At 66.4% G+C, this 55747-nt stretch carries 54 protein-coding genes and 4 tRNA genes (1 of these 58 cut by a window edge); 13 read left to right on the plus strand and 45 right to left on the minus strand.

Annotated elements, in window-relative coordinates; genetic code table 11:
- Window positions 1–121: 121 nt before the first annotated feature.
- A complete protein-coding gene (locus tag AC1Q7H_RS32295) occupies window positions 122–1216 on the minus strand; it encodes a YeiH family protein (protein WP_013957349.1) in 1095 nt (364 codons plus the stop codon).
- Between the two features lie 98 nt (window positions 1217–1314).
- On the opposite strand from AC1Q7H_RS32295, the gene AC1Q7H_RS32300 reads away from it, so the two are divergent.
- Complete coding sequence (locus AC1Q7H_RS32300; protein ID WP_211979957.1) at window positions 1315–2244, plus strand: LysR family transcriptional regulator; 930 nt, start codon at window positions 1315–1317, stop codon at window positions 2242–2244.
- Between the two features lie 18 nt (window positions 2245–2262).
- On the opposite strand, the gene AC1Q7H_RS32305 is transcribed toward AC1Q7H_RS32300, so the two are convergent.
- The 6 genes from AC1Q7H_RS32305 to uvrC form a co-directional block, all read right to left on the minus strand.
- Window positions 2263–3495: a cation:proton antiporter domain-containing protein gene (locus AC1Q7H_RS32305; RefSeq protein ID WP_013957351.1), complete on the minus strand. Its 1233-nt coding sequence runs from the start codon at window positions 3493–3495 to the stop codon at window positions 2263–2265.
- A 393-nt stretch (window positions 3496–3888) separates the two neighbouring features.
- A tRNA-Cys gene (locus AC1Q7H_RS32310) sits at window positions 3889–3962 on the minus strand.
- Window positions 3963–4082: 120 nt separating this feature from the next.
- Window positions 4083–4158: transfer RNA gene (locus AC1Q7H_RS32315), tRNA-Gly, on the minus strand.
- A gap of 61 nt (window positions 4159–4219) precedes the next feature.
- Window positions 4220–4295, minus strand: a tRNA-Gly gene (locus AC1Q7H_RS32320).
- Window positions 4296–4467: 172 nt separating this feature from the next.
- Window positions 4468–5067 (minus strand): CDP-diacylglycerol--glycerol-3-phosphate 3-phosphatidyltransferase, encoded by a 600-nt coding sequence (gene pgsA, locus AC1Q7H_RS32325; protein ID WP_013957352.1) that lies wholly within the window; start codon window positions 5065–5067, stop codon window positions 4468–4470.
- Window positions 5068–5180: 113 nt separating this feature from the next.
- On the minus strand, window positions 5181–7253 hold the full coding sequence (gene uvrC / locus AC1Q7H_RS32330; RefSeq protein ID WP_371827373.1) for an excinuclease ABC subunit UvrC: 2073 nt from the start codon (window positions 7251–7253) through the stop codon (window positions 5181–5183).
- Between the two features lie 110 nt (window positions 7254–7363).
- On the opposite strand from uvrC, the gene earP reads away from it, so the two are divergent.
- Both earP and efp read left to right on the plus strand, forming a co-directional pair.
- The gene (earP, locus tag AC1Q7H_RS32335) at window positions 7364–8521 is read left to right on the plus strand and encodes an elongation factor P maturation arginine rhamnosyltransferase EarP (RefSeq protein WP_492382143.1); all 1158 of its coding nucleotides are present in this window, start codon (window positions 7364–7366) and stop codon (window positions 8519–8521) included.
- Between the two features lie 211 nt (window positions 8522–8732).
- Entirely contained in the window at window positions 8733–9293 is a 561-nt protein-coding gene (gene efp, locus AC1Q7H_RS32340) for an elongation factor P (RefSeq protein ID WP_010814696.1), read from the plus strand.
- 88 nt (window positions 9294–9381) lie between these two features.
- On the opposite strand, the gene nagZ is transcribed toward efp, so the two are convergent.
- The 23 genes from nagZ to AC1Q7H_RS32455 all read right to left on the minus strand — a co-directional run bounded on the left by nagZ (window position 9382) and on the right by AC1Q7H_RS32455 (window position 29512).
- Window positions 9382–10431: a beta-N-acetylhexosaminidase gene (gene nagZ, locus AC1Q7H_RS32345; RefSeq protein ID WP_153954744.1), complete on the minus strand. Its 1050-nt coding sequence runs from the start codon at window positions 10429–10431 to the stop codon at window positions 9382–9384.
- 29 nt (window positions 10432–10460) lie between these two features.
- Window positions 10461–10868 carry a holo-ACP synthase gene (gene acpS, locus AC1Q7H_RS32350; protein WP_013957357.1) on the minus strand — a complete coding sequence of 136 codons (408 nt, stop codon included), beginning with the start codon at window positions 10866–10868 and terminating at the stop codon, window positions 10461–10463.
- Complete coding sequence (gene pdxJ, locus AC1Q7H_RS32355) at window positions 10865–11647, minus strand: pyridoxine 5'-phosphate synthase (RefSeq protein ID WP_153954743.1); 783 nt, start codon at window positions 11645–11647, stop codon at window positions 10865–10867. Before pdxJ ends, acpS begins: the two co-directional genes overlap by 4 nt.
- 41 nt (window positions 11648–11688) lie before the next feature.
- Window positions 11689–12582: a DNA repair protein RecO gene (recO, locus tag AC1Q7H_RS32360; RefSeq protein WP_013957359.1), complete on the minus strand. Its 894-nt coding sequence runs from the start codon at window positions 12580–12582 to the stop codon at window positions 11689–11691.
- A 19-nt stretch (window positions 12583–12601) separates the two neighbouring features.
- Complete coding sequence (gene era / locus AC1Q7H_RS32365) at window positions 12602–13540, minus strand: GTPase Era (RefSeq protein ID WP_211979959.1); 939 nt, start codon at window positions 13538–13540, stop codon at window positions 12602–12604.
- The gene (gene rnc, locus AC1Q7H_RS32370; protein ID WP_010814690.1) at window positions 13537–14307 is read right to left on the minus strand and encodes a ribonuclease III; all 771 of its coding nucleotides are present in this window, start codon (window positions 14305–14307) and stop codon (window positions 13537–13539) included. Before rnc ends, era begins: the two co-directional genes overlap by 4 nt.
- A gap of 1 nt (window position 14308) precedes the next feature.
- Window positions 14309–14701: a DUF4845 domain-containing protein gene (locus AC1Q7H_RS32375; protein ID WP_013957361.1), complete on the minus strand. Its 393-nt coding sequence runs from the start codon at window positions 14699–14701 to the stop codon at window positions 14309–14311.
- A gap of 50 nt (window positions 14702–14751) precedes the next feature.
- Window positions 14752–15651: a signal peptidase I gene (gene lepB, locus AC1Q7H_RS32380; protein ID WP_013957362.1), complete on the minus strand. Its 900-nt coding sequence runs from the start codon at window positions 15649–15651 to the stop codon at window positions 14752–14754.
- Between the two features lie 95 nt (window positions 15652–15746).
- Window positions 15747–17540 carry a translation elongation factor 4 gene (gene lepA / locus AC1Q7H_RS32385; protein ID WP_013957363.1) on the minus strand — a complete coding sequence of 598 codons (1794 nt, stop codon included), beginning with the start codon at window positions 17538–17540 and terminating at the stop codon, window positions 15747–15749.
- Between the two features lie 207 nt (window positions 17541–17747).
- Window positions 17748–18032, minus strand: a complete 285-nt coding sequence (locus tag AC1Q7H_RS32390; protein ID WP_041228427.1) for a glutaredoxin family protein — start codon at window positions 18030–18032, stop codon at window positions 17748–17750.
- A 15-nt stretch (window positions 18033–18047) separates the two neighbouring features.
- Window positions 18048–19532 carry a DegQ family serine endoprotease gene (locus AC1Q7H_RS32395; protein WP_211979960.1) on the minus strand — a complete coding sequence of 495 codons (1485 nt, stop codon included), beginning with the start codon at window positions 19530–19532 and terminating at the stop codon, window positions 18048–18050.
- A 133-nt stretch (window positions 19533–19665) separates the two neighbouring features.
- Window positions 19666–20745, minus strand: a complete 1080-nt coding sequence (locus tag AC1Q7H_RS32400) for a MucB/RseB C-terminal domain-containing protein (protein WP_013957366.1) — start codon at window positions 20743–20745, stop codon at window positions 19666–19668.
- An 8-nt stretch (window positions 20746–20753) separates the two neighbouring features.
- Complete coding sequence (locus tag AC1Q7H_RS32405) at window positions 20754–21383, minus strand: sigma-E factor negative regulatory protein (protein ID WP_013957367.1); 630 nt, start codon at window positions 21381–21383, stop codon at window positions 20754–20756.
- 115 nt (window positions 21384–21498) lie between these two features.
- Window positions 21499–22098, minus strand: a complete 600-nt coding sequence (gene rpoE, locus AC1Q7H_RS32410; protein WP_010814682.1) for an RNA polymerase sigma factor RpoE — start codon at window positions 22096–22098, stop codon at window positions 21499–21501.
- Window positions 22099–22209: 111 nt separating this feature from the next.
- The gene (locus AC1Q7H_RS32415) at window positions 22210–22752 is read right to left on the minus strand and encodes a hypothetical protein (protein ID WP_238552996.1); all 543 of its coding nucleotides are present in this window, start codon (window positions 22750–22752) and stop codon (window positions 22210–22212) included.
- The gene (gene fabF / locus AC1Q7H_RS32420) at window positions 22733–23965 is read right to left on the minus strand and encodes a beta-ketoacyl-ACP synthase II (protein WP_013957369.1); all 1233 of its coding nucleotides are present in this window, start codon (window positions 23963–23965) and stop codon (window positions 22733–22735) included. The genes AC1Q7H_RS32415 and fabF overlap by 20 nt, the downstream gene beginning before the upstream one ends.
- Before the next feature lie 190 nt (window positions 23966–24155).
- Window positions 24156–24395 (minus strand): acyl carrier protein, encoded by a 240-nt coding sequence (acpP, locus tag AC1Q7H_RS32425; protein ID WP_008644813.1) that lies wholly within the window; start codon window positions 24393–24395, stop codon window positions 24156–24158.
- A 170-nt stretch (window positions 24396–24565) separates the two neighbouring features.
- Entirely contained in the window at window positions 24566–25315 is a 750-nt protein-coding gene (fabG, locus tag AC1Q7H_RS32430; RefSeq protein ID WP_211979961.1) for a 3-oxoacyl-ACP reductase FabG, read from the minus strand.
- 16 nt (window positions 25316–25331) lie between these two features.
- Entirely contained in the window at window positions 25332–26261 is a 930-nt protein-coding gene (gene fabD, locus AC1Q7H_RS32435) for an ACP S-malonyltransferase (protein ID WP_013957371.1), read from the minus strand.
- An 83-nt stretch (window positions 26262–26344) separates the two neighbouring features.
- The gene (locus AC1Q7H_RS32440; RefSeq protein ID WP_013957372.1) at window positions 26345–27325 is read right to left on the minus strand and encodes a beta-ketoacyl-ACP synthase III; all 981 of its coding nucleotides are present in this window, start codon (window positions 27323–27325) and stop codon (window positions 26345–26347) included.
- A 52-nt stretch (window positions 27326–27377) separates the two neighbouring features.
- On the minus strand, window positions 27378–28457 hold the full coding sequence (gene plsX / locus AC1Q7H_RS32445) for a phosphate acyltransferase PlsX (protein ID WP_013957373.1): 1080 nt from the start codon (window positions 28455–28457) through the stop codon (window positions 27378–27380).
- 165 nt (window positions 28458–28622) lie between these two features.
- The gene (gene rpmF / locus AC1Q7H_RS32450; RefSeq protein ID WP_010814675.1) at window positions 28623–28802 is read right to left on the minus strand and encodes a 50S ribosomal protein L32; all 180 of its coding nucleotides are present in this window, start codon (window positions 28800–28802) and stop codon (window positions 28623–28625) included.
- Between the two features lie 119 nt (window positions 28803–28921).
- Window positions 28922–29512, minus strand: coding sequence for a DUF177 domain-containing protein (locus tag AC1Q7H_RS32455; RefSeq protein ID WP_013957374.1), 591 nt, complete (start codon window positions 29510–29512; stop codon window positions 28922–28924).
- 206 nt (window positions 29513–29718) lie between these two features.
- Here AC1Q7H_RS32455 and AC1Q7H_RS32460 point away from each other — a divergent pair, with 206 nt between their 5' ends.
- Window positions 29719–30318, plus strand: coding sequence for a Maf-like protein (locus AC1Q7H_RS32460; protein WP_013957375.1), 600 nt, complete (start codon window positions 29719–29721; stop codon window positions 30316–30318).
- A gap of 16 nt (window positions 30319–30334) precedes the next feature.
- Complete coding sequence (locus AC1Q7H_RS32465) at window positions 30335–31066, plus strand: SAM-dependent methyltransferase (protein WP_492378288.1); 732 nt, start codon at window positions 30335–30337, stop codon at window positions 31064–31066.
- 57 nt (window positions 31067–31123) lie between these two features.
- Here AC1Q7H_RS32465 and AC1Q7H_RS32470 read toward each other — a convergent pair whose 3' ends face one another.
- From AC1Q7H_RS32470 to AC1Q7H_RS32485, 4 genes are all read right to left on the minus strand, one after another.
- Window positions 31124–32308 (minus strand): S49 family peptidase, encoded by a 1185-nt coding sequence (locus tag AC1Q7H_RS32470; RefSeq protein WP_013957377.1) that lies wholly within the window; start codon window positions 32306–32308, stop codon window positions 31124–31126.
- Between the two features lie 79 nt (window positions 32309–32387).
- On the minus strand, window positions 32388–32786 hold the full coding sequence (locus AC1Q7H_RS32475; protein WP_013957378.1) for a Rieske (2Fe-2S) protein: 399 nt from the start codon (window positions 32784–32786) through the stop codon (window positions 32388–32390).
- Entirely contained in the window at window positions 32779–33438 is a 660-nt protein-coding gene (locus AC1Q7H_RS32480; protein WP_492378287.1) for an HAD-IA family hydrolase, read from the minus strand. Before AC1Q7H_RS32480 ends, AC1Q7H_RS32475 begins: the two co-directional genes overlap by 8 nt.
- Before the next feature lie 30 nt (window positions 33439–33468).
- Window positions 33469–34473, minus strand: coding sequence for an RluA family pseudouridine synthase (locus AC1Q7H_RS32485; RefSeq protein WP_013957380.1), 1005 nt, complete (start codon window positions 34471–34473; stop codon window positions 33469–33471).
- A gap of 793 nt (window positions 34474–35266) precedes the next feature.
- On the opposite strand from AC1Q7H_RS32485, the gene AC1Q7H_RS32490 reads away from it, so the two are divergent.
- The 5 genes from AC1Q7H_RS32490 (at window position 35267) to AC1Q7H_RS32510 (ending at window position 42117) form a co-directional block, all read left to right on the plus strand.
- Window positions 35267–38380 (plus strand): Rne/Rng family ribonuclease, encoded by a 3114-nt coding sequence (locus AC1Q7H_RS32490; protein WP_492378286.1) that lies wholly within the window; start codon window positions 35267–35269, stop codon window positions 38378–38380.
- A 220-nt stretch (window positions 38381–38600) separates the two neighbouring features.
- The gene (gene moaA / locus AC1Q7H_RS32495; protein WP_211979963.1) at window positions 38601–39725 is read left to right on the plus strand and encodes a GTP 3',8-cyclase MoaA; all 1125 of its coding nucleotides are present in this window, start codon (window positions 38601–38603) and stop codon (window positions 39723–39725) included.
- Between the two features lie 20 nt (window positions 39726–39745).
- On the plus strand, window positions 39746–40345 hold the full coding sequence (gene mobA, locus AC1Q7H_RS32500; protein WP_013957383.1) for a molybdenum cofactor guanylyltransferase MobA: 600 nt from the start codon (window positions 39746–39748) through the stop codon (window positions 40343–40345).
- A gap of 6 nt (window positions 40346–40351) precedes the next feature.
- Window positions 40352–41641 carry a molybdopterin molybdotransferase MoeA gene (gene moeA, locus AC1Q7H_RS32505; RefSeq protein ID WP_114132432.1) on the plus strand — a complete coding sequence of 430 codons (1290 nt, stop codon included), beginning with the start codon at window positions 40352–40354 and terminating at the stop codon, window positions 41639–41641.
- Between the two features lie 194 nt (window positions 41642–41835).
- Complete coding sequence (locus tag AC1Q7H_RS32510) at window positions 41836–42117, plus strand: hypothetical protein (RefSeq protein ID WP_010814663.1); 282 nt, start codon at window positions 41836–41838, stop codon at window positions 42115–42117.
- Between the two features lie 80 nt (window positions 42118–42197).
- Here AC1Q7H_RS32510 and AC1Q7H_RS32515 read toward each other — a convergent pair whose 3' ends face one another.
- From AC1Q7H_RS32515 to AC1Q7H_RS32540, 6 genes are all read right to left on the minus strand, one after another.
- Window positions 42198–43685: a DNA recombination protein RmuC gene (locus AC1Q7H_RS32515; protein WP_013957385.1), complete on the minus strand. Its 1488-nt coding sequence runs from the start codon at window positions 43683–43685 to the stop codon at window positions 42198–42200.
- Between the two features lie 24 nt (window positions 43686–43709).
- Entirely contained in the window at window positions 43710–44705 is a 996-nt protein-coding gene (locus AC1Q7H_RS32520; RefSeq protein ID WP_492382144.1) for a 2-hydroxyacid dehydrogenase, read from the minus strand.
- Between the two features lie 4 nt (window positions 44706–44709).
- On the minus strand, window positions 44710–46134 hold the full coding sequence (locus AC1Q7H_RS32525) for a sodium:proton antiporter (RefSeq protein ID WP_211979965.1): 1425 nt from the start codon (window positions 46132–46134) through the stop codon (window positions 44710–44712).
- Window positions 46135–46290: 156 nt separating this feature from the next.
- Window positions 46291–46977 carry a LutC/YkgG family protein gene (locus tag AC1Q7H_RS32530; RefSeq protein WP_013957388.1) on the minus strand — a complete coding sequence of 229 codons (687 nt, stop codon included), beginning with the start codon at window positions 46975–46977 and terminating at the stop codon, window positions 46291–46293.
- A gap of 108 nt (window positions 46978–47085) precedes the next feature.
- Window positions 47086–48264 carry a nicotinate phosphoribosyltransferase gene (pncB, locus tag AC1Q7H_RS32535; RefSeq protein ID WP_492378285.1) on the minus strand — a complete coding sequence of 393 codons (1179 nt, stop codon included), beginning with the start codon at window positions 48262–48264 and terminating at the stop codon, window positions 47086–47088.
- Window positions 48265–48339: 75 nt separating this feature from the next.
- Window positions 48340–48912, minus strand: a complete 573-nt coding sequence (locus AC1Q7H_RS32540) for a hypothetical protein (protein WP_013957390.1) — start codon at window positions 48910–48912, stop codon at window positions 48340–48342.
- Window positions 48913–49227: 315 nt separating this feature from the next.
- Between AC1Q7H_RS32540 and fdxA the strand changes: the two genes are divergently transcribed.
- From fdxA to AC1Q7H_RS32555, 3 genes are all read left to right on the plus strand, one after another.
- Complete coding sequence (fdxA, locus tag AC1Q7H_RS32545; protein WP_010814656.1) at window positions 49228–49551, plus strand: ferredoxin FdxA; 324 nt, start codon at window positions 49228–49230, stop codon at window positions 49549–49551.
- A 77-nt stretch (window positions 49552–49628) separates the two neighbouring features.
- Window positions 49629–50738, plus strand: a complete 1110-nt coding sequence (locus AC1Q7H_RS32550; protein WP_013957391.1) for an NAD(P)/FAD-dependent oxidoreductase — start codon at window positions 49629–49631, stop codon at window positions 50736–50738.
- A gap of 243 nt (window positions 50739–50981) precedes the next feature.
- A tRNA-Asn gene (locus AC1Q7H_RS32555) sits at window positions 50982–51057 on the plus strand.
- A gap of 105 nt (window positions 51058–51162) precedes the next feature.
- Here AC1Q7H_RS32555 and AC1Q7H_RS32560 read toward each other — a convergent pair.
- The 5 genes from AC1Q7H_RS32560 to AC1Q7H_RS32580 form a co-directional block, all read right to left on the minus strand.
- Window positions 51163–51930, minus strand: coding sequence for an IclR family transcriptional regulator (locus AC1Q7H_RS32560; protein ID WP_013957392.1), 768 nt, complete (start codon window positions 51928–51930; stop codon window positions 51163–51165).
- Between the two features lie 69 nt (window positions 51931–51999).
- Window positions 52000–53163 (minus strand): CaiB/BaiF CoA transferase family protein, encoded by a 1164-nt coding sequence (locus AC1Q7H_RS32565; protein WP_492378284.1) that lies wholly within the window; start codon window positions 53161–53163, stop codon window positions 52000–52002.
- 12 nt (window positions 53164–53175) lie between these two features.
- Complete coding sequence (locus AC1Q7H_RS32570; protein ID WP_211979967.1) at window positions 53176–54342, minus strand: acyl-CoA dehydrogenase family protein; 1167 nt, start codon at window positions 54340–54342, stop codon at window positions 53176–53178.
- Window positions 54343–54401: 59 nt separating this feature from the next.
- Window positions 54402–55379 (minus strand): Bug family tripartite tricarboxylate transporter substrate binding protein, encoded by a 978-nt coding sequence (locus AC1Q7H_RS32575; protein WP_013957395.1) that lies wholly within the window; start codon window positions 55377–55379, stop codon window positions 54402–54404.
- Between the two features lie 50 nt (window positions 55380–55429).
- On the minus strand, window positions 55430–55747 hold the 3' portion of the coding sequence (locus AC1Q7H_RS32580) for a cupin domain-containing protein (protein ID WP_013957396.1). It continues 72 nt past the right edge of the window; 318 of the gene's 390 nt are visible here — the last part of the coding sequence; its start codon lies beyond the right edge, outside the window; its stop codon occupies window positions 55430–55432.

The following is a 55747-nucleotide window of genomic DNA, read 5'->3' on the forward strand; positions in this document are numbered from 1 at the left end:
GGCAAGTTAACAGCTCGACACCTTGTTTACAACCCCTGCAAAGAAAAATGCCGTTCAGACTTAACTGAACGGCATTAGGGCCATCGCCCCCTCTTCTGATGCCTTCAGGTCCGCGCGCGCGTCAGGACATCGCGTAGCACATCAGCGCACCCACTCCCATCAGGAACACGAACAGCACACCGGCCAGCGCCAGCGGCTTGCGTCCGGCGCGCACCAGGTCGCCGATGCGGGTGTGCAGGCCGATCGCCAGCATCGCGCAGGCCAGCAGCCAGTTGTCCAGCGCGATCAGCGGCGCCTTCCAGGCGGTGGGCACGGTGCCGGCCGAGTTGACCGCCATCACTGCGACAAACCCCACCGCGAACCACGGCACCGACTTCAGGATGCCACGCAGGCGGCTGCCGCCGGCAGTGCCTTGCTCCGCTTGCGCACCGCCCTGCGGCCACAGCGCCATCACCAGCAGCAGCGGACCCAACGCCAGCACGCGCACCATCTTGGCCACCACGGCAGCGTCGGCGGTCGGCTCGCTGATCATCTTGCCGGCGGCGATCACCTGGGCCACCTCGTGCAGCGTCGCGCCGGTGAAAATACCGAACATGCGCTCGCTGACGGCCCAGTGCCAGTGGCCGGTCGCCAGTTCGTACAGATAGGGATAAAGCAGCATGCCGACGGTGCCGAACAGCACCACCGTCGCCACCGCCACGGCGGTCTGCTTGTCGTCGGTGCGCACCACCGACGATACGGCGATGGCCGCGGCGGCACCGCAGATGGCGCTGCCGGAGCTGACCAGGATCGCTTCGCGGCGGCTCAGGCCGAAGAACCTCGTACCCACCCAGGTGCCGAACAGTAGCGTGGCCACCAGCATGGTCAGCGGCACCACGATGCCCGGCAGGCCGAGCGCGACGATCGAGGCAAAGGTCAGGCGCAGTCCGTACAGCGCCACACCCAGGCGCAGCAGGTAGTGGCGTGCGACCTGCATTCCGGGCGCCAGCGGTGCCAGCCAGTGGCGCGGCAGCGTATTGGCCGCAACCATGCCGGCACACATGGCCAGCGTCAGCGCGCTGAGACCATAGCGCGCCACGGCCGGATGCTCGGCCAGCGCAATCGCCAGCCAGGCAATGCCGCCCAGCGGGACCAGCGTCAGCAGGCGCTGCGACCACGGCGGCGGCAAGGCCGGCGCGGCGGCCGGGGTGGTGCGGGGGGCGGAGACGGAGGACATGGCAGGCTCGGGTCGTGTTCTTTAGTGACTCAAGCGTACTGGCGCCCAGCTAACCCGTAAAACGGGTAATATCGTTATGTGTTATTGATTATATCGATATGAACCACCGCCCCGACCCCCGGCCTGAACACCGCCCCCTGCGCCTGACGCTGCGCCAGCTGTCCGTCTTCGTCGCCGTGGCCCAGCATGGCAGCACCATGGCGGCGGCGCAGGCACTTGCGATGTCGCAGTCGGCTGTCAGCGCCTCGCTGGCCGAGCTGGAGCGCGCGCTCGACAGCCCGCTGTTTGACCGCGTGGCCCGCCGGCTCAGCATCAACGAGACCGGCCGCCAGTTTTTCCCGCGCGCGCTGTCGCTGCTGGACCAGGCCCAGGAATTGGAGCGCTTTGCCACCCAGACCGGCGTGCAGTTGCGCATCGCGGCCAGCAATACCATTGGCAGCTACATCCTGCCGCCGCTGCTGGCGGGCTTTCGCCATTCGCGCAGCGGACCGTGCACGCTGGATCTGCGCATCGGCAATACCCGCGAAGTGCTGCAATCGTTGCTGCAGTTCGACGCCGATATCGGCCTGGTCGAAGGCGCCAGCCATGAGCGCGACCTGCGCAGCGTGCGCTGGTGCGATGACGAGATGGTGGTGGTGGTCGGCCCCTCGCATCCGCTTGCGGCCGTGCCGCATGACCTGGTGGCGCTGCGCGATGCCGAGTGGATCGTACGCGAGCCCGGCTCGGGCACGCGCGAGGTCATCGAGGAACGGCTGATGCCGCTGCTGGGCGAACTGCGCTTCGCGCTGGAACTGGGCAACGCCGAAGCCATCAAGCGCGCCGTGATGAGCGGCTTCGGCGTCAGCTGCCTGTCGCTGCATGTGGTGCGCGATGAGCTGGAACGCGGCACGCTGGTGGCGATCCGCGATGGCCTGCCACGCATCGTGCGGCCGCTGCAGCTGGTGGTGCACCAGGACAAGTTCCCGACCCAGGGGCTGCTGGCCTTTACCGAATACCTGCGCACCATGGCGCCGAGGATCGGCGGCTGAGCCGCACCCGGGCTCCGGTCAGGCCGGCTGCGGATCCGCGCTGCGATTGCGCCGCGCCGTGTACAGGTCGAGCAGGTGGAACAGCACCGGATTGAGCATGATCGACAGCAGCGCCCCGGCCAGGATCAGCGCCTGGCCGCGCTCGGGCAGGATCTTCAGGTAGACGCCGAGGCTGGCGAGAATGAACGAGAACTCGCCGATCTGCGCCAGGCTCACGGCAATGGTCATGCCGGTCTGCCCGGAATGCCCGAAGGCACGCACGATGGCCAGCGCCGCCAGCGACTTGCCCACCACGATGATAAACACCGTCGCCAGCACGCCCCACGGGTCGTTGACCAGCACCATCGGGTCGAACAGCATGCCCACGGATACGAAGAAAAGCACGGCGAAGGCATCGCGCAGCGGCAGCGACTCTTCGGCCGCACGATGGCTGAACTCGGACTCCGCCAGCACCATGCCGGCAAAGAACGCGCCCAGCGCGAACGAGACGCCAAAGAGCGCATAGGCGCCGTAGGCCACGCCCAGCGCCGTCGCCAGCACGCCCAGGCGGAACATCTCGCGGTTGCCGGTCCAGACGATGCGCTCCAGCATCCACGGGATAAAGCGCCGGCCGATCACCAGCATCACCGCGACGAAGGCAGCCACCTTGCCCAGCGTCGCGAAGATCGCGAACACCACCTCGCCGGTAGCAGGCGCGGCCTCGCCCGATGTTTCGCCGGCCCCCGCCAGCAGACCTGCCATGGCCGGCAGCAGCACCAGGGCCAGCACCATCGCCAGGTCTTCCACGATCAGCCAGCCGACCGCGATGCGGCCCTGCGGCGACTCCACCAGGTCGCGCTCCTGCAGGGCCTTGAGCAGCACCACGGTGCTGGCCACCGACAGCGCCAGCCCGTACACCAGCCCCTGCCCCCAAGACCAGCCGAAGCCCCAGGCCACCAGCATGCCCATCAGCGTGGCGATGCCAATCTGCACCACCGCCCCCGGAATGGCGATGCGCTTGACCGCCATCAGGTCCTTGATCGAAAAGTGCAGTCCCACGCCGAACATCAGCAGGATCACGCCAAGCTCGGCCAACTCCGGCGCCAGGGCCTGGTCGGCGGTATAGCCGGGCGTATGCGGTCCGACCACGATGCCCGCGCACAGGTAGCCGATCAGCGGCGGCAGGCGCAGCCGGCTGGCGATGGCGCCAAGGATAAAGGCCAGGACGATACCGCCGACGATGGTACTGATAAGCGGGGTGGCGTGATGCATGCGTGCGGGATTCCTCGTGTCAGGGGCTGAACGGCTAACCCGCTCCCTGCCCTGGCAACCGCGACAGCGCATCCGGCGCGCACCAGCGGTCAGCGCGGGAAAGTCGCCGCAACAATCGGCAGCAGCATCGGAACGGGGAAGAACGGGAAGTGCCGCAGCGGCCCCGGACACGCCAGCGGCGCGTCACGGATCGGGGATGGCGATTGACATGCGGCCCCGCTATCCATCACGCGGAGCCCCCCGAAAAGCGTACGACAGGAGTAATGTAACATGCCCGCCACGTGCCCGAGGCGCGGAGATGGCGGACGATCCGGTGCCTGCTTGCCTGAACGCGAGGTGAGAACTGGCCCGGAAAACAAAAACGGCGCCGCGAGGCGCCGTTCTGCATGCAACTGGAGGCGGAGGTCGGAATCGAACCGGCGTACACGGCTTTGCAGGCCGCTGCATAACCACTCTGCCACCCCGCCAGGTGACGTGCTGCTGGATTGTATCCGCATTCAGCCGATGCTGCCGGAGCCCAGCTTCCGGCAATGTCTTGCGGCGATTCAACCCAAACAAAAAGGGAAGCGGTGCTTCCCTTTGGGGATTGGAGCGGGAGACGAGTCTCGAACTCGCGACCTCAACCTTGGCAAGGTTGCGCTCTACCAACTGAGCTACTCCCGCATACAACTTTTTACTGCCAGCCCCGCATCGTGCGAGGCACGCTGCCGGACCTTCTTTAACCTGGAGCGGGAGACGAGTCTCGAACTCGCGACCTCAACCTTGGCAAGGTTGCGCTCTACCAACTGAGCTACTCCCGCAGGGGCACTACCAAAATCCAACTAAGGTGTTTTATGCTGCAACACGCTGTTATCTCACAACATCTTGCGTTAAACCAACCCTATCTCGCTGCTTTCGTTTGCGTCGTCAGCAACGAGAATGAGATTATGCAAAGAACTGCTCTCGTCGTCAACACCTTTTCAAAAATTCTTTTCACTTTTGCGCGCCGGCGCGCGCCACCATCCCGCTGCGCTCGCGGATCTGCGGCCAGGCAAGCTTCATGTAATAGAACATCGACCACAGCGTCAGCACTGCCGCCACGTAGATCATCCACGTGCCGAGCAGGTGAGCATCGAAGCCGAGCAGGCGGTCGCTGTACAGCAGCAGCGGGATCGCCACCATCTGCACCGTGGTCTTGAGCTTGCCGAGGAAGTTCACCGCGACGCTCTTGGAAGCGCCGATCTGCGCCATCCATTCACGCAGCGCCGAAATGGTGATCTCGCGCCCGATGATCACCAGCGCGATCAGGTCCGTGACCCGGCCCAGCGCCAGCAGCGAAAGCAGCGCCGCCGTCACCATCAGCTTGTCGGCGACCGGGTCCAGGAAGGCGCCGAACGACGAGGTCTGGTTCCAGCGCCGCGCAAGGAACCCGTCCAGCCAGTCCGTGACCGCGGCAATGATGAAAAACGACGCCGCCGTCAGGTTCTTGGCATGCATCGGCAGCCACGCGTCGGGCAGGTAGAACACGCCTACCACCAGTGGAATCATGGCGACACGAAGCCAGGTCAGCAGGATCGGGAAATTGAAGGGCATGGAACTCGGGCGGCGGGGGACGGTAACCAATCTTGCGATTGTCGCCGATTTCCGGACCAATCGACCATCATTGGCCAATTTCCCACCCCGCACCGCCCCGCGGCCCCGCGCGCTCAGTGCAACTGCCGGTAGATCTCTTCGGCCAGGCCGCGTGAAATGCCCTCGACGCTGGCCAGCTCATCGATGCTGGCGGCCATCACGCCGCGCAGCCCGCCAAAGCGGGTCAGCAGCTTCTGGCGCCGGCGCGCGCCGATGCCCTCGATCTCTTCCAGGCGCGAGGTGGTGCGCGTCTTGGCGCGGCGCGCGCGCATGCCGGTGATGGCAAAGCGGTGCGCCTCGTCGCGGATCTGCGCCACCAGCATCAGCGCGGCGCTGCCCTGCCCCAGCTCCAGCGAGGGACGGCCATCGGCGAACACCAGCGTCTCCAGGCCGACCTTGCGGCCCTCGCCCTTGGCCACGCCGACCAGCAGCCCGATATCCAGCCCAAGCTCTTCGAACACCTGCCGCGCCACCTCGACCTGGCCCTTGCCGCCGTCGATCAGCACGATCTGCGGCACCTGCGCCGCGGCTTCGCTGCCGGCCTCCATGCCGCCGTCTTCCTGGATCTGCTCGACCAGCTTCTGGTAGCGCCGCGTCAGCACCTGGCGCATGGCCGCGTAGTCATCGCCCGGGATGATGTCCTGAATGTTGTAGCGGCGGTATTCGCTGTTCTGCATGTCGTGGTGGTGGTACACCACGCACGACGCCTGGGTGGCCTCGCCGGCGGTATGGCTGATGTCGAAGCACTCCGCGCGCAGCAGCGCCAGGTCTTCCAGATCCAGCCCGATGGTTTCGGCCAGCGCGCGCGTGCGCGCCTCCTGGCTGCCCTGCTCGGCCAGCCGGCGCGACAGCGCCAGCGCCGCGCCCTGCTGCGCCATCTCCAGCCAGACCTTGCGCTGGCCCTGCGGCTGGCGCACCAGCGTGACCTTGCGCCCGGCGTGCAGCGTCAGCGCCTCGAGCACCGTGGCATCGTCCGGCGCATGGCTGACGACGATGATGGGCGGCGCCGGCTGCTCCAGGTAGTGCTGCACCATGAAGGCCGACAGCACCCGCGTGGCGATGCGGTCGACGGTCAGCGGCAGCGCGGCTGCGGCGCTGTCCGCCCCATCCTCGCGCTCCTCGGCGCGTTCATCGGCATCCTCGACGATCATCGCCGCTTCGTCGGCATGGGCCGGGAAGTAGGCCTTGTCGCCCAGATGGCGGCTGCCGCGCACCATGGCCAGGTTGACGCAGGCACGCCCGCCCTCCACCGCCACGGCCAGCACGTCGATATCGCGCGCCTGCCCGCCCACTTCTTCCACCGCCTGGCGCTTGAGCACGGTCGACAGCGCCGCGATCTGGTCGCGCACGGCCGCGGCCTGCTCGAATTCCAGCCGCTCGGCGTGCTGTTCCATCTTGCCCTGCAGGCCCTCCAGCACCTCGGTCTGGCGGCCTTGCAGGAAGCGCGCCGCGTTGGCGACGTCGCGCGCATAGTCTTCTTCGCTGATGGCGTTGACGCACGGCCCGGTGCAGCGGTGGATCTGGTGCAGCAGGCACGGCCGCGTGCGGTTGTTGAAGACGGTGTCCTCGCAGGTGCGCAACTGGAACACCTTCTGCAGGATCTGCATGCTCTCGCGCACCGCATAGGCGCTCGGGAACGGCCCGAAGTACTGGTGCTTGCGGTCGGTGGCGCCGCGGTAGTACGCCATGCGTGGGAAGCGGTGCCCGGTCAGCTTCAGGAACGGGTACGACTTGTCGTCGCGGAACAGGATGTTGTAGCGCGGCGCCAGCGCCTTGATCAGGTTGTTCTCGAGCAGCAGCGCCTCGGCCTCGGTGCGCACCACCGTGGTATCGATGCGGGCAATGCGCGCCACCATCATCGCAATGCGCGGCGACAACTGGGTCTTGTTGAAATAGCTCGATACCCGCTTCTTCAGGTCGCGCGCCTTGCCCACGTACAGAACATTGCCGGCAGCATCGAAATAGCGGTACACGCCCGGCAGGCCGGGCAGGCGGGAAATGACCGGGCGCGGATCGAACGGCTCCGGCGGCGCTTCAACAGACGCCTCGGCAGTCACCTCGGCTGGCTGGGCGGCCGGCGTTTCGGGCGGCATTTCGGCCGGAACTTCGTCGGCGGGTTTCGGGGAATCGGGTTGCTGGTCGGACATTGGGGACGGTGACCGCTACACGGCCTGCGCGCATCAAAACGGCATGGCCTCTAAAATCGCAAGTTTAGAGCAATTCAGCGCGCGCCCCGCCCGCGCGCCCCTCACCTGTCATGCCTATCCGCTCCTGGGACATCTTCTGCACCGTAATCGACAACTTCGGCGACATCGGCGTCTGCTGGCGGCTGGCCCGCCAGCTGGCAGAGCATGGGCACGCGGTGCGGCTGTGGGTCGATGACCTGGCCAGCTTCGCGCGGCTGGCGCCGGAACTCGATACCGGCGCCACCGTGCAGCGCCTGGCGGGCGTGGAGATTCGTCCGTGGCGGCCGGGTGGCGATAGCGACGTGGATGACACCGCCGGGGTCGAGCCACACGATGCCGTCATCGAAGCCTTCGCCTGCGATGTGCCGCAAGCCTTCCTGGCCCGCATGGCCGCGCGTGACCCCAAACCCGCCTGGATCAACCTGGAATACCTGAGCGCCGAGCCGTGGGTACGGGAGCACCATGCGATGCCCTCGCCCCATCCGCGGCTGCCGCTGGTGAAGCATTTCTTCTTCCCCGGCTTCGAGCCGGGCACCGGCGGCCTGCTGCGGGAATCGATGCTGGGCGCGCAGCGCGCAGCCTTCCTCAGCGGCACGGCCGCCCAGGCGGCCTTGTGGCACCGGCTGAGCGTGACACCCCGGCCCGATGCGCTGCGCGTGAGCCTGTTTGCCTACCGCAACCCGGCCCTGCCCGTGCTGCTGGAGCAATGGCGCGATGCCGCCGAGGCGGTCCATTGCCTCGTGCCCGCAGGCCTGGCCGCGGACCAGGTCGCCGAATGGCTGGGCACCCCGCTGCGGATTGGCGATCCGGTGCAACGCGGCAGCCTGTGCGTGCAGCTGATCCCTTTCGTACGCCAGGAGCACTTTGACGAACTGCTGTGGGCCTGCGACCTGAACTTCGTGCGCGGCGAGGATTCCTTCGTGCGCGCGCAGTGGGCGACACAGCCGCTGGTGTGGCATATCTACCCGCAGGACGATGCCGCGCACCGGACGAAGCTCGATGCCTGGCTCGACCTGTTTCGCCAGAGCGGCGTGGCGCCGGAAGCGGCCAGCGCGCTGACGGAGTTCTGGCACGCCTGGAACGGTTTTGGCGTTCCCCTCGACTGGCCGCGCCTGCGTGCGCACCTGCCGGCACTTGCTGCAATCGCACCGCGCTGGGAGCGGCGCATGCAGCATCCCGGCGATCTTGCCGCCAACCTGGTGGCCTTTTGCGAAAATCAGGTAAAATGATCGGTTGATTCAAATGGCGACCGGGCCGGAGAACCAGGGCCTTTCCCAGGCGTCAGACTGACACTGGGCGAAGACCTGAATGCAAGCTGAGCACGGGGTCGCGAGCGCGTGAACGCCTCTCGTTGGGGCTCACAGGCTCACCGCAGGTGATGCCGGCAGCGCGCCTTCGCCATTCCAAATTCCTACTTTCTATTTCAGGAAAACAGTTCAGATGAAAATCGCACAGGAACTCCGCGTCGGTAACGTGTTCATGATCGGCGGCGATCCGATGGTCGTGCAGAAGGCCGAATACAACAAGTCGGGCCGCAACGCCGCTGTGGTCAAGATGAAGTACAAGAACCTGCTGACGGACGCACCGGGCGAGTCGGTGTTCAAGGCCGACGACAAGTTCGAAGTCGTGGTGCTCGAGCGCCGCGAATGCACCTACTCGTACTTCGCTGACCCGATGTACGTGTTCATGGACGCCGACTACAACCAGTACGAAGTCGAGAAGGACAGCATGGGCGACTCGCTGAACTACCTCGAAGACGGCATGAATGTTGAAGTGGTGTTCTACAACGACAAGGCCATCTCGGTTGAAATGCCGACCACGCTGGTCCGCGAAATCGTCTACACCGAGCCGGCCGTCAAGGGCGACACCTCGTCGGGCAAGGTGCTCAAGGGCGCCAAGATCAACACCGGCTTCGAGCTGCAAGTGCCGCTGTTCTGCAACATCGGCGACAAGATCGAAATCGACACCCGCACCGGCGAATACCGTAGCCGCGCCAACTAAGGCGCTCGCTTCGCCCCGCTTCAGCGCGGGGCCGGTCAACAAAAATGGCAGCCTCGGCTGCCATTTTTGTTTCTGCACGCAGCCCCGTTCAGGCGATCAGGTCGTGCTCTTTCAGCGTGCGCAGCGCGGCGCGGTACTCGCCTTCCTGGTGCAGCTTGTTCCAGTCCAGTGGCTTCCTGCGCGCGAACAGCTTGCGGATGCGGCGCTGCGAGGTCTTGTCGATGCCCACGTCCAGCTCGCTAAGCAACTGGTCGGCGCGCTCCGGATGGTTGCAGATCAGCACCATGTCGCAGCCCGCGGTCAGCGCGGCGCGCGCGGCCTCGGTGACATTGCCGGCGACGCTGGCGCCTTCCATGCTGAGGTCGTCGCTGAAGATCACGCCCTCGAAGCCCAGCTGGGCGCGCAGCACATCCTGCAGCCAGTAGCGCGAGAAGCCGGCCGGGTTCGGGTCGACCTTGGGGTAGATCACGTGCGCGGGCATCACCGAAGACAGCGACAGGCCCAGCCATTCATACGGGCGCGCATCCTGCTCCAGGATCTCGTCCAGCGAGCGCTCGTCGACCGGGATCGCCACGTGCGAATCGGCCTCGACATAGCCGTGGCCGGGGAAGTGCTTGCCGCAGTTGCTCATGCCGGCCAGCAGCAGGCCGTGGTTCAGGTGGCCGGCCAGCATCGACACCACGCGCGGATCGGCGTGGAAGGCGCGGTCGCCGATCACGGCGCTGCGGCCGTAGTCCAGGTCCAGCACCGGGGTGAAGCTCAGGTCGATGTCACAGGCGCGCAGCTCGGCGGCCAGCACGTAGCCGCAGGCCACGGCGGCCTTGGTCGCGGCCAGCACGTCGCGCTCCCACAGCCCGCCCAGGCGGTGCATCGCCGGCAGGTGGGTGAAGCCGTCGGTCTTGCAGCGCTGCACGCGCCCGCCTTCATGGTCGATGCAGATCAGCACGTCGTCGCGCACTGCTCGGATCGCGCGCGTCAGCGCCAGCAGTTGCGCGCGCGACTCGAAATTGCGCGCGAACAGGATCACGCCGCCGGTCAGCGGATGCGCGATGCGGCGCGCATCCTCCGCGTCGAGCTGCTTGCCGACGACGTCGAGGACCACCGGGCCCGGCCGCTTGCCGGAGTTCTTCTTGGACATGGAAGTTGTTGGATTCACAAGGCTGTAGGTTAGGAAGCCGCCCCGCCCGCACGCTCGGCAATGGCGAAGGCGACGGCAAAGTCGTGCTCGTCACTGACACTGACCCGCACGGTGAGCCCGCGTTCCGCCAGCCATGCGGCCAGCTCGCCATGGCACACCGCCGTGGGCTCGCCGGACGGCAGGTTCATCAGCTCCATCGCGCGCCACGTCATCGGCCAGCGCATGCCCAGGCCGATGGCCTTGGAGAACGCCTCCTTGGCAGCGAAGCGCGTGGACAGGAAAGCCAGCCCGCGCTTTTCGGAACGCGCCTTGCGGGCGTGGTACTTGGCCAGCTCATCGGGGCCCAGCACCTTCTCCGCGAAACGGCCGTTGGTGCGTTCCATCACGCCCTGCACGCGGGCGATCTGGATGATGTCGGTGCCGACGCCGTAGATCACGCCGGGGCGCCCGCGGCAGGGTAGCGCGTGCCCAGGCGCGCGGCGACCATGATGGCCTTCATCTCGCGCACCGCGTTCTCCCAGCCCGCGAACACCGCATGCGCCACGATCGCGTGGCCGATGTTCAGTTCCTTGATGCCGGGCAGCGCGGCAATCGGCTGCACATTGGTGTAGTGCAGGCCATGGCCGGCGTTGACCACCAGGCCGTGCTTCTGGCCGGCATCGACGCCATCGGCGATGCGGCGGAACTCGAGCGCCTGCTCATCGGGCGTATGCGCATCGGCATAGCGGCCGGTATGCAGCTCGATCACCGGCGCGCCGCACGCGGCCGCGGCGGCGATCTGGTCGGCATCGGCATCGATGAACAGCGACACGCGGATGCCGGCGCCGGCCAGCTGCGCGCACGCCGCCTTGACCTGCTCGAAACGCCCGGCCACATCCAGCCCGCCCTCGGTGGTCACTTCCTCGCGGCGCTCCGGCACCAGGCACACGTCCTGCGGACGGATTTCACAGGCGATGTCGAGCATCTCCTGCGTGATCGCGCATTCCAGGTTCATGCGCGTGGCCAGTTGCGGGCGCAGCGCGCGCACGTCGGCATCGCGGATATGGCGGCGGTCTTCGCGCAGGTGCAGCGTGATCAGGTCGGCGCCGGCCTGTTCCGCCAGCAGCGCGGCGCGGATGGGATCGGGGTACACGGTGCCGCGCGCGTTGCGCAGCGTGGCGACGTGGTCAATATTGACGCCAAGGTCGATGACGCCCGGATTTGCGTGGAAGATCATGCGAGCAGGTGCAGGAGTAAGTCGGAGGGTTCTTGAGTCGGTCAGAGATACTGCAGGTCGATCAGTATCTGGCGCGTCTTCAGTGGCGCGCCTTGCAGATAATAATGCAGCAGGAACCGCATCAGCGCGCGGCTTTGCGCGGCGGTCTGCGCGCGGCTGTAATCGTCCTGCGCCATGTCCAGCAGCGTCTGGCCAGTGACCACCGGCCACGACGACGGGTCGCTCGGCTGCGCGCGGCGCACGCCGCGCTCTGGCTGGTAGACATAGTCCAGGCCTGGCTGGACCCGCTCGCCGGTGCTCAGGCACTGGTCGAAGGCCACCGCGAAGCCGGTTTCCTGCAGCAGCACGCGTTCAAAGCTGCGCAGCACCAGCCCGGCTTGCTCGCCGTGCGCCAGCCGCGTCAGCGTCGTCAGGTAGTGGCGGAACAAGGCCGGATGCGCGTCCTCGCGCGGGCAGAAGCGCATCAGCAGCTCGTTCAGGTAGAACGCCGACAGCAGCGCGTCGCCGTCCAGCGGCGGCATGCCGCCGACCCACTCGGCCTTGGTCAGGGTCTTGACCTCGCCGCGGCCGCTCCATGACACCGAGACCGGGTGGAAATGCTGCAGCACCGCGCGTAGCGCGGAGTGCGGGCGCTTTGCGCCCTTGGCCACCATCGAGATGCGGCCGTAGTCGCGCGTGAACAGGTCCAGGATCAGGCTGGTCTCGCGATACGGCCAGGCGTGCAGCACAAAGCCGGGCTGCTCGGCCACGCGCGACTCGGGCCGCGCCGGCACGATGCGCATGGCGCGGTCCATCATCGCGCGCGCGGCCGCGTCGGCCATGCCCGGCAGCGCCTTGCTGTCGAGCAGTTCGGCGGCCTCGTCGACCACGGGGTCGGCGCGGCGGGACCGTGGCGCCGGCGCCGGCGCGCGCGCGATGTCAGCCGTCTTGCTCACTGGTCGCTCGCCGTTATGCTCACTCGTAGCCGTACGCGCGCAGCCCAGCTTCGTTGTCGGCCCAGCCGCTCTTCACCTTGATCCACATTTCCAGGTAGACCTTGCCGTCGAACAGCTTTTCCATGTCCAGGCGCGCCTCGGTGGAGATCTGCTTGAGCTTGGCGCCCTTGTTGCCGATGATCATGGCCTTGTGCGCGTCGCGCTCGACCAGGATGGTGGCAAAGACGCGGCGCAGGCGGCCCTCGGTCTCGAACTTGTCGATGATCACCGTGCTGGTGTACGGCAGCTCGTCGCCGGTCCAGCGGAACACCTTCTCGCGGATGATCTCCGAGGCCAGGAAGCGCTCGCTGCGGTCCGTCATGGCGTCGGCGTCATACATCGGCTCGCCTTCCGGCAGGTAGGGCCGGATGATCGCGAACAGGCGCGCGATATGGTCGTGGGTCTTGGCCGTCATCGGCACCACTTCGCGGAACGGGAACTGCTGCCCCATCTTTTCCAGGAAGGGCATCATCACTTCCGAGCGGTTCTCGCCGTTGACGCGGTCCAGCTTGTTGGCGATCAGCAGCACCGGCGTGCTCTTCGGCAACAGCGACAGCACCTTTTCGTCGTCGGCGCCGTAGTAGCCGGCCTCGACCACGAACAGGACCAGGTCCACCGACGACAGCGTGGACGTAACCGCGCGGTTCAGCGAACGGTTCAGCGCGCTGGCGTGGCGGGTCTGGAAGCCCGGCGTGTCGACGAACACATACTGCGCGTCATCCGTGGTCTGGATGCCGACGATGCGGTGCCGCGTGGTCTGCGCCTTGCGCGAGGTGATGCTGATCTTCTGGCCGACCAGCGCGTTCATCAGCGTGGACTTGCCCACGTTGGGGCGGCCGACGATGGCCACGGTGCCGCAGCGGAACGCCGCGGCCGGGGTATCCGCCGCGTCTTGCTGCGGATGGGTAGATTCGGTCATTCCTTCAACCTGAGAGACAGCTGTGGGTCTTGCGGCACGGGTTGCTTGCGGGTCTTGCCGGTGCGCTCGGCGCGGCTGCGCTTGAGCAACTGCGGCACCAGCTTCTGGACTTCGTCCAGCGCCAGCTTGGCGGCGGCCTGCTCGGCGGCGCGCCGCGAGGCGCCGGTGCCGAACACCCGGACTTCCAGTTTAGGCACCGTGCACTCGACTTCAAACTGCTGGCTGTGCGCGGCCCCGTGTGTGGCGATTACGTTATATTGCGGCAGGGCGATCTTATGGCCCTGCAGGTATTCCTGCAGCAGGGTCTTGGCGTCCTTGCCGAGCGTGCGCGGATCGACCTGCTCCAGGATCGGGATATAGAGCTTGCGGATCAGCGCCCGGGCGGCATCGAAGCCGGCGTCCAGGAACACCGCGCCGACGATGGCTTCCAGCGCATCGGCCAGGATCGACGGGCGGCGAAAGCCCCCGCTCTTGAGTTCGCCCTCGCCCAGGCGCAGGGTATCGGACAACTGCAGCATCTGGGCGATCTCGTACAGCGCCTGCTGCTTGACCAGGTTGGCCCGCACGCGCGACAGGTCACCCTCGTCGAGCTTGCCGAACATGCCATAGAGCATGTCCGCCACGGCGCAGTTGAGCACCGAATCGCCCAGGAATTCAAGGCGTTCGTTGTGCTGGGCGCTGTGGCTGCGGTGCGTCAGCGCCTGTTGCAGCAATTCGGGCTTGCTGAATCGGTAGCCGAGTCGTTGCTGCAAGGCGTCAAGGTTCATATCAGTGCTGCGTTCCTGAATAGGTAATCAGTAGGCTCAGGGGTCCATAGACGGGCACCTCGGTCCGGTACGAGAAATCGACCGACTGGATGGTGCCGTTCTCGTCTTCCCGGATCAGGAGGTCCTCGGCCTTGACTGCGGTAATCCGGTCGATGACTGCCTGTTTCTCAAAAAAATCGACCACTTCGCGCTTGTTGGTGGCGCGCTGCTTGGCATAGCTGGCCGCGCGCTTGACCGAAAAATACTCCACCAGACTCGGGATCGCGCGCAGGGCCGGCAAGGCCACCCCGATCACGAACACCACGATCACCAGCAGCGTCCAGACGGAAAACCCGCCCATGCCTGCCCGGCGTCGTACCGGATTCCTGCCCCCCACCTTCCCAAATTGACCCATGATGCGCTTGTCCTCGTTTTGCGTTGAGTGTTCTTGCGCCGCGGGGATTCTTATTTGAACGTTCCCACGCGTCCGAAATTGCCCAGGTTCATCCAGATCACAAAGGCCTTGCCGACGATATTCTCGTCCGGCACGAACCCCCAGTAACGGGAATCCAGGCTGTTGTCCCGGTTGTCACCCATGACGAAATAGTGACCCGCAGGTACCTTGCAGGTCACGCCCTGCTGATTGTAAGTGCAGTTTTCCCGGTACGGGAAATCCGGGTCCGCCCCCGCGATAAACGACGGGCGGTCGGCGTCGTTCAGGATGCCATGATCGACGCTGCCTGGCAGCTTTTCGCGGAAATGCTTGGAATACGCCAGGCGCTCCTCGTCCAGGAAATCCGGCAGCGCAGTGTACTCGGCCGGCTTGCCGTTGATGGTCAGGCGCTTGTTGGCATACTGCACCACGTCGCCCGGCACGCCGATCACGCGCTTGATGTAGTCGAGCGACGGGTCCTTCGGGTAGCGGAACACCATCACGTCGCCGCGCTGCGGCTCGCCCATGTCCACGACCTTCTTGTTCACCACCGGCAGGCGGATGCCGTACTCGTACTTGTTGACCAGGATGAAGTCGCCGATCAGCAGCGTCGGGATCATCGAGCCGGACGGGATCTTGAACGGCTCGACCACGAACGAGCGCAGCACGAACACCGCCAGGATCACCGGGAAGAAACTGGCCGAATACTCCAGCCACCACGGCTGGCGCAGCTTTTCCTCGGCCAGGCGCTTGCGCGTGGCGTCAGCTTCCGCCGCGCCGAAGCGGCCCTGCAGGTCGGCCTGGCGCGAATCGAACTCGGCCAGCGCCAGCCGCGCCGAAGAGCGGCGCTGCCGCTCGAACACGAGCTTGTCCGCAACCCACGCGACGCCCGTAATCACCACCAGCACAAAAAGGATCAGTGCAAAATTCATGACGGCTTCTGGTTTTTTGAAATCCTGGTACAGTCTGTTCTTTCACCACGGCGGCAAGCCGCCGCGCGTGGCACTGCCCTGCTCGCTGCGCCTTCTTACTTGTCGTCCACCTGCAGGATGGCCAGGAAAGCCTCCTGCGGGATCTCGACCGTACCGACCTGCTTCATCCGCTTCTTGCCGGCCTTCTGCTTTTCCAGCAGCTTCTTCTTGCGCGTGATGTCCCCGCCGTAGCACTTGGCCAGCACGTTCTTGCGCAGCGCCTTGACGTTTTCGCGCGCAATGATATTCGCGCCGATGGCGGCCTGAATCGCCACGTCGTACATCTGGCGCGGAATGATCTCGCGCATCTTGGCCGCGACCTCGCGGCCACGGTATTGCGAGTTCGAACGGTGCACGATCACCGACAGCGCATCGACCTTGTCGCTGTTGATCAGGATGTCGACCTTGACGACGTCCGACGGGCGATATTCCTTGAACTCGTAATCCATCGACGCATAGCCGCGCGACACCGACTTCAGGCGATCGAAGAAGTCCATCACGATTTCCGCCATCGGGATCTCGTAGGTCAGCTGCACCTGCTTGCCGTGGTAGCTCATGTTGATTTGCGAACCGCGCTTCTGCGTGCACAGCGTAATCACCGAGCCGACATATTCCTGCGGCATATACAGATTGACGGTGACGATCGGCTCCAGGATCGCCTCGATCTTGCTCGGGTCCGGCATCTTCGCCGGATTTTCCACGGTGATCACGGTGCCGTCGCGCATCTCGACCTGGTACACCACCGTCGGCGCGGTGGTGATCAGGTCCATGTCGAACTCACGCTCCAGGCGCTCCTGCACGATCTCCATGTGCAGCAGGCCGAGGAAGCCGCAGCGGAAGCCGAAGCCCAGCGCCTGCGACACTTCCGGCTCGAACATCAGCGAGGCATCGTTGAGCCGCAGCTTTTCCAGCGACTCGCGCAGCGCCTCGTACTGGTTGGCCTCGACCGGGTACAGGCCGGCGAACACCTGCGGCTTGACTTCCTTGAATCCCGGCAGCGGCGCCTCGGCCTTGCGCTGCATGGTGGTGATGGTGTCGCCCACCTTGGCCGCCTTCAGCTCCTTGATGCCGGCGATGACGAAGCCGACCTCGCCCGCCGTCAGCGCATCGCGGGGGATCGACTTCGGCGTAAACACGCCCACCTGTTCGACCAGGTGCTGTGAGCCGTTGGCCATCAGCAGTACCTTGTCTTTGGGACGCAGGGTGCCGTTGACCACGCGCACCAGCATCACCACGCCAACGTAGTTGTCGAACCACGAGTCGATGATCAGCGCCTGCAGCGGCGCGTCGGCGTCGCCCTTGGGCGGCGGCACCTTGGCGATCAGCGCCTCGATCACGTCCTGCACGCCCTGCCCGGTCTTGGCCGAGCACGGCGTGGCGTCCTGCGCATCGATGCCGATCACGTCCTCGATCTCCTGGATCGCGTTATCGGGATCGGCCTGCGGCAGGTCGATCTTGTTGAGCACCGGCACCACTTCCACGCCCAGCTCGATTGCGGTGTAGCAGTTGGCCACGGTCTGCGCCTCAACGCCCTGCGAGGCGTCGACCACCAGCAGCGCGCCTTCGCAGGCGGACAGCGAGCGGCTCACTTCATAACTGAAGTCGACGTGTCCCGGGGTGTCGATCAGGTTCAGGTTGTAGACCTGGCCGTCGCGCGCCTTGTAGCTGAGCGCAGCGGTCTGCGCCTTGATGGTGATGCCGCGCTCCTTTTCGATATCCATCGAATCGAGGACCTGCGCTTCCATCTCCCGATCCGACAGCCCTCCACAAAGCTGAATGATCCGGTCGGCCAGGGTGGACTTCCCATGGTCGATATGGGCAATGATCGAGAAATTACGGATATGGTCCATCTAGTGTTCAGGGGGCGCCGGCGTGAGAGCCCGCGCGGCAACAAGCGGTTGAGCGGCCCGGCGCCGCGCGCCGCAAGGCGTGCGCGGGCGTACCGCAGGTTCGGGGGGTGCAATTTTTGCGCCAATCTGCAATTTTACCGGATTTTCAATGACTTCCGGGTCGTCAAATGGCGGCGTGGCGCGGCGGGCGGCGGTTACCGGCGGGGATCAGCAGGTGGTGTGCGCGCCACCATGTGCGGCAAGCCACACCCTTACGGCCGCTTCGTCGAGGAAATAGTGGCAAAGCGCCACGGCGCTGCCTTGCAAGTCTGCCGGCGTGCCTGGCATCAGTACCGGCACCAGCTCGCCAAAGCGGTCTTCCAGCCCCGCATCGGCATCGACATCCACCTCATGCAGGGTGAAAGAAAAATCGCGCCGGAGCGGCTCCAGCGCGACCTTCATGTCTTCGCAAAGGTGGCAGTATGCCCGGCCGTACAGCGTCAGCGCGGGCATACCGGCCATGGCGGATCAGCGGCTGGACGTGGCGCCAGGACGCAGCGTCAGCACCTGGGTGGCGTCGCCGCGCCGCACGAACACCGCGGCAATCCGGTTCTTGTCCAGGCTACGCACCAGCTCGTTGAACTGGCGGGCGTTGGTCACGTCCGTATCGCCCAGGCGCAGGATGACGTCGCCCGGACGGATGCCGGCACGCAGCGCCGGGCCGTCGGCCACTTCCACCTCGACACCCGACTTGAGCTTGAGCTCCTTCAGGCGCGCCTCGGGCAGGTCATTGACCACCAGGCCCAGCGCGTTGGGCTTGCCGGCCTGCGCCGCGCTGTCGTCCTTGGGCGTTGCGCCGCTGCGGGCCTTGGCCTTGCCGTCCGGCTCCAGCTCGGTGACGGTGATCGTGACGTCGCGGGTCGCGCCCTTGCGCCACAGCTGCAGCGGCACGCGCGTGCCCGGCTTGGTCTCGCCCACCATGCGCGGCAGGTCCGAGGCCCGCTCGATATCGCGGCCGTTGAACTTGAGGATGATGTCGCCGGCCTCGATGCCCGCCTTCTCGGCAGGACCACCCGGCTCGACGCTGCCGACCAGCGCGCCGCGCGCACGGCCCAGGCCCAGCGAATCGGCCACCTCCTTGGTGACGTCGCCGATGGCCACGGCGATGCGCCCGCGCGTCACGCGCCCGGAGGCCTTGAGCTGCTCGGACACGCGCATCGCCTCGTCGATCGGGATCGCGAACGAGATGCCCATGTAGCCGCCGCTGCGGCTGTATATCTGCGAGTTGATGCCGATCACCTCGCCGCGCAGGTTGATCAGCGGGCCGCCGGAATTGCCGGGGTTGACCGCCACGTCGGTCTGGATGAACGGCAGGTAGTCGCCCGTGTCGCGGCCCTTGGCCGAGACGATGCCGGCGGTCACGCTGTTGTCCAGTCCGAACGGCGAGCCGATAGCCAGCACCCATTCGCCGGCGCGAACCTTGTTGGAATCGCCCAGCGGCAGGCGCGGCAGCCCGCTGGCCTCGACCTTGAGTAGCGCCACGTCGGTGCGCTTGTCCGAGCCGATCAGCTTGGCCTTGAATTCGCGCTTGTCGGGCAGCGTCACATAGATGGTTTCGGCATCGGCGACCACGTGCGCGTTGGTCATCACGTAGCCGTCCTGGCTGATGATGAAGCCCGAACCCACGCCGCGGCTCTGCTCTTCCTGCTGCGGCGGTTGGCCGCGGCGGGGGGCGCCGGGCGCCGGGGCACCGGGCATCGGCACGCCGAAGAAGCGCCGAAAGAATTCCGCCATCTCGTCATCGCCGCCGGGCGCACCGCGCTGGCGCACGAGTTCCGTAGTGCGGATATTGACCACGGCCGGGCTCGCCTTTTCCACCAGGTCGGTGAAATCGGGCAGGTTGTAGTTGGAGGCGGCAGCCTGGGCATGGCTGACTTCGGCAACAGTCGGGCCGAGCAGCATCATGGCAGCCATGACCACGGCCCGCGCCAGGGCTGGAGATCTGAACATCATCGACAACTCCCGGGATTCAGCAAATAGAAGAAAAACCGTCTGGATGTGATCCCGTGGCGGGGACCCCTGCGCAAGTTTCATGGAGCCGGCGCCGGGACAGAGTCCGGCGGCGTCGGCTGCACCTGCGTCAAGCTCAGTGTACCGCCTTGGGCGGGCGGTATTCCACGGCGGTCGCAAACTGCCGGACGGTGCTCGCCGGCACCTCGCCCACCACGGTAATCCAGAAATCGGCAATCCGGCGCACCACGACCTGGGTCGCGCCGAGCGCGGCCACGCCCTCGCGGCGCACGCGTTGCTCGGAAACCGGTTCAATGAAGACCGACAGGCCGGTCAGCCCATCGCTGTAGACGACCTGCAGCACTTCGAAGACCTGGCCGTGCGCGTTGCCCGGCGCGGGCGCGCGCAGTTCGCCGAGCGGACGGCGGACTTCACGGATCTTCTGGAAGCCCTTGAGCGGCACCGCAATCGACCAGCCCTCGTCGGCGATATTGGTCGGCTGGTAGGTCACCTCATAGCGATTCCAGCTGCTGGAATTCTTGATCGCCCCGAGGATACGCTGCTTTTCGGACGGCACCCCGATCTGCACCTGCGAGAACGCGACCTGCTCCAGCACCTTGCCGCCGTCGCCAATGGTCTGCGCGCGCATCAGCAGGCCGGAGTTTTTCTCCGCCCACAGGTGCACCGCATAGCGTGCGGCATCGTGCGGCTCCAGCGCAAAGACCTCGCACTCCATGCCTGCCACCCGCTCGGCGGGCATCTTGCGCATGTCGTACAGGTCCAGCACGTCGTTCTTGTTGGTGGCGAGCAGCGCCGGGAAGCGGTCCTTGGCTTCCTGCTTCTCCACCACCACCAGCTTGGCTTCGGGGATCAGGCTGTGCACCACGTCATTCTGCCGCAGCACCTCGCGCGGCTTGCCATCGAGCGTTTCCAGGCGTTCGTACTCGTTGTGGACGAGATCGCTGTAATGCTGGATACGCGAGGCGTGCATGACGCTGCCGCGCTGGTAGATCAGCGTGCCGACATAGTTTTCGCGCTGTGCGGCTTTGTGGATCTTGTTGAGCCAGGCGGTGGCGTCGCGTCGGTTCAGCGTACTGTCTGAAGGCTGTGCGGTGGCCGCGGCAGCGCTCAGACACAAGGCCAGAAAAAAGGACCTACGCAGGGCCCTGATTTTCTGCGCGCCCGCTACATAGGCGGGCGACCCTCCTTTAAGCATGTCCGGCATTATTCCTGCGTATTTTCCTGAGTAAAGTTTGCACCGTTGGCAACCGTGCGCATGGTGGGCACGAACGCATCCGTTGCCACCGACGTGCGATGGGCACGCAGGTATTCGTCCAGGCGCGGGTCACGGATCATCTGGGGACTTTCCGCCGCCACGGTGACGATACCAGAGGCCGGGCTGGCTGCGGGCTGGTCGGCGCGCGCCACCACGGCATCGGGGGTGGCCAGCGTGGCGGGGCCGCGCATCTGCGGCACGACCACCCAGCTGACCGCTGCCACGGCGGCGGCGATCGCGGTGCCCGGCATCACGCGGCGCACCCACGACGGCCTGACCAGCAGGCGGTGGCGGGCGCTGGCCTGCGCCACTGCCGGCACCAGTACGTGCGGCTCGGCTTCCAGGCGCGCGGAGAAACGAGAGAGGAAAGCAGTGGTGGAACCCGCGTGCGTCAGGTCTTCCGAACGCAGCGTGTCGCCGATCAACTGGTAAGTGGCCCAGTCGGACATGCCGGCATCGCTTTTCGCGAGACCCAGCACGGCATCGACTTCGTGCAGCGCCAGTTCGCCATCCATCAGTACGGAGATCTGCTCCGCTGCTTCCACTACATGAACCGACTGCTTATGAGCCTGACCCATTTCCCACCCCAAGACATTCCATTGAACACCGATAATCCCGTCACTTCTGTCGCTTATCGATGCAGGAATACGCTGCAACGCTGGCCGCACGACATTCTTCTCGACTACCCGACTACTACCACCGCTTGCCCTCTGCCGTTCCCAGCAGCGGACGCAATTTCTCGGCAATCGCCTCGCGCGCCCGGAAGATCCGCGAACGCACCGTCCCGATCGGACATCCCATCGCTTCGGCGATCTCCTCATAGCTGAGGCCCTCGATCTCGCGCAGCGTGATGGCGGTTCGCAATTCCTCCGGAAGGGCCTCCATGGCGCGGTTCACCGTCTCGGCGACCTGGCGCGTGTGAAGCATCGATTCCGGCGTATTGATATCCCTTAGTTGCTCACCGTCCGCAAAAGTTTCAGCCTCTTCTGCATCGATATCGCTGGACGCTTCCGGGCGGCGGCCCTGGGTGGCCAGGTAGTTCTTGGCCGTGTTGACGGCGATCCGGTACAGCCACGTATAGAAGGCCGACTCCCCGCGGAACTGGGGCAAGGCGCGGTATGCCTTGATAAAGGCATCCTGCGCCACATCCTCAACCTCAGCGGGGTCCCTGACCAGGCGCGAAATCAGGCGAATGATCTTCCGATGGTATTTGGTCACCAGAAGTTCAAAGGCCCGCTTGTCGCCCTGCTGGACGCGTTCAACTAGGAGCTGATCGGCTTCGCGTTCGCTCACGTATGGCTCACCTGCAGTGTATCTCTTGGTTTGGTCGTCACGACAAACGTTGTATTTTACCTACGATTCTAAGCCCGCCCGGTGAAGCAACGCGCATCCTGTGACCGTAAGCTAACAAAATCGTTCCCCTGCCGGCATATCAGGTTGCACCCGCAGTGCAACTCTGGCGGCGCGTTGCAACCGCCGCACCAACTCGGGCGAACCCGCCTGCCAGGGAAGAAATATGGCGCCCGGCATCCCGGGCGCTCCGGGGACCAGGCGCACGACAACGGCGCCCCCGGCCTGCCAGCATTGCCTGACCACAGCCTCGTGCCGGGCACCGCCCGGCCCTTGCAGGCGGATCCGCAATGGCTCCTTGCCGTCGGGGGCGTGCAGCACCGCGGTGCAGTGCCAGCGCAGGCCGCGCCACCACGCCAGCCAGGCACGCACCGTCGCCGTGGCGGCAAGCGTGAGTCCCAGCGCCATGGCGGCATGCCCCCAATGGAAACCAGACTGACTGCCGGCCACCACATCGGCCAGCGTCCGCGCCAGCAGCGCGAGCGCCAGCGTTTCGCCGGCACAAAACATGAACAGGGCCCACAACGGGTGGACCCTGCCCTGGCGCAGCCCGCGAAGGGCCCGCCTCAACCACGGATCAGGCGCGGCGGAAAACAAGCGTGCCGTTGGTGCCACCGAAACCGAAGTTGTTCTTCACCGCGACGTCGATCTTCATCTCGCGCGCCGTGTTGGCCACGTAGTCCAGGTCGCACTCGGGATCCTGGTTGTCGAGGTTGATCGTCGGCGGCGACACCTGGTTGTGCAGCGCCAGCACGGTGAAGACCGATTCCAGGCCGCCGGCACCGCCCAGCAGATGGCCGGTCATCGACTTGGTCGAGTTCACCACCATCTTGTAGGCCTGCTCGCCGAATGCGGCCTTGATCGCATCGGATTCGTTCTTGTCGCCCAGCGGCGTGGACGTGCCGTGGGCGTTCAGGTAGTGCACCTGGTCGGTATTGATGCCGGCGTCCTTGAGCGCATTGACCATGCAACGGCGCGGGCCGTCCATGTTCGGCGCGGTCATGTGATAGGCGTCGCCGCTCATGCCAAAGCCGATCAGCTCGGCATAGATGCGCGCGCCGCGCGCCTTGGCCGACTCGTACTCCTCCAGCATCATCACCCCCGCGCCTTCGCCCAGCACGAAGCCGTCGCGGTCCTTGTCCCACGGACGCGAAGCGGCCGCCGGATCGTCATTGCGCGTCGACAGCGCACGCGCAGCGGCGAAACCGCCGATGCCCAGCGGCGACACGGTCGACTCGGCACCGCCCGCCAGCATGGCGTCGGCATCGCCGGCCTGGATCAGGCGGGCGGCCAGGCCAATGCTGTGCAGGCCGGTCGTGCAAGCGGTCACGGCAGCCAGGTTCGGGCCCTTGATGCCGTGGATGATCGACAGGTGGCCCGCGATCATGTTGATGATCGATCCCGGCACGAAGAACGGCGAAATCCGGCGCGGACCACGCTCGGTCAGCACGGCGTGGGTTTCTTCGATCAACGGCAGCCCGCCGATGCCCGAACCGACCAGCACGCCGATGCGCTCGGCATTGGCGTCGGTCACTTCCAGGCCGCTGTCCTTCAGCGCCTGCGTGCCGGCTGCAATGCCGAAATGGATAAAGGTATCCATCGCGCGGGCTTCCTTGGCGGGGATGTAGTCCTCGGCATTGAAACCCTTCACTTCACCGGCAAAGTGCACGGAAAGCGCGGAGTGATCGAATTTGGTGATGGTGGCGATGCCGGACTTGCCGGCAACCAGGTTGGCCCAGCCTTCGGCAACCGTGTTTCCGACCGGAGACACAAGGCCAAGCCCAGTGACGACGACGCGACGACGGCTCACTATGTTTTCCTACGGGTGCGTGAAACGGGAACGGAACGGAGATCAACCCGCCGCCGGCCTTGCGGGCCGCACGGCGAAGCACATTCCATTCTGCTTCTTCAAACAGACGAAAGCCACAGAAAACAGCAAGGCGCGGCCGCAACGGCCCGCCCACCTGCCTTCTGTGGCTCGGAATGCAGAGACGACGGGCTTAGGCCTTGACGTGCGCGGTGGCGTAGTCGATAGCCTGTTGCACGGTCGTGATCTTTTCGGCTTCCTCATCAGGAATTTCCATGCCGAATTCATCTTCCAACGCCATCACGAGTTCAACCGTGTCCAGCGAGTCCGCACCGAGATCGTTCACGAACGACGATTCGTTCTTGATGTCTGCCTCGGCCACGCCAAGCTGTTCTGCCACGATTTTCTTGACGCGTTGTTCGATATTGTCCATGTAACCCTCCAGGGAAGTTCGACAAAAAGTGGGCGCATTTTAGCAGGTTTGAGGCGACAGAAATGCCGCCTGCCAAGCTTTGCAAGAATCGCGCCCGTTTGGTTCGGAAAACTACTACTTCAGGCGGCTTCTTCGGGCTTCTTCCCCGAAACCAGCCAACCAAAAACCCATTAGTTCATGTACATCCCGCCGTTCACATGCAGCGTAGTGCCGGTAATGTAAGCGGCTTGCGGACCAGCCAGGAAGGCCACCGCGTTGGCGATATCCTCCGGCTGGCCAAGGCGACCCAGCGGGATCTGTGTCTTGAGAGAAGCATGCTGCTCTTCGGACAGCGCCTTGGTCATGTCGGTGTCGATAAAGCCCGGCGCGACACAGTTCACGGTCACGTTGCGGCTGCCGATTTCCGCGGCCAGCGAGCGGGTCATGCCCGCCACGCCCGCCTTGGCAGCAGAGTAGTTCATCTGGCCGGGGTTGCCGACCGAGCCCACCACCGAAGTGATATTGATGATGCGGCCCTGGCGGGCCTTCATCATCGGGCGCAGCACCGCGCGCGACAGGCGGAACACCGAGGTCAGGTTGGTCTGAATCACGGCCAGCCAGTCCTCGTCCTTCATGCGCATCGCCAGCTGGTCCTGCGTGATGCCGGCATTGTTGACCAGCACGCCGATGCCGCCGTGGGTCTTGACGATCTCGTCGATGAGCGCGTCGCAAGCGGCCGCGTCATTGACGTTGAGCACGGCGCCCTTGCCCTTCAGGCCATCGACGCCGAGGTAATCGGTGATGCCGGCCGCGCCGGCTTCGCTGGTGGCGGTGCCGATCACGGTGGCGCCCTGGCGGGCCAGTTCCAGCGCGATGGCGCGGCCGATGCCGCGCGAGGCGCCAGTGACCAGCGCAACCTGGTTGTCGAGAAGTTTGGTCATGCGGATGTCCTCTTGCTTACTTCAGCAGCGCCAGCGTGTCTTGCAGCGAGGCCGGATCGAAGATCGCGCCGCCGGTCAGGTTGCCGTCGATGCGCTTGGTCATGCCGGCCAGCACCTTGCCGGGGCCGCATTCGATCACGTGCGTGATGCCTTCGGCGGCCATCTTCTGCACGCACTCGACCCAGCGCACCGGCGCTGCGGCCTGGCGCACCAGGGCGTCCTTGATCGCGTCCGGATCATTGACGATGGCGACGTCGACGTTGTTCACCAGCGGGATCGACGGCGCCGAGAAAGCCAGGCCGGCCATGCGCTCGCGCAGGCGGTCAGAAGCGGGCTTGAGCAGCGACGAGTGGAACGGCGCCGACACCGGCAGCGGCAGCGCGCGCTTGGCGCCCTTGCCCTTGGCGATTTCGCAGGCCTTCTCGACCGCGGCCTTGTGGCCGGCGATCACCACCTGCGACGGCGCGTTGAAGTTCACGGCCTCGACCACGCCCGCGGCCGATGCCTCGGCGCAAGCGGCGCGCACGTCGTCATCGGACAGGCCCAGGATCGCGGCCATGGCGCCCTCGCCCACCGGCACGGCTTCCTGCATGGCTTGCGCGCGGAAGCGCACCAGCGGCACCGCATCGGCAAACGGGATCACGCCCGCAGCCACCAGCGCCGAGTACTCGCCCAGGCTGTGGCCGGCAACCAGCGCCGGCGCCGGGCCACCGGCGTCCAGCCAGGCACGGTAGACCGCCACGGCGGCGGTCAGCATCACCGGCTGCGTGTTGGTGGTCAGGTTCAGCTCTTCGGCGGGGCCTTCGGCGATCAGGCGACCGAGGTCCTGGCCGAGCGCGGCCGAGGCTTCTTCCACGGTAGCGCGCACCACGGCGTTATCGGCGAAGGCATTGAGCATGCCGACCGACTGCGAACCCTGGCCGGGAAATACGAAAGCGAATTTCATCGGAATGGAACCCTAACAAGAAACGGGTGGCCGGCGCCGCGGCATGTCCTGCATGCGCGGCATGCCATGGCACCGGCCGCGAATCACATGCGCAGCAGCACCGCGCCCCAGGTGAAGCCGCCGCCCACGCCTTCCATCAGCACGGTCTGGCCCGGGCGGATGCGGCCGTCGCGCACCGCGACGTCCAGCGCCAGCGGGATCGACGCGGCCGAGGTGTTGCCGTGCTCATGCACGGTGGCGACCATGCGCTCCGCCGGCAGGCCCAGCTTCTTCGCCGTGCCCTGCATGATGCGGATATTGGCCTGGTGCGGAATCAGCCAGTCAACCTGGTCCGGCGTCAGGCTGGCAGCCTCCATGGCTTCGCGCGCGACCTTGTCCAGCACATTCACAGCCAGCTTGAACACAGCCTGGCCGTCCATGTGCAGGAACGGGTTGCCGGTGATGTTGCCGCCGGCGACGTTGCCCGGCACGCACAGGATATCGACATGCCTGCCGTCCGAGTGCATCGCGGTGGACAGGATCCCCGGCTCCTCGGAGGCCGACAGCAGCACGGCGCCGGCACCGTCGCCGAACAGCACGCAGGTGGTGCGGTCGTTGAAGTCCAGGATGCGCGAGAACACCTCGGTGCCGATCACCAGCACGTTGCGGTGCGAGCCGCTGCGGATGAACTTGTCGGCCGTGGCCAGCGCGTACACGAAGCCCGAGCACACCGCCTGCAGGTCGAAGGCCGGGCAGTGGTTGGTGATACCCAGCTTTTCCTGCACGATGCAGGCCGTGCTGGGGAACACAAAGTCCGGCGTCGAGGTGGCGACGATGATCAGGTCGATGCTCTGGCGGTCGATGCCGGCAGCCTCGATGGCCTGCTCGGCAGCCTTGACCGCGAGATCGCTGCTGGTCACATCCGGCTCGGCCCAGTGGCGTGCCGAAATGCCGCTGCGCGAGACGATCCAGTCGTCGCTGGTCTCGATGCCCTTTTCGGCAAGCTGCGCGGCCAGGTCATGGTTGGTCACGCGCCGCGGAGGCAGGTAGCTCCCGGTACCGATGATTTTTGCGTACTTGGTCATGTTTTGTCGGATCGTATGGCCCGCAGGCACCCTCGACCGGCGCGCGTGGCGCTCAGGCGACGTGGGGGCTGGGATGCGCGCCAGGCACCTCTGTCTCCGGGGCGGGCTGTGCAGCGCCTGCGGCGCTGGATTTATCGGCAAAAGCCCGGGTAATGCGGGCGATCACGCCATTCTTGGCGGCATCATACCCGCGTTTGATGGCCCACTCAAAAGAATGGGCATCGGCCGAGCCGTGGCTCTTGATCACCAGCCCGCGCAGCCCAAGCAGCGAGGCGCCGTTGTAGCGCGCCGGGTCAAGCCGCCTGGCCAGGCGCGACAGCACCGGCATGGCGACTGCGGCCAGCAGCTTGGTGAACCACGAGCGGGTGAATTCTTCCTTGATCATACTGCCGATCATCTTGGCCAGGCCCTCGGTGCTCTTGAGTGCCACGTTGCCGACAAAGCCGTCGCAGACCACGATGTCGGTAGTGCCCTTGAAGATGTCGTTGCCTTCCACGTTGCCGTAGAAGTTCAGCTCCGAGGCGCGCAGCAGTTCACCCGCACGCTTGACCACCTCATTGCCCTTGATGACTTCCTCGCCGATGTTCAGCAGGCCCACCGTGGGGTGGTCCTTGTGGTCGACCACGGCCACCATGGCTTCGGCCATGCGCGCGAACTGCAGCAGGTGCTCGGGCTCGCAGTCGGCATTGGCGCCCAGGTCCAGCACAGTGGTGCCCCAGCCTTGCTCGTTCGGGATGGTGGTGGCGATGGCCGGCCGCTCGATGCCTTCGAGCGTCTTAAGCACATAGCGCGACACCGCCATCAGCGCGCCGGTATTGCCGGCGGAAATGCAGGCACCGGCCAGGCCTTCCTTGACCTGCGTGACGGCGACGCGCATCGAGGAATCCCTCTTCTTGCGCAGCGCCACCTCGACCGGGTCATCCATGGTGATGACCTCGGTGGCCTCGACGATAGTCACGCGCGGATGGTCCAGCGCGTGAAGCTTCTTCAGCTGCGTCCGGATGGGGTCGGGCAAGCCGACCAGCACCATCTCGGCGTCGTCGTGGCGGGATAGAAAACTGATCGCCGCAGGCACCGTCACGGAGACTCCGTGATCGCCGCCCATGCAGTCGATAGCGATTTTGATCGTCATTGTTCCTGGTACGGATAGCGCGGCGGCGCACGCCACGCCCGGCGGGAAATCCGAGCGCCCAACAAAAAAGCGGCAACGATCTTGCCGCTTTTTTGTCTCTGACCTTTTAGTGTCCGACCTACAGGCATGCGCGAGCGAGACGCAACGTCACGCCGAACGAAGCTATCAGTCGTTCTTGGTCTTGATGACCTTGCGGCCACGGTAGTAGCCGTTCGGGCTGACGTGGTGACGCAGGTGGGTTTCGCCGGTGGTCGGCTCAACTGCCAGCGGCGCGGCCGACAGGTGATCGTGCGAACGGTGCATGCCGCGCTTGGACGGCGACTTCTTGTTCTGTTGAACAGCCATGATGACTCCTTCGAGAATTTTTCAATATTAACACACGCATCCCGCCCAAGGCGTAGCCGGGGCCCGGCCGGATGCTTCAGATTCACCTGCAAGACCTTGCGCACCGCCTGTCGGCGGCATCAATGCTTGGTCTTCAGGCCGGCCAGCGCCGCAAAGGGCGAAGGTCGCTTTTCTTCCTCAGGCTCAGCCTCTGGCTGCGCCTCGCCGTCCGAACCGGTCACGAGGCTTTCGTGCACCGTCGGGCAGACGTCATGCTTGGGGGCCACCGGCAACGCCAGCAGCACTTCATCTTCAATCAGGTCCAGCAGCGAGAAATGCTTCGAGCCGGCGATCACGTCGACTTCGTCGTCGTCCATCGGCGCGGCGTCGGCCGCTTCCTCGCTCTCCACCACCTCGAAACGCGTTGCCGTATCGATCGGCTCGGCATAGGGGGCCAGGCAGCGCTGGCAATCCAGCCATATCCGGCCCTGCACGGTCACGTCGAGAAACAGCCGCCGCGCCACCGGGGCGCCCGGCTCGGCCGCCTCTTCACGCATGAAGCCAGTGGCCGTATAGGCAAACGTCTCATCGGGTGCCGAGGCTGGCGCTTGCGCGGCGGTCTCGGCTAAGATGCGCGGCAAATCCCGCACCGCCACGTCGCCGGCCAGGCTTTCACCCTTCCGGCACAAGGCGAAGAGATCAAGCGCGCGCAGGTCAATCGGCTGGGTCATGTGCGTGGCTCCGGTCGCTATACAATGACTGGTTCACCACATTCCACGCCTGTCGGACTACGGGCCGCGCACATTGGCGGCACTGCGCCCGGGTGCGGATGCGGCTAAACGCGCGATTGTACGACGTAAACCGTGCCGAGGTCAAAGGTCTTGCAACGCGGGCCGCACCTTTTACTGTTTCGCTTCCTGTTCCGATTCCATTACTTATGTCCCCAGACCCCCGCCCAAGCCTGATCCTTGGCTCCGGCTCGCCCTACCGCCGCGAATTGCTGGCGCGCCTGCGCATTCCGTTCGAGGTGGCCGTGCCCGACATCGACGAAACACCGCTTGCCGGCGAAGCGCCCGAAGCCACCGCGCTGCGCCTGTCACAGCGCAAGGCCGAAGCCATTGCCGCACGCCATCCGGGCGTGCTGGTGATCGGCTCGGACCAGGTGCTGACCCTGGACGGCGAACAGATGGGCAAGCCCGGCACGCACGAGAAAGCCGTGGCGCAACTGCGCCGCATGCGCGGGCGCACCGCCACCTTCCACTCGGCCCTGTGCCTGCTGGACGCACGCACCGGCACCGTGCAGTTGGCCGACGTGCAGACCCGCGTGACCATGCGCGACCTGACCGACGCTGAAATCGAAACCTACCTGCAGCTGGAGCGCCCCTACGACGTGGCCGGCAGCGCCAAGTCCGAAGGCCTGGGCATCACGCTGCTGGAACGCGTCGAGTCGGACGACCCGACCGCACTGGTCGGCCTGCCGCTGATCGCGCTGACCGGCATGCTGCGCCAGGCCGGCTACCCTCTTCTTTCCGCATGACCCGCACGAGCCCACGATGAGCGGCACTCTTTACCTGATCCCCAATACCCTCGGCAAGCGCGACGAAGCCGACCCACTGGCCGACGTGATCCCGGCCGGCGTGCAGCAGGTCGCGGCCAACCTCGATTACCTCGTCGCCGAGAACGCCAAGACCGCGCGCGCCTTCCTGAAGAAGCTGGGCGAGACCACGCCGCTGGCGCGCCCGATCCAGCAGATCGAGATCCGCGAGCTGAACGTCAACACGCGCGCCGACGCCCTGGCCGCGCTACTTGTCCCGCTCGAAGCCGGCCGAGACGGCGGCCTACTGTCCGAGGCCGGCGTGCCGGCGGTGGCCGACCCCGGCGCCGACCTGGTACGGCTGGCCCATGCGCGCCACATCCGCGTGCGGCCGCTGGTCGGGCCCAGCTCGATCCTGCTGGCGGTGATGGGCTCGGGCCTGAACGGCCAGAGCTTTGCCTTCAACGGCTACCTGCCGGTCGATGCCGGCGAGCGCGCGCAGCGCCTGCGTGAGCTGGAGCAGCGCTCGCGCAAGTCCAGCCAGACCCAGGTGTTCATCGAAACGCCCTACCGCAATGCGGCGCTGCTGGAAGCCATGCGCCAGCACTGCGCCGGCACCACGCTGCTGTCCGTGGCCGTGGACCTGACCCTGCCGGGCGAGACCATCGTCACGCTGCCGCTGTCAGACTGGCGTCCCGAGCGGATCGACCTGCACAAGCGCCCGGCGATCTTCTCGCTACTGGCCATGTAAGCAATGACAAAGGGGGCGCGAACGCCCCCTTTGTCATTGCCGCAGCACCATCCAGGCTCAGTGCATGCCCTGCATGCGGTTGCTCCACAGCATGGTCTTCATCGCCGCTGAGCCCACTGCCGCGCCAAAGCGCTTGGCCACGCGCTCGGCGATGTTTTCCTTGACGGTGTAGTCGACGATGTCCGCGGCCTTGAGCACATCGCGCGCGACATAGTCGGCACTACCCAGCCCGTCGGCCAGGCCCAGCTCTATGGCGCGCTCACCCGACCAGAACAGGCCGGAGAACAGCTCCGGATCATCCTTGAGCCGGTCGCCGCGCCCTTCCTTGACCACGTCGATGAACTGCTGGTGGATCTGCTTGAGCATGGCTTCAGCAAAGGCCTTCTGCTTGGGCACCTGCGGCGAGAACGGGTCCAGCATGCCCTTGTTGGCGCCCGAGGTGTACAGCCGGCGCTCCACGCCCAGCTTGTCCATCAGCCCGGTAAAGCCAAAACCATCCATCAGGACGCCGATCGAGCCCACGATGCTGGCCTTGTCGACATAGATCTTGTCGGCCGCCGCGGCCACGTAATAGCCGCCCGAGGCGCAGATCTCTTCCACCACCACATAGAACGGCTTGGACGGATGAAGCTTGCGCAGCCGCTGGATCTCATCGTTGATGATGCCCGCCTGCACCGGCGATCCGCCCGGCGAGTTGATCTTCAGGATCACGCCGGCGGCATTGCTGTCAGCAAACGCCGCCTGCAGCGAGGCATTGATCGACTCCGCGCTGGCCGGGGTGCCCGCGGCGATCTCGCCCTCCAGCGTGACCATGGCCGTATGGCGGCCCCCGGTGCCGATGGTGCCATCGCCCTTGAAGTCGAACACCGCGACCAGGAGCAGCCCCAGCAACGCCAGCCCGACAAATCGGAAGAAGATGCGCCAGCGCCGTGCCGCGCGCTGCTCGCGCAGCGATGCGGTCAGCACTTTTTCCAGCAGATCGCGCTCCCAGCCGGTGCCGCTGCCAACCGGGGGCCCCGCGGTGGCACCGGCCATGCGCGCCTCGCGCTCGCGCGCTTCACGCCTTGCCGCGTCGTCGCCGGCGCGCAATTCGTCTTCCAGTGGGTAGTCGGCGCGCGGTGCGGTGACCAGGCGCTCGGACTCCGCCTGGGGCGCCCCTTCGCGCGGCTCACCCTCGCCGGCTGGCTTGTGCTCGTCCGGCTGACCCGATTCACCCGATGGCGGCTTCTGTTGTTCTGTCATGCAAATCGCTCGTGGAAACGCCTGGCAACCCAGGCCTGGAAATACAACGGCCGGCCCGACCGCCGGCCCTACCCGTCATTCAGGCACCGTCCATGCGCGCAGCGATCCGGTATGGCGCTTCCGGCAACCAGTAGACGTGGCCGTCGCGCTCCTCGATGCGCAGCTTGGCCAGCGATGCACCGCGGCAGGGACCGCCGACGCACTCGCCGCTGTCCGGCGCATAAACCGCGCCATGTGTGGCGCACATCAAGTATAGGCCTGAGGTATCGAAGAACCGGCCTTCCTGCCAGTCCAGCTCCATCGGCACATGGGCGCACTGGTTCAGGTAACCGTGCGCGGCGCCGTCGAAACGCACCACGAAGGCGCCGATCTCGCGCTGGTCCAGCGCCACCGAGAAGCGCACGCCCAGGCCGCCTTCCTCCAGGTCCGCGGCAGCGCACAGCCGCACCGGTGCCTGGCCGGCCGCTGCCTCAGGCATGGGCAAGCAGCCAGTCGGTCAGGTCGGGGATGGAGGTCGCGCAATGCAGCGGCGCCATCGCGCGCAGCGAATCTGCGGGATGTGCACCATAGCACACGCCAATCCCCTTGGCGCCGGCATTGGCCGCCATCTGCAGGTCATGGGTGGTGTCGCCGACCATCACCGTGCGCTCCACGTCCTGGCCCAGCTCGCGGGTCAGCTCGTGCAGCATGGCCGGGTGTGGCTTGGAGAAGGTTTCGTCGGCACAGCGCGTGGCGTCGAACAGGCGGGTCAGGCCGCTCGCGGCCAGCGCGCGCTGCAAGCCGACGCGGGTCTTGCCGGTGGCCACGCCAAGAAAATAGTGTTCGCCGCGCAGGGTCTCCAGCATTTCGCGCACGCCGTCGAACAGCACCAGGTCGGCGTCGCGAGCGAGGAAGTGGTAGCGGTAGCGTTCGGCCAGGCGCGGGTAGTCGGCGGGGTCCAGCGTCGGCACCGCGTAAGACAGCGCATCCTTCAGGCCCAGCCCGATCACGTGGCTGGCGGCCCTGTCATCCGGCACCGGCAGGCCCAGGTCGCGGCTGGCAAGCTGGATGCACTTGGCGATGGTCGGGGTCGAGTCCATCAGCGTCCCGTCCCAGTCGAAAACGATCAGGTCAAATTGTTGCCTGGCCATGGAAGTCCTTGTGGCGTTTGATGCACTACCCTACTCCGGGGCATGCAGTTCACGCAATTGTTGCAGGAATCCGACGCACTCGTCGGGCAGCGGCGCTTCCACCGCCAGCGGCTCGCCCGTGGCCGGGTGGATAAACACCAGCCGGTGGGCGTGCAGGAACATGCGTTTGAGGCCCGGCTTGGCACCGGAACGCGCCAGCGCCTTGTTCAGCGAGAAGTCGCCATATTTTTCGTCCCCGACAATCGGGAAGCCCGAGTGGGCCAGGTGAACGCGGATCTGGTGGGTACGGCCAGTCTTCAGCTCGGCCTCCAGCAGGGTGAAGCCCTGGAAGGCCTCGACCCGGTTGAACACGGTGTGCGAGGCCAGCCCGTCGGCCTGCACCCGCACCCGGCGCTCGCCGTCCGGCGTGCTGTACTTATATAGAGGCAGCTTCACATGCTGGCGCGCGTTCGGGAATTCGCCGGCCACGCAGGCGAAATAGCGCTTGTCCATCGCGCTGCCGCGAATCTGCTCGTGCAGGTGGACCAACGCCGAGCGCTTCTTGGCCAGCACCAGGATGCCGGAGGTCTCGCGATCGAGCCGGTGCACCAGTTCCAGGAACTTGGCCTGGGGCCGGGACCGGCGCAATTGCTCGATCACACCGAAGGCCACGCCCGAGCCGCCGTGCACGGCCACGCCGGCCGGCTTGTTGATCACCAGCAGCTGGGCGTCCTCAAACAGCACCGGGAATTCGCCCGCTGGCACATGCTGGGCATTGTCCGATTGCGCCGAATTCGCCACCCGCATTGGCGGAATGCGCACGACATCACCCGACTGCAGGCGATAAGTGGCATCGATCCGGCCCTTATTGACGCGAACTTCACCCGAACGCAGCACCCGGTAGATATGGCTCTTGGGCACGCCCTTGGCCACCTTCAGCAGGAAGTTGTCAATGCGCTGACCTTCCGAGCCTTCGTCAATCGTGACATACGCCACCTGTGGGCTGGCCGGCGCAGCTTCGGCAGCCTTTTCAATTTGATGGCGTAACTCATTCATTTTCAATATAATTTCCTCGCTGTCCCGGCTTGTGGCCGGCAGCGCAAGACCTGTGTAAGCGATTGATCTTCGAGTTTTCTTGGATTTTTCGCATTCTACACTTGGGGTTGCCGCCAACCCCGCCCGTCTCCCGCAACTTTGCGTTCCGCCAAGCGCCAGACGGGCAAATGGCAGTAAGAAGCAGCACGCACGGTGCCGCCGGCATGCAGGAAGTCGCCCAAAGGAGGCTTCGGCGAGGCAGGCGGTGACGTGGGAACTGAGTGTTCAGGTAAAACAGAATTTAAAGGCGGATGCCACTGCCGGCATCCGCTTCGGTGAGAGAAGTCCTGCCCGCACCGGGAAACGGTGCCGGCCGGCAGGTTAGCCTGCCGCCTGACTGGAAATACCGGCGCCCGGTCGCAGAATTCCAAGAAGTAGTAGGTGCGCCCGCCAGGAGCAGTCAGGCAGCAACGGCAACCATGCCGTGTCCGAAAAATTTGCTCTTTGACGCGTCTAGGCCTTCCGCGGCCGGCCGCGATGCCGCCGGCGCCGGTTGCGCCGGCGTTCAGCATCGCCTCCGGCACGGGAACGCGCCGGATGTCTGCGCAAGAGCAGCCTCCGGTGTTCTCTCCTGCCCCGCGGACGTTACCCCGACGTCATCGCTCTCTTTCACCCGCGCCCAGCCGCTCGCCTATCCCGCGCAGCGGCGCTTTCCGGCAATTCTCGCGCCTCGCTCGCTCCCTCGCGTGCTCCATAGATCGCCGCGGACACCGCCCAGACGGTGCCACCCGCGACACTGGAGTGAGGTATTGCGATGAAACGCATGCTGTTCAACGCGACGCAACAGGAAGAATTGCGCGTCGCCATTGTCGACGGTCAGAAACTGATCGATATCGACATCGAGACTGCCGGGCGCGAACAGCGCAAGGGCAACATCTACAAGGGTGTCATCACCCGCATCGAACCCTCGCTGGAAGCCTGCTTCGTCAACTACGGCGAAGAGCGCCACGGCTTCCTGCCGTTCAAGGAAGTAGCCCGCGCCTTCTTCAAGGAAGGCATCGACGTGCGCAACGCGCGCATCCAGGATGCCCTGCATGAAGGCCAGGAACTGATCGTCCAGGTCGAGAAGGAAGAGCGCGGCAACAAGGGCGCGGCCCTGACCACCTTTATCTCGCTGGCCGGCCGCTACCTGGTGCTGATGCCCAACAACCCGCGCGGCGGCGGAGTGTCGCGCCGCATCGAGGGCGAGGACCGGCAGGAACTGCGTGAAACCATGGCGCAGCTGACCGTGCCGGAAGGCATGAGCATCATCGCCCGGACCGCCGGCATCGGCCGCTCGGCCGAGGAACTGCAGTGGGACCTGAACTACCTGCTGCAACTGTGGAAGGCCATCGACGGCGCCGCCGGCGACAACAAGGCTCCGCTGCTGATCTACCTGGAATCGAGCCTGGTCATCCGCGCCATCCGCGATTACTTCCAGCCGGATATCGGCGAGATCCTGATCGATACCGACGAGATCTACGAACAGGCCCGCGCCTTCATGAGCGTGGTGATGCCTGACAACATGAACCGCGTGAAGAAGTACCGGGACGACGTGCCGCTCTTCTCGCGCTTCCAGATCGAACACCAGATCGAGTCGGCCTACTCGCGCATGGTGATGCTGCCCTCTGGCGGCGCCATCGTGATCGACCACACCGAGGCGCTGGTCTCCGTGGACGTGAACTCGGCCCGCGCCACCAAGGGCGCCGACATCGAGGAAACCGCGCTGCGCACCAACCTCGAGGCCGCCGACGAGATCGCCCGCCAGCTGCGCCTGCGCGACCTGGGCGGCCTGATCGTGATCGACTTCATCGACATGGAGTCGGGCAAGGCCCAGAAGGACGTGGAAACGCGCCTGAAGGACGCGCTGCGCCACGACCGCGCGCGCGTGCAGATGGGCAAGATCAGCCGCTTCGGCCTGATGGAGCTGTCGCGCCAGCGCCTGCGTCCGTCGCTGTCGGAGGGCTCGCACATCACTTGCCCGCGCTGCAACGGCACCGGCCATATCCGCGATACCGAATCGTCCGCCCTGCAGGTGCTGCGCATCATTCAGGAAGAGGCGATGAAGGAAAACACCGCCGCCATCCACTGCCAGGTGCCGGTGGAGGTAGCCGCCTTCCTGCTGAACGAGAAGCGCCAGGAAATCAACCTGATCGAGCTGCGCTTCAAGGTCAATGTGCTGCTGATCCCCAACAAGCACCTGGAAACGCCGCACTACAAGCTGGAGCGCCTGCGCCACGACGACCCGCGCCTGGAAGAGAGCACCGCCAGCTACCGCATGGCCGAGGCTGCCGCCAAGGAACTGGAAGCCGACACCAGCTACAGCAGCCGCCGCAAGGAAGAAGCCAAGCCGCGCCAGGAAGCCGCGGTCAAGGGCATCACCCCGGAACAGCCGGCGCCGGTATCGGTGCCGCGCCCCGAGCGCGCGCCCAAGCCGGAAGCCCCGGTCGCCCCGCCCGTGCCGGCCACCCAGCCGGTGGTCAGCGGCGGCTTTATCGCCTGGCTGAAGGGCCTGTTCGGTGCCCGTCCGGCGACCCCGCCGGTGGTGGAGCCGGCCAAGCCGGCAGCTGCAACCGAGACCCGTAGCGCCGAAGGCCGGCGCGAGCGCGGCCAGCGCGGCGAAGGCCGCGGCCAGCGTGGTGAGCGTGGCGACCGCGCCGAACGTGGTGAGCGCACGGAACGTGGTGAGCGTGGCGAGCGCCAGGGCCGTGGCCAGCGCGGCGACCGTGCCGAGCGCGCGGAACGTGGTGAGCGCCAGGGTGCCGAGCGCGGCGAGCAACGCGAGGGCCGTGGCGAACGCCAGGGCCGCCAGCCGCGCCAGCAAGGTGAAGGCCAGGCCACCCCGGCCCTGGCCCGCCAGGGCGAGGCCGTGCAAGCCGAGCGTGCCCAGGGCGAACGCGTGGAGGGCCGTCAGGAAGGCCGCCGCGACCGCAACCAGGAACGCCGCGAGCGCCAGCGTGAACGCCAGCGCGAACGCAGTGAACTGCGAGAAGCCGAAGCCGGTGAAGCACCGCAGCCGGAAGCCATCGCCGCCGCCCAGGCCCTGGGCGTGCTGCCCCAGGCCGTGACCGAAGAGACGCAAGCCGTCCGCGCCGAGCTGCCGGAAGGTGCCGAGAGCGCCGCCGAGACCGCTGAGGGCGAAGAGCGCCGTCGCCGCAACCGCCGTGGCCGCAACCGCTATCGCCGTGAGCGCGACGAGTCGGCGCAAGGTGCGCAGGGTGAAGGTGAAGGCGAAGGCGACGAAGAAGCCGCCGCTGCCGAAGGCGTTGCCCCGGTGCGCGCTGAAGCCGCCGTGCCGGCCGAGCCCGCACCGCAAGCTGCCGTGGCCGTGGCCGCCGCAGCCGAGGCCGTCGAAGCGATCCGCATCGCCGTGCCGGAAGACGTGGCGCCCGCGCCGGTCGCCGAGGCCGCCCCGCTGACCGCGCCGGCTGCCGAGCCCGTGCCCCAGCAAGCTGCCCCGGTAGCCGTTGCCGTCACAGAAGCCGTTGCCGCCGAAGCGATCGTCGAAACCACCGCAAGCGTGGCCGTCGAAGCGGCTCCGGTCGTGCCGGCACCTGCCGCTGCACCGGTCGCCGCCCCTGTGGCCGAAGCCGCACCGGCCGAGGTGTCCGCCCCTGCAGCCCCGGTGGTTGCTGCAGCGCCGGCCGCACCGGCGGCGTCGGCCACCCCGGCAGCACTGGAGAACCTGGAACCGATGCTGGCCACCGCCGGCCTGCAATGGGTCCATACCGACAGCGACAAGCTGCGTTCGGCCCAGGAAGCCGCCGCCCGCATGGCGCCCGCCCCGCGCGTGCAGCGCGAGCGCAAGGCGCTGCCGCCGCTGCCCCACGGCCCGATGATCCTGGTGGAAACCGGTGGCCGCGAAGTGGAGATGGCATCGCAGCAGTAAGCATTGCCGCTGCACCGCAGCCAAAGCAAGAAGGGGACGGCCACGCCGTCCCCTTTTTTCATGGGCAGCCGGCCGGATGAATCCCCGCCATCACCGGGGGATGCGGGTGCCCCGCCCCCGCCTCGGCTAGAATGGCAGCAGAAGGCATCCGGCCCTCGAGCGCCCCTGATTTGGCCACGCCGCCATGCCGCTCCCCGGACGCCGTGCCCACCCACAGGCCATGACCGAATCCGTCATTCCGATTTTCGACCTGCGCGACCATCGCTACCGCTCGATGACGCCCAGCATTCCCGGCAAGCTGGCTGCCCCCACCGGCCTGGTGGCAGACACCCGCGGCCGGCCGCTGCATGACCTGCGCATCTCGGTGACGGACCGCTGCAACTTCCGCTGCGTCTACTGCATGCCGAAGGAAGTCTTCGACAAGGACTACACCTTCCTGCCGCATTCCGAGTTGCTGAGCTTCGAGGAGATCGAGCGCACCGCGCGCCTGTTCGTCGCCCACGGCGTCGAGAAGATCCGCCTGACCGGCGGCGAGCCGCTGCTGCGCAAGAACATCGAGCACCTGGTGGAGATGCTGGCGAAGATCGAGACCGTCTCGGGCAAGCCGCTGGACCTGACGCTCACCACCAACGCCTCGCTACTGGCGCGCAAGGCGCGCGCGCTGCGCGACGCCGGACTGACGCGCGTCAGCGTCAGCCTGGACGCGATCGACGACGCCACCTTCCGCCGCATGAACGACGTGGACTTCGCCGTCGCCGACGTGCTGCACGGCATCGAGACCGCGCAGGCCGTGGGACTGGCGCCGATCAAGGTCAACATGGTGGTCAAGCACGGCACCAACGACCAGGAAATCGTGCCGATGGCGCGCCACTTCCGCCACAGCGGCATCATCCTGCGCTTTATCGAGTTCATGGACGTGGGCGCCAGCAACCACTGGCAGATGGATGAAGTGCTGCCGTCCTCCGAGGTGGTGAAGCGCATCGATGCGGAATTTCCGCTCGAACCGGTGCAGGCCAACTACTCCGGCGAAACCGCCGAACGCTGGCGCTACCGCGACGGCAGCGGCGAGATCGGCGTGATCTCCAGCGTCACCCACGCCTTCTGCGGCGACTGCAGCCGCATCCGGCTGTCCACCGAAGGCCGGCTCTACCTGTGCCTGTTCGCGACCGAGGGCTTCGACCTGCGCGCGCTGCTGCGCGGCGGCTACAGCGACCTGGAAATCTCCAATGCGATTGCGCAGGTGTGGCAGGGCCGCACCGACAATTATTCCGAGCAGCGCAGCGACCCGACGGTGCGCGCCAAGCGTGCCGAGCGCAAGATCGAGATGTCCTATATCGGCGGCTGACCCCGCCGCACACACAATCCATGATTGCACGCGACGACATCACCGGCCTGATCCTCGCAGGCGGCAGGGGCAGCCGCATGGGCGGCACCGACAAGGGCCTGCAGCCGCTGCACGGCACGCCGATGGCCATGCACACGATGATGCGCCTTACCCCCCAGGTGGGCGGGCTGATGATCAATGCCAACCGCAACCTCGCCGCCTATGAGTCCTTCGGCGTGCCGGTCTACACCGATTCCGTGCCCGACTTCGCCGGCCCGCTCGCGGGGATGCTGGCCGGCCTGGAGCAATGCGCCACGCCGTGGATGGTGACCGCGCCCTGCGATTCGCCGTTCTTGCCGACCGACCTGGTGGCACGCCTGGCGCAGGCAATCGAGACCGAAGGCGCGGACCTGGCGATCCCCGTCACGCTGGACCAGGACGGCCGGCGCCAGACCCAACCTGTGTTCTGCCTGATGCCGGTCAGTGCGCTCGACAGCCTGGTGGCTTATCTTTCCGGCGGCGGCCGCAAGATCGAGACCTGGGCCGCCTCGCACCGGCTGGCCGAAGTGCTGTTCGACGACGCCGCGGCCTTTGCCAATATCAACACCCTGGACGAACTGCGCACGCACGAAACGCGCTGAGCCACCATGCCCACCCTGCAATCCGTCATCTCCTGCCTTTCCGACTACGACCCCGCCGCCCTGCCGGTGGACCAGGCCAACCGCATCATCGGCGAGGTGGTCGAGCCGGTGCGCGGCGTCGAGCAGTTGCCGATCCGCAGCGCCCTGGACCGCGTGCTGGCCGAGGACATCGTATCGGCCATCGACGTGCCGGCGCATGACAACTCGGCGATGGACGGCTATGCCTTCCAGGGCGCCGCGCTGGCTGCCGCGCAGACCGCCACAGTCGAGCTGGAAGTCATCGGCAGCGCCTTCGCCGGAGGTGCCGGCGCGCTGGCGCCCACGGCGGCGCAGGCGGTGCGCATCATGACCGGCGCGGTGATGCCGGCCGGCTGCGACACCGTGGTGCCGCAGGAATTCGTGGAAGCCGTGGACGACGGCGCGCGCATCCGCTTTGCCGCCGACTGCGTGCGCACCGGCGACAACCGGCGCCTGCGCGGCGAAGACCTGGCGCGCGGCCAGGCCGCGCTGCAGGCCGGGCGCATCCTCCAACCCGCCGACCTGGGCCTGCTGGCCTCGCTGGGCGTGGCCGAGGTGCGCGTGCGCCGGCGCCTGCGCGTGGCGTTCTTCTCCACCGGCGACGAGCTGCGCTCGATCGGCGAGCCGCTCGATCCCGGCTGCGTCTACGACTCCAACCGCTACACGCTGCACGGCATGCTGCGCCGGATGAACGTCGACCTGCTCGACATGGGCGTGGTGCGCGACGACCCCGACGCGCTCGAAGCCGCCTTCCGCACCGCCTGCGAGACCGCCGACGCGGTCATCACCTCCGGTGGCGTCTCGGTCGGCGAGGCCGACTACACCAAGCAGATCATGGCGCGCCTGGGTGATGTCACGTTCTGGAAGATCGCGATGCGCCCGGGCCGGCCGATGGCCTTCGGCCGCATCAATTCCAACGGCCGCGACGCGCTGCTGTTCGGGCTGCCGGGCAACCCGGTGGCGGTGATGGTGACCTTCTACCACTTCGTGCGCGCCGCGCTGCAGCGGCTGATGGGCGCCAGCGTGGCACCGCTACCACTGCTGCGCGTGCGCAGCGCGCAAGCCATCCGCAAGAAGCCCGGCCGCACCGAGTACCAGCGCGGCATCCTGGCGCGCGCCGGCGACGGCCAGTGGGAAGTGCGCATTACCGGCCAGCAGGGCTCGGGCGTGCTGCGCTCGATGAGCGAGGCCAACTGCTTTATCGTGCTCGGCCACGAACAAGACTCGGTCAAGGCCGGCGATGCGGTCGAGGTGATGCTGTTCGACGGACTGGTCTAGCCGGACCGGCAGGAGCTGCACGCAAGCGCTTGCCACACGCCGGTAGCAATGTGTCGTTTTTGTGCCGCACATTTGCGGCCGTAGCACTGCCGGCACGGGGCTTTCGCCTGCCCCCGCCGACGGCGGGCTATGCTTGGCATCGACCAATCGCTACACTTGGCGCACGATTCAGAACCATTCGAGTATCCCCCGTCATGAATCAGGAGATCGCCTACCTCCACCCCGTCAAGACCGCCCGCGCGCTGGTGCTGGTCTACCTGTGCTTCTCGCTGCCGATCGTGTCGCTGGGCCTGTTTGTCACCTTCGTCCGCTACGGTGACCTGCCCGCCATCACGGTCTTCAGCGCAATCATCCTGAATGCGCTGATCGGTTTCGGCCTGCTGTGGCTGGCCTGCAAGGCCTACAACTGGGTGGCCGCCCGTTTCGGCGGCATTGAAGTCCACGTGCGCGAACTGGCGCCCGAAGACGAGCGCTGAGCCGCGCGCCGGCGCCCAGGCCGGCAGCAAATCCGGCAGCCCCCTTCGGGGGCTTGCCCTGAGCCTTCCCTGCCGCGCGTTCAGCCGCCGTTGTCTTCGGCGGCCTCCGGCGCGTCCGCCGCTTCTGCGGCATTGAGGCCAAGCACCTGCTGCGCGGCCTCGCCCGGCAGCGCTTCCACCGTGCGCAGCTTGCGCGCCATCTGGCGCGTGCGCACTTCAGCCTGCTCGATATTGCGCGCGGCGCGTTCCAGCGTATCGCGCGTCTTGGCCAGCACGTCGCCAAACTTGCCGAACTCGGTCTTGACCGCGCCCAGCACCTCCCACACCTCGCTTGAACGCTTTTCCAGCGCCAGCGTGCGGAAGCCCATCTGCAGGCTGTTCAGCAGCGCGGTCAGCGTGGTCGGCCCGGCCACGGTCACGCGGTAGTCGCGCTGCAGCAGGTCGGTCAGGCCCGGGCGCCGCAGCACTTCAGCATACAAACCCTCGGTCGGCAGGAACAGGATGGCGAAATCCGTGGTCTGGGGCGGCGACAGGTATTTCTCGGCGATGGTCTGGGCCTCGCGCCGCAGGGCCACTTCCAGTTCGCGGCCGAAAGCGAGCACGCCGTCCGGGTCGCCCCGCTCCTGCGCGTCCACCAGGCGCTCGTACTGTTCCTTGGGAAACTTGGCGTCGACCGGCAGCCAGACCGGCGCATTGTCGCCACCCGCCGCCTTGCCCGGCAGCCGGATGGCGAACTCCACCCGCGCGCCCGAGTTGCGCACGGTCTCGACATTCTTGCCGTACTGCTCCGGCGTCAGCATCTGCTCCAGCAGCATTTCCAGCTGGACTTCGCCCCAGGTGCCACGCGACTTCACATTGGTCAGCACCTTCTTCAGGTCGCCCACGCCCTGCGCCAGCACCTGCATCTCGCCCAGGCCGCGGTGCACCTGCTCGAGCCGGTCCGACACCAGCCGGAAGGATTCGCCCAGGCGCTGCTCCAGCGTGGCGTGCAGCTTCTCGTCGACGGTGCGGCGCATTTCCTCCAGCTTGGCGGCGTTGTTGGCCTCGATGTCCTGCAGCTTCTTCTCCAGCGTGGCGCGCACTTCGGCCAGGCGCCGCTCGTTGGCTTCGGACATCTGCGCCAGCTGCTGCTGCAGCCCGTCGCCGAAGCGGCGCAGCGTGCCGGCCTGCTCGTCGCGCGCCTGCTGGCCCTGCAGCATCATGTGCTGGCGCACCTGCTCGAGCTGCTGGGTATTGGTCTCGGTCAGCTTGGCCAGTTGCTGCGCGAAGGTGTCGATCTGGTTGTTCTGCAGCGTGGCGATGCCGGTCAGCTGCGACGACAGCGCCTGCTGGAAGCGCAGCATCTGCTGCGCCGACTCGTCGCGGTTGCCGCGCGCGGCCCCGGCCACTTCGGTGCGCACCTCGCGCTCCAGCCGCTCCATGCCGCGCGCGCTTTCCGCGCGCATGTCGGTCAGTTGCCGGCCAAGCTCGGCCCCCGGCGAGGCAGCCTGCTGGCGCAGCAGTACGATAACCAGCAGGGCGACCGCGAGCAGCGCCACGGCCAGCGTCAGGAACGGAATCAGGGTCATGCAGGAAACAGGTGGATGGCAGGCTTAGCGGCGCCGCGACATGACGTCGGGGTTGATCACGGTGGACGGATGGCCGGCCTGCGGGCCCTGGTCGAGCACGGCGATCAGGTTGTCGGCGGCCAGCATCGCCATCGCACGGCGGGTCTTCTCGGACGCGCTGGCGATATGCGGCGTGAGCACGACGTTGGGCACCGTCAGCAGGTCCGGATGAACACCGGGCTCGCCCTCGAACACATCCAGGCCGGCGCCGAAGATGCGCTTGTCACGTAGCGCCTGCGCCAGCGCGGCGTCGTCGACGATGCCGCCGCGCGCCAGGTTCACCAGCGTCGCGGTCGGCTTCATCAGCGCCAACTCGGCCGCGCCGATGGCATGGTGGCTCTGCGGGCCATAGGGCAGCACCAGCAGCAGGTGGTCGGACTGGCGCAAAAGGTCTTCCTTGCTGACATAGCGCGCGTTGAGCGCGCGCTCGGTGTCCGCCGGCAGCTGGCTGCGGTTGTGGTACAGCACGCTCATGCCAAACCCGCTCGCGCGGCGCGCCAGCGCCTGGCCGATGCGGCCCATGCCGAGGATGCCCAGCGTGCTGCCGTACAGGTCCATGCCGACCAGCATGTCGTAGCTCCAGCGCTGCCACTTGCCGGCGCGCAGGTAGTGCTCGGCCTCGGTCACGCGGCGCGCGGTGGCCATCAGCAGGGCCCAGCCGAAGTCGGCGGTTGTTTCGGTCAGCACGTCCGGCGTATTGGTGGCGACGATGCCGGCGGCTGTCAGCGCCGGCACGTCCAGGTTGTTGTAGCCGACCGCCATATTGCACACCGCACGCAGCGCCGGCAGCCCGGCGACCACGTCGCCGTCGATGCGGTCGGCAGCGTTGGCCAGCACGCCGGCCTTGCCCGCCAGGCGCGCCTTCAGCGCGGCGGCGTCCAGCACCGCGTCCTGCTGGTTGTCGTCGACATCGAAATACTGCGCCAGGTGCGCAATGACTTCGGGATAGATGGCGCGGGTGACCAGGACAGACGGCTTCATGGCATCAAACTCGGAAGAAAAGGAAGGTCATGATGACGAACAGCGGCATCAGGAAGATGCCCGAGTACAGCATGTAGCCGAAGAAGCTCGGCATGCGCACGCCGCGGTTCTCGGCAATGGCTTTGACCATCAGGTTGGGAGCATTGCCGATATAGGTATTGGCGCCCATGAACACGGCCCCGGCCGAGATCGCGGCCAGCGTCGAGGCATCGCGCGTCATCAGCGTGGCCGCGTCGCCACCGGCGGTGTTGAAGAACACCAGGTAGGTCGGCGCGTTGTCCAGGAACGAGGACAGCAGGCCGGTGGCCCAGAAGTACATGCTGTCGACCGGCTGGCCGTTGCTGTCGCTGACCGCGCGGATCACGCCGGAGAAGGCGCCGTCGGTGCCGGCCTTGAGCATGGCGATGACTGGAATGATGGTCAGGAAGATGCCGGCAAAGAGCTTGCCGACTTCCAGGATCGGCTCCCAGTTGAATTCATTGCCGGCGCGCGCCGTCTGCGGCGTCACCAGCAGCGACACTACCGCCACCACCACCAGGAGCGCATCGCGCACCGCGGCCTGCAGCGGCACCTCGGTGCCCAGGATGTCGAACGAGATGCCCGGCTTCCACAGCCCGCTCATCAGCACCAGGCCGATCACGGCCAGCAGCAGCACGAAGTTGAACTTCCCTTCGATGGCGATGCCGCCCGAGTCCGGCGTGGGGTCGCTGCGCGGCGGCAGTTCCTCTTCCTTGTTGTGGTAGTAGTGACGGTCGAGCAGGTAGAACAGCGCCAGCAGCACCACGCAAATAAAGACCGTCTCCGGGAAGATGTTGCGCATGGTCCAGAAGAAGTCCACGCCCTTCAGGAAGCCCAGGAACAGCGGCGGATCGCCCAGCGGCGTCAGCGAGCCGCCGGCATTGGCCACCAGGAAGATAAAGAACACCACCACGTGCGCCACGTGGCGGCGGTTGTCATTGGCACGCAGCAGCGGCCGGATCAGCAGCATGGCCGCGCCGGTGGTGCCCATGAAGCTGGCCAGCAGCGTGCCCAGCGCCAGGATGCCGGTATTGAGCCCGGGCGTGCCGTGCAGGTTGCCGCGCACGCAGATGCCACCGGCCACGATATACAGCGAGGCGATCAGAACGATGAACGGGATGTACTCCGCCAGCAGCGCGTGCACCGCGCTGGCCACAGCCGCATGGGTGCCGAACGCTGCCGCGAACGGCAGCAGGAACAGCAACCCCCAGCCCGCGGCGATCTTGCCATAGTGGTGGTGCCAGAACTTGGGCGCAACCAGCGGCCACACCGCGATCGACAGCAGGATGCCGGCGAACGGCAGCCCCCACAGCGAGGACAGCGACGCCCCGTCAAGGTCCGCGGCATGGCCGACGGCGGGAAAGGCGGCCAGCGCGGCCAGCAGCGGCAACAGCACGGAGGCACGTCGCATCAGGCAGAATCTCCTCGGGAATGCAGCATTCATTGGCGCACCGCCCGCACGAAGCCGCGGCACGCAGGCAAGCGTGCAAGTGTAATTCATGCATCTCTTGCGCAGGCCTTGCTGCATCAGCGGCGCATCGCATTCCGTGCGGCGCAAGCCGCGGCTTCAGGCCTCGTCGACCAGGATCACATGCACGCGGTATGGGCCATGGGCGCCGAGCACGATGGTCTGCTCGATATCGCCCGTGCGGGAAGGCCCGCTGATGATATTGGTGGCGCGCGGCAGTTCGCCGCGCTCGCTGCGCACCAGCGCAAAGGCGTCTTCCAGGCCGGCGACAATGCGCGAGCGCGGCACCACCGCCACGTGGGTCTCGGGCAGCAGCGCGGCCGAGGCAAAGGTGGCCGGGCCCGACAGCAGCATCAGCGAGCCGGTCTCGGCAATCGCGCAGAAGCAGCCGGTAATGCCGACCAGGTCGCCATGATCGTGGTCGGCCTCGACCTCGCGCACCGGCGGGCGGCATTCCACCGCCAGCCCCGCGGCCTGCCACGGCAGCGGGCCCAGCGCGTCCCACGCCACGGCACGGTGGACCAGGTTCAGGCTGTCGAGGAAGCGCGCGGTGGCGGCGGGCACCTCGTCCATCGTCGCCACGCGGTCCACGGTCGAGGCCATGCGCTGCGCCTGGGCCAGGAAGGCCTCGGCCAGGTCGGCCGCCACCGCCGGGCGCGGGCCCTGCGGGTGGCGCGACAGGTAGTCGGCCACGGCCTCGCGCTCACCCGCGCTCGGCCGGGTCGGCCTGCCCTGGGCAGCACGGATGCGGGCAAAGATGCGGTCGCGGGCGTCGTTGGTTTCCATAAGGACTGGCTGGGGGTCGCAAAGCGCGGCGAACGCGCGATGCGCCGATTATAGTGGCGCCCGCCGCGTGCAAAGCATGCGATGGCGGGCGCAAGGTGTTGAATTTTGCTACGCCGCGGGCTGAACCGAGTACACCTGGCGCAGGTAGGACAGGTAGCCGGGATCGTCGCACATGGTCTTTTCCGGCGTGTCCGACAGCTTGGCCACCGGCTGCCCGTTGCAGCGCACCATCTTGATCACGATCTGCAGCGGGGTATAGCCGAGGTCGTTGGTCAGGTTGGTGCCGACGCCAAAGGCCAGCCGGCAGCGGCCATGGAAGCGCTCGTACAGTTCGATCACGCGCGGGATGTCGAGACTGTCGCTGAAGATCAGCGTCTTGGTGCGCGGGTCGACGCGGTTGGCGGCATAGTGGGCGACCATGCGCTCGCCCCACAGCATCGGGTCGCCGGAATCATGGCGCACGCCGTCGAAGAGCTTGCAGAAATACAGGTCGAAGTCGCGCAGGAAGGCATCGAAGCCGTAGGTATCCGACAGCGCGATGCCCAGGTCGCCGCGGTACTCGCGCGCCCAGCGCTCCAGCGCGTACACCTGCGAATCGCGCAGCCGTGGGCCCAGGGCCTGGCAGGCCTGCAGGTATTCATGCGCCATCGTGCCCAGCGGCACCATATTGTGCAGGCGGGCAAAGTGGACGTTGCTGGTGCCGGCCAGCTGCCGTCCCAGCAGGCGCCGCATGGTCAGCAGCACTTCTTCCTGCCATTCGCGCGAAAAGCGCCGGCGCGTGCCGTAGTCGGCGATCACGCAATCGGCCAACTCGGGCGTCTTCAGCAAGGCCAGCTTGTGGTCCAGCCGGCGGCGGCCTTCGGCCAGGTCGGGCCTGGGCTGGGTGCGGCGGAAATAGACCTCGTTGACGATGGCCAGGACCGGCACTTCGAACAGGATGGTATGCAGCCACGGGCCGATGATCGAGATCTCGATCTCGCCGTTGCCCTGCGGGGACGGCCGCACCGAGACATATTTCTCGTTCAGGTGGAACAGGCCGAGGAAGTCGACGAAATCGCTCTTGATAAAGCGCAAGCCGCGCAGGTAGGCGAGCTCGTCGTCGGTGAAGCGCAGTTGGCACAGGTGTGCCAGCTCGGTGCGGATCTCATCGATATAGGGCGTCAGGTCGACGCCCGCGTTGCGGCACTTGAAGCGGTATTCCACTTGCGCCTGCGGGAACTGATGCAGCACCACCTGCATCATCGTGAATTTGTACAGGTCGGTGTCGAGCAGGGACGGGATGATCATAGCGGGCCAGACGGCGATGCCGGGTCAGTACATCATGCTAACCGAAGTCTGGCCGCGCCCGGCCACTCTTGCCGCTCAACCACCATCGAGAAAGGGCTGTGGCTGCCGCGGCGCCTCCCTGCCCTTTACCTTGCCCTGCAGGCACCACAGCTGGCGTCCGTCTGTGCCGGGGCACGACACCAGCGTGGCGGCGGCGCGCGGCACCCGCTGCGGCAGCGGCTCGGCAAAGGCGCCGTCGCCGGCCATGATGCGCTCGGTGTAGACCTGCGCCCCGGCGCGCTCGAAGCGCAGCACCTGCACCCGGTCGCCCGGCTGCGGCTGCAGCTGCGGCCCGCACGGCATCAGGCCGGCCCGGCCGCAATGGGCGATGGCGTCGCCCGCGGGCGAATCGGTCACGCTGAAGTGGTCCCAGTCGAACCCGGTCAGCGCCGGCAGCGCGACCGGCGCGTCAGTGCGCGCGCGCCACGCCACCAGGCGCGATACCACGCTGTCGGCCATGCCCGGCGACTGGACCAGGGTCTGGGCGGCAACGGACCCGATCGGCGCCAGAAATGCCGTCAGCAGCACAGCAATGGGCGCGAAGGTCCGGCACATCGCGGCACTGCGCCGCAGGCTGGCATGGCTGGCAAGGCAAAGCTGGCGTGGCATACGGGTCTCCCGGCACGGATGCAAGTGACTGCTGGCGGCCTTCATCATGCCCGCTGGCGGGCCGACATGCCAGCAGGCCGCCATGCGTTAAATCAAAACCACATAAAGAAATAAGAAAACTATCTGATCCGACTATATAGACCCGCTATTCTTGCCAGAAGCCTCGGCTACAATATCGCTTTCCGAAAGGCCTCGGCCGGCGCTCGTCCAGCCCATGCTGCCATGCGGCACCATGCGGTAGAAGCGGCGCGTCCGCCGGCAAGAAGCGGCCCCACAGTTTCCCATTAAAAGCCGACCTGTTTTCTTGGAACCGAAATGACTCACGTTGTCACCGAATCCTGCATCCGTTGCCGCTACACAGACTGCGTTGACGTGTGTCCGGTCGATTGTTTCCGCGAAGGCCCCAACTTCCTGGCTATCGACCCGGATGAGTGCATCGACTGCGCCGTGTGCGTGGCCGAATGCCCGGTGAACGCCATTTACGCCGAGGAAGACGTGCCGGGCGACCAGCAGCAGTTCATCGACCTGAACGCAGAACTGGCCCGCAACTGGCCCTCCATCACCAAGACCAAGGCCCCGCTGGCCGAGGCCGAGGAATGGAAGGACGCCACTGACAAGCTGCAATACCTGCAGCGCTGACAGAACAAGAAAGCCGTCCCCACGCGCTTTCCGCAATACCGGGCACAAGCGGCCCACGCAAACGTATCAGGACGAATATGGACTTGAGCATTCCAAATCCCGTCGCCGACACGACCAAGCAGGTCGACGGCGGCAGCCCGGCAGGCGGCCAGCCACAGGAAATCGATGCGCTGATCGTCGGTGCCGGCCCGGTGGGCCTATTCCAGGTCTTTGAACTGGGCCTGCTCGAAATCAAGGCACATGTCATCGATTCCCTGAAGGTGGTCGGCGGCCAGTGCGTGGAACTCTATCCGGACAAGCCCATCTACGACATCCCGGCCGTGCCCATCTGCACCGGCCAGGAACTGACCGACAACCTGCTCAAGCAGATCGAGCCGTTCGAGCCCACCTTCCACCTGGGCCAGGAAGTCGCCGTCGTTGAGCGCCGCGAAGACGGCCGCTTCTTCGTCGAGACCTCGCTCGGAACCCGCTTCATCACCAAGACCATCTTCATCGCTGCCGGCGTGGGTTCGTTCCAGCCGCGCACACTGAAGGTCGAGGGCCTCGACAAGTTCGACGGCAAGCAGCTGTTCTACCGCGTCAAGGACCCGAGCCGCTTCCATGGCCGCAACCTGGTGATCGTCGGCGGCGGTGATTCGGCGCTGGACTGGACGCTGGACCTGGTCGGCAAGGCCGAGTCGGTGGTGATGATCCACCGCCGCGACGGCTTCCGCGCCGCGCCCGCCTCGGTCGCCAAGATGAAGGAACTGTGCGAGCAGCTGGAAATGCAGTTCGTGGTCGGCCAGATCGGCGGCTATGAAGAGAAGGACGGCGTGCTCACCGAGATCAAGGTGACCGGCGCCGACGGCGTGACCCGCCGCATGCCGGTGGATGACCTGCTGGTGTTCTTCGGCCTGTCGCCCAAGCTGGGCCCGATCGCCGAGTGGGGCCTGGACCTGGAGCGCAAGCAGATCAAGGTGGACACCGAGAAATTCGAGACCAATATCCCGGGCATCTTCGCAGTGGGCGACATCAACACCTACCCCGGCAAGAAGAAGCTGATCCTGTCGGGCTTCCACGAGGCCGCGCTGGCCGCGTTCGGTGCCGCGCCGTATATCTTCCCCGAGAAGAAAATCCACATGCAGTACACCACCACCTCGCCGAAGCTGCACAAGATCCTCGGCGTGGATTCGCCGGTATTCGACTGAGCCGAGCGAGTGCCGTAGAAAAAAAACCGCCGCAAGGCGGTTTTTTTCTGGCACAAAGCAAAAACCGTAGCTATAATGCGGCCTCGCTGTTCGACACGACGGCACGAAGCCAGCAGAGATGCCCTTCGCACCGTACGGCAGGCAGCAAGCCGGAAGCTTCCAGACACCTTCTGACAAGAACAAAATGTCGAAAAGGTGTTGACGAAGAAAAGAGAAACTGGCTATAATTTCTTTCTCAGCTGTTCCCCGATAGCTCAGTCGGTAGAGCGACGGACTGTTAATCCGCAGGTCCCTGGTTCGAGCCCAGGTCGGGGAGCCAACCGATACGGAAGCCCGGTGCAAACGCACCGGGCTTTTTCGTTTTGGGCTTCGGCGCAAAGCGTCACGGCAGACCGGTTGCCGCAACGCCCTCCTCTGTTCTACCTCATCCCTGCAGCGAAGCGCTGGCAACCTTCAGTGCCGCGACGATGGCCTCCGCATTAACCTCGACCCGATGCAGCGGTCCCGCCACCGACAGGCCATAGGTCACGCCACCCATCGTTACCGGCATGGCGATGGCCCCCAGGTCCGGGAACGACTCACCGAAATTCGGATACCAACCCTGCTTCTGCCAGGCCTGCATCATCGCTTCCAGTTCCTGCGCCGAACCGATGGTGCGCGGCGTGCGCGCGGCGAACGACAGGCCTGAGAGCAGCTCGCCGCGCGCGCTGGCCGTCATTGCGCCCAGGATGGCGCGGCCGATCGAATTGACATGCGCGTCGCGCAGCTCGCCCGGCGCGGCGATATAGCGCACCGGATTGGCGGATTCGCGCGCCTCCAGGTACAGCACGCGCCCGTCGTCCTGCAGCTTGCCAAAGATCACGGTCTCGCCGGTGGTGTCGCGCAGCGATTCCAGCACCGGCTGCACGCGCTCCAGCAGCGGGTCGTTGCGCGCGATGCGCTGGGCGATATCGAGCAGCCGGCGCGTCGGGTAGTAGCCCTGGCGGCGTCCGGTCTCGTACAGGTAGCCCAGCGAGGCCAGCGTGCGGATCAGCCCCAGGCAGCTCGACATCGGCGCGCCCAGCAGCCTGGCCAGCTCGGTCAGCGTCAGCGAGCGCCCTTCGCGCGCATAGATCTCCATGATCTCGATCACGCGCAGCGCCGTCTTGACGCTGGCGTAGCCGGACTTCTCCGCTGCTTCGTTTTCTGCCATCGTAGGCTTCCTCGACTTCAGTATCTGTTGGCCGGGATTGTACGCGGCGGAGTCGACCGGCATGGCGCGTCAGCCGCCCTCCGCGCCGCCTGGCCCGGGCAACGCCTGCGGCCAGCTGCGGATATTGCCGGGCGTGCGCGAGAAGCGCGTCGGGATGCCGACCCCGCGCAGGCGCCCTTCGCTGGGATGGTCGTATTCGAACATCATGCCGGTGGCGCGCAGGTGCGGATCGTCGGCCAGGCTGTCGAAATGCGGCACTTCGCTGTGCGGGATATCGGCGTCGCGCAGCAGGTCCAGCCATTCGACCGTGGTGCGCTGCGCGACGATTTCGGCCAGCGTGGCGTAGAGCGCGTCGATATTGGCGCTGCGCGCCGCCGGGGTGGCATAGCGCCGATCGTGCGCCAGTTCCGCATGGCCTGACACATCGAAAAAACGCAGCCATTGGGCGCTGGTATAGGGCAGCAGCGCAACATGGCCGTCGCGCGTGCGATAGGGCTTGCGGTGCGCCGACATTACGCGCGGATAGCCGGCCGGCCCGAGCGGCGGGATGAAGGTCTGCCCGGCCAATTGCTCGGTGGCGAGGAAGGACACCAGCGTCTCGAACATCGGCACCTCGATGGCCTGGCCCTGGCCGGAGCGCTCGCGCTCGTACAGCGCCATCGGGATCGCGTAAGCGACGGTCAGCCCGGCCACCTTGTCGGCCAGGATAGTATTGACGTACTGCGGACCGTCGTTTGAATTGGCACCCTGGAATTGCGCCATGCCGCTGCGCGCCTGGATGATGTCGTCGAATGCCGGCGCGCCCGCGTAGGGACCCTCCTCCGAATAGCCGTAGGCGCCGCAGTAGATCAGCCGCGGATGGTCCGCGCGCAGCGACGCATAGTCCAGCCCAAGCTTGCGCAGCGACTGCGGCCGCACGTTGGAGACAAAGACATCGGCCGTGGCGATCAGGGCTTTCAGCGCGGCGAGGTCGTCGGGCTGCTTCACGTCCAGCACCACGAACTGCTTGTTGCGGTTCAGGTTCAGGAAGCTGGCGCCCATGGCTGCGTGCCGCGCCGGCTCGGCATGGCGGAACACATCGCCGGCGGGCGGCTCGACCTTGATGACTTCGGCGCCCATGTCGCCGAGGATCTGCGTGGCATACGGCCCCATCGCGACCGAGGTCATGTCAATCACGCGGATGCCGGCCAGCGGCCCGGTGGCCGCGCTCGCCTGCGCTTGCTCTGCTTGCATCGTCGCTCCCGCTCAGTACGACTTGGGCAAACCCAGCACGCGCTCGGCGATAAAGCACATGATCAGCTGCGGGCTGACCGGCGCGATGCGCGGGATATAGGACTCGCGCAGCAGCCGCTCGACGCGGTACTCGCGCGAGTAGCCCATGCCGCCCAGCGTCAGGATCGCAGTCTGGCACGCGTTATGGCCGGCCTCGGCGGCGAGGTACTTCGCCGTGTTGGCCTCGGCGCCGCAGGACTGGCCTGCGTCATAGCGCGCGGCGGCCTTGAGCATCATCAGGTTGGCCGATTCCAGCTGCATCCAGGCCTGCGCCAGCGGATGCTGCACACCCTGGTTCATGCCGATGGGGCGGCCGAACACCACGCGCTCCTTGGCGTACTGCGTGGCGATGGCCAGCGCCGCGCGGCCCAGGCCGATGGCCTCGGCGGCGATCAGGATGCGCTCCGGGTTCAGGCCGTGCAGGATGTATTCGAAGCCCCTGCCCTCTTCGCCAATGCGGTCTTCCTCCGGGATGAACAGGTCGTCGATAAACAGCATGTTGGTATCGACGGCGGCGCGGCCCATCTTGTCGATCTCGCGGATCTCGATCTTGCTGCGGTCGACTTTGGTGTAGAACAGCGACAGCCCTTCGGTCGACTTCTTCACCGACTCCAGCGGCGTGGTGCGCGCCAGCAGCAGCATGCGGTCGGCCACCTGCGCGGTCGAGATCCAGATCTTGCGCCCGCTCACCGAATAGCCACCCGGCACCTTGCGCGCAAACGTCTTGAGCTTGGTGGTGTCCAGCCCCGCGTCGGGCTCGGTCACGCCGAAGCAGGCCTTCTCCTGGCCGGCGATCAGCGGCGGCAGGAAGCGGCTCTTCTGTTCGTCAGTACCGAACACCACCACCGGGTTCAGGCCGAACACGTTCATATGCACCGCCGAGGCGCCGGTCATGCCCGCGCCCGACTGCGAGATGGTCTGCATCACCAGCGCCGCTTCCAGGATGCCCAGGCCCGCGCCGCCGAACGCCTCGGGCATCGCCACGCCCAGCCAGCCGCCTTCGCACAGCGTCTTGTAGAACTCGTGCGGATAGGTGCCGGACTTGTCCAGGCGGTCCCAGTACTCCATGTCGAACTGCGTGCAGACCTGCTGCACGGCCTCGACGATGGATGCCTGTTCTTCGGAGAGGTCGAAATTCATAGCGTTACCTGCCTGATGTCGTTGTCTTGTTCGTTGCCTGATGGTTGCCTGAAGAACGCCTATTCCGGCTGGATGCCTGCGTCCTTCACCAGCCGCGACCACTTCTGCAGCTCGGCCACGACAAACTGGCTGAGCTCGGCCGGCGTGCTGCCGAACGGCTCGAAGCCCAGCGCGTGGAACTGCGGCGCATGCTGCTTGCTGGTGGCAATGGCAACCAGCTCACGGTTGAGCCGCTGCACCACCGGCGCCGGCACCCCGGCCGGCGCGAACACGCCGTTCCATGAGGTCACGTCGAAACCCTTCAGCTCCGGCACGCTCGCCAGCGGCGGCAGGTCGGGCAGCAGCGCGCTGCGCTGCGCGGTGGTCACCGCCAGCGCACGCAGCTTGCCGGCGCGCACGTTGGCGATGCCCGCGGCAAAGTCGACGAACATCGCCTGCACCTGGCCGCCCATGACATCAGTCATCGCCGGCGGCGTGCTCTTGTATGGCACGTGCAGCATGTTCAGCCCGGCCATCTTCGACAGCGTGGCGCCCGAGACGATGCCGGTGCTGTTGCCGCTGGCATAGCTCAGGCCCGGATGCGCCTTGGCATAGTCGATGAACTCACGCAGCGTCTTCACCGGCAGCGCCGGGTTGACCACCAGCATGAACGGCAGGTTGCCCATGCGCGAGACCGGCGTGAAATCCTTGACCGGGTCATAGCGCAGCTGCTTCATCAGCGACGGGTTGGCCGAATGCGTGGTGTTGGTGGTCATGAACAGCGTGTAGCCATCGGCCGGGGCCTTGGCCACGAACTCGGCGGCAATGGTGCCGTTGGCGCCGGGCTTGTTGTCCACCACCACCGGCTGCTGCAGCGCCTCGCCCAGGTACTTGGCGGTCAGGCGGGCCACGGCATCGGTGCCGCTGCCGGCAGCGAACGGCACCACCAGGCGCAGCGGCCTGGACGGGAATTCATCGGCCGACAGCGCCGGGGTGGCAGCCAGCGCCGCGGTGCACCCAAGCACCAGGCTGGCAAAGGCGTTCCTGAAGGACTTCACGGTGGTTGTCTCCTGTCGTTGTTAAATCCCTTGCCGTGACCAGCCGCGTCTTATGCGGGCCGTATCACGCGCTCGGGGGATTCCTCGTATGGCGGGGAATAGATGACCAGAATTTTGGCCGGCTCGTCGCTGACCACGGTGAACACATGCATCTGGTCCGGCGGGAAGAAGCAGCAGTCGCCCGGGCCCAGTTCCTTGCGCTGGCCGCCGACCTCGGCCACGGCGCGGCCTTCCAGCACGTAGCAGACCTGCTCGATGCCGGGATGCGCATGCGGCAGCGCGCCCTTGCCCTTCTCGATGGTGCCGTGGATCACTTCCAGGTGCCGCGAGCCCACGGTCTCGGGCCCGATCAGCCGGCGGTTGAGGGT

This window comes from Cupriavidus sp. GW823-FHT06D04, from assembly GCF_058795055.1.

Excerpts from the sequence above, each read along its gene's own strand:
- lepA (WP_013957363.1), bottom strand. The coding sequence starts at position 17,540 with ATGGACCATATCCGTAATTTCTCGATCATTGCCCATATCGACCATGGG.
- moaA (WP_211979963.1), top strand. The coding sequence starts at position 38,601 with ATGACCGAATCCGTCATTCCGATTTTCGACCTGCGCGACCATCGCTAC.
- uvrC (WP_371827373.1), bottom strand. The coding sequence starts at position 7,253 with ATGTCCGACCAGCAACCCGATTCCCCGAAACCCGCCGACGAAGTTCCG.
- AC1Q7H_RS32460 (WP_013957375.1), top strand. The coding sequence starts at position 29,719 with ATGTCCCCAGACCCCCGCCCAAGCCTGATCCTTGGCTCCGGCTCGCCC.
- AC1Q7H_RS32390 (WP_041228427.1), bottom strand. The coding sequence starts at position 18,032 with ATGCCCGCGCTGACGCTGTACGGCCGGGCATACTGCCACCTTTGCGAA.
- pdxJ (WP_153954743.1), bottom strand. The coding sequence starts at position 11,647 with ATGATCTTCCACGCAAATCCGGGCGTCATCGACCTTGGCGTCAATATT.
- AC1Q7H_RS32300 (WP_211979957.1), top strand. The coding sequence starts at position 1,315 with ATGAACCACCGCCCCGACCCCCGGCCTGAACACCGCCCCCTGCGCCTG.
- AC1Q7H_RS32485 (WP_013957380.1), bottom strand. The coding sequence starts at position 34,473 with ATGAATGAGTTACGCCATCAAATTGAAAAGGCTGCCGAAGCTGCGCCG.
- rnc (WP_010814690.1), bottom strand. The coding sequence starts at position 14,307 with ATGAACCTTGACGCCTTGCAGCAACGACTCGGCTACCGATTCAGCAAG.
- earP (WP_492382143.1), top strand. The coding sequence starts at position 7,364 with ATGCCTATCCGCTCCTGGGACATCTTCTGCACCGTAATCGACAACTTC.
- nagZ (WP_153954744.1), bottom strand. The coding sequence starts at position 10,431 with ATGTCCAAGAAGAACTCCGGCAAGCGGCCGGGCCCGGTGGTCCTCGAC.
- fabD (WP_013957371.1), bottom strand. The coding sequence starts at position 26,261 with ATGAAATTCGCTTTCGTATTTCCCGGCCAGGGTTCGCAGTCGGTCGGC.
- rpmF (WP_010814675.1), bottom strand. The coding sequence starts at position 28,802 with ATGGCTGTTCAACAGAACAAGAAGTCGCCGTCCAAGCGCGGCATGCAC.
- pgsA (WP_013957352.1), bottom strand. The coding sequence starts at position 5,067 with ATGCCCTTCAATTTCCCGATCCTGCTGACCTGGCTTCGTGTCGCCATG.
- AC1Q7H_RS32540 (WP_013957390.1), bottom strand. The coding sequence starts at position 48,912 with ATGCCACGCCAGCTTTGCCTTGCCAGCCATGCCAGCCTGCGGCGCAGT.
- efp (WP_010814696.1), top strand. The coding sequence starts at position 8,733 with ATGAAAATCGCACAGGAACTCCGCGTCGGTAACGTGTTCATGATCGGC.
- fdxA (WP_010814656.1), top strand. The coding sequence starts at position 49,228 with ATGACTCACGTTGTCACCGAATCCTGCATCCGTTGCCGCTACACAGAC.
- AC1Q7H_RS32305 (WP_013957351.1), bottom strand. The coding sequence starts at position 3,495 with ATGCATCACGCCACCCCGCTTATCAGTACCATCGTCGGCGGTATCGTC.
- acpP (WP_008644813.1), bottom strand. The coding sequence starts at position 24,395 with ATGGACAATATCGAACAACGCGTCAAGAAAATCGTGGCAGAACAGCTT.
- AC1Q7H_RS32525 (WP_211979965.1), bottom strand. The coding sequence starts at position 46,134 with ATGCGACGTGCCTCCGTGCTGTTGCCGCTGCTGGCCGCGCTGGCCGCC.
- era (WP_211979959.1), bottom strand. The coding sequence starts at position 13,540 with ATGACCGAATCTACCCATCCGCAGCAAGACGCGGCGGATACCCCGGCC.
- AC1Q7H_RS32520 (WP_492382144.1), bottom strand. The coding sequence starts at position 44,705 with ATGAAGCCGTCTGTCCTGGTCACCCGCGCCATCTATCCCGAAGTCATT.
- AC1Q7H_RS32295 (WP_013957349.1), bottom strand. The coding sequence starts at position 1,216 with ATGTCCTCCGTCTCCGCCCCCCGCACCACCCCGGCCGCCGCGCCGGCC.
- AC1Q7H_RS32475 (WP_013957378.1), bottom strand. The coding sequence starts at position 32,786 with ATGCCTGAGGCAGCGGCCGGCCAGGCACCGGTGCGGCTGTGCGCTGCC.
- AC1Q7H_RS32405 (WP_013957367.1), bottom strand. The coding sequence starts at position 21,383 with ATGGGTCAGGCTCATAAGCAGTCGGTTCATGTAGTGGAAGCAGCGGAG.
- AC1Q7H_RS32395 (WP_211979960.1), bottom strand. The coding sequence starts at position 19,532 with ATGATGTTCAGATCTCCAGCCCTGGCGCGGGCCGTGGTCATGGCTGCC.
- plsX (WP_013957373.1), bottom strand. The coding sequence starts at position 28,457 with ATGACGATCAAAATCGCTATCGACTGCATGGGCGGCGATCACGGAGTC.
- AC1Q7H_RS32570 (WP_211979967.1), bottom strand. The coding sequence starts at position 54,342 with ATGAATTTCGACCTCTCCGAAGAACAGGCATCCATCGTCGAGGCCGTG.
- lepB (WP_013957362.1), bottom strand. The coding sequence starts at position 15,651 with ATGAATTTTGCACTGATCCTTTTTGTGCTGGTGGTGATTACGGGCGTC.
- AC1Q7H_RS32480 (WP_492378287.1), bottom strand. The coding sequence starts at position 33,438 with ATGGCCAGGCAACAATTTGACCTGATCGTTTTCGACTGGGACGGGACG.
- AC1Q7H_RS32560 (WP_013957392.1), bottom strand. The coding sequence starts at position 51,930 with ATGGCAGAAAACGAAGCAGCGGAGAAGTCCGGCTACGCCAGCGTCAAG.
- AC1Q7H_RS32465 (WP_492378288.1), top strand. The coding sequence starts at position 30,335 with ATGAGCGGCACTCTTTACCTGATCCCCAATACCCTCGGCAAGCGCGAC.
- AC1Q7H_RS32510 (WP_010814663.1), top strand. The coding sequence starts at position 41,836 with ATGAATCAGGAGATCGCCTACCTCCACCCCGTCAAGACCGCCCGCGCG.
- AC1Q7H_RS32565 (WP_492378284.1), bottom strand. The coding sequence starts at position 53,163 with ATGCAAGCAGAGCAAGCGCAGGCGAGCGCGGCCACCGGGCCGCTGGCC.
- AC1Q7H_RS32440 (WP_013957372.1), bottom strand. The coding sequence starts at position 27,325 with ATGACCAAGTACGCAAAAATCATCGGTACCGGGAGCTACCTGCCTCCG.
- AC1Q7H_RS32515 (WP_013957385.1), bottom strand. The coding sequence starts at position 43,685 with ATGACCCTGATTCCGTTCCTGACGCTGGCCGTGGCGCTGCTCGCGGTC.
- fabG (WP_211979961.1), bottom strand. The coding sequence starts at position 25,315 with ATGACCAAACTTCTCGACAACCAGGTTGCGCTGGTCACTGGCGCCTCG.
- AC1Q7H_RS32375 (WP_013957361.1), bottom strand. The coding sequence starts at position 14,701 with ATGGGTCAATTTGGGAAGGTGGGGGGCAGGAATCCGGTACGACGCCGG.
- AC1Q7H_RS32400 (WP_013957366.1), bottom strand. The coding sequence starts at position 20,745 with ATGCTTAAAGGAGGGTCGCCCGCCTATGTAGCGGGCGCGCAGAAAATC.
- moeA (WP_114132432.1), top strand. The coding sequence starts at position 40,352 with ATGCCCACCCTGCAATCCGTCATCTCCTGCCTTTCCGACTACGACCCC.
- AC1Q7H_RS32490 (WP_492378286.1), top strand. The coding sequence starts at position 35,267 with ATGAAACGCATGCTGTTCAACGCGACGCAACAGGAAGAATTGCGCGTC.
- AC1Q7H_RS32470 (WP_013957377.1), bottom strand. The coding sequence starts at position 32,308 with ATGACAGAACAACAGAAGCCGCCATCGGGTGAATCGGGTCAGCCGGAC.
- pncB (WP_492378285.1), bottom strand. The coding sequence starts at position 48,264 with ATGATCATCCCGTCCCTGCTCGACACCGACCTGTACAAATTCACGATG.
- mobA (WP_013957383.1), top strand. The coding sequence starts at position 39,746 with ATGATTGCACGCGACGACATCACCGGCCTGATCCTCGCAGGCGGCAGG.
- AC1Q7H_RS32530 (WP_013957388.1), bottom strand. The coding sequence starts at position 46,977 with ATGGAAACCAACGACGCCCGCGACCGCATCTTTGCCCGCATCCGTGCT.
- AC1Q7H_RS32550 (WP_013957391.1), top strand. The coding sequence starts at position 49,629 with ATGGACTTGAGCATTCCAAATCCCGTCGCCGACACGACCAAGCAGGTC.
- AC1Q7H_RS32455 (WP_013957374.1), bottom strand. The coding sequence starts at position 29,512 with ATGACCCAGCCGATTGACCTGCGCGCGCTTGATCTCTTCGCCTTGTGC.